This window comes from Altererythrobacter sp. TH136, from assembly GCF_007065885.1.
Taxonomy (GTDB): Bacteria; Pseudomonadota; Alphaproteobacteria; order Sphingomonadales; family Sphingomonadaceae; genus Tsuneonella.
In genome coordinates this window covers 1,907,618-1,963,796 of the sequence record NZ_CP041409.1, presented here as the reverse complement: position 1 = coordinate 1,963,796, position 56,179 = coordinate 1,907,618, and the positions used below count along the sequence as shown (strand labels likewise).

Annotated in this window: 55 protein-coding genes and 2 tRNA genes (2 of these 57 cut by a window edge); 20 read left to right on the top strand and 37 right to left on the bottom strand. The window is 66.9% G+C overall.

Going from position 1 to position 56,179, the window contains the following annotated elements:
* Both rpoC and rpoB read right to left on the bottom strand, forming a co-directional pair.
* Window positions 1–26, bottom strand: partial view of a DNA-directed RNA polymerase subunit beta' gene (rpoC, locus tag C0V74_RS09495; protein WP_143251565.1) — the beginning only. The gene continues 4,324 nt to the left of window position 1, outside the view; the window shows 26 of its 4,350 coding nt (coding positions 1–26); the start codon lies at window positions 24–26; its stop codon lies beyond the left edge, outside the window.
* 79 nt (window positions 27–105) lie between these two features.
* A complete protein-coding gene (rpoB, locus tag C0V74_RS09490; RefSeq protein ID WP_143251564.1) occupies window positions 106–4,308 on the bottom strand; it encodes a DNA-directed RNA polymerase subunit beta in 4,203 nt (1,400 codons plus the stop codon).
* A 410-nt stretch (window positions 4,309–4,718) separates the two neighbouring features.
* On the opposite strand from rpoB, the gene C0V74_RS13280 reads away from it, so the two are divergent.
* From C0V74_RS13280 to rplL, 6 genes are all read left to right on the top strand, one after another.
* A complete protein-coding gene (locus C0V74_RS13280; protein ID WP_282595918.1) occupies window positions 4,719–4,841 on the top strand; it encodes a hypothetical protein in 123 nt (40 codons plus the stop codon).
* Window positions 4,842–4,869: 28 nt separating this feature from the next.
* Complete coding sequence (locus C0V74_RS09485; RefSeq protein ID WP_143251563.1) at window positions 4,870–5,412, top strand: DUF2975 domain-containing protein; 543 nt, start codon at window positions 4,870–4,872, stop codon at window positions 5,410–5,412.
* Window positions 5,412–5,639, top strand: a complete 228-nt coding sequence (locus tag C0V74_RS09480) for a helix-turn-helix transcriptional regulator (RefSeq protein WP_143251562.1) — start codon at window positions 5,412–5,414, stop codon at window positions 5,637–5,639. The genes C0V74_RS09485 and C0V74_RS09480 overlap by 1 nt, the downstream gene beginning before the upstream one ends.
* A 95-nt stretch (window positions 5,640–5,734) precedes the next feature.
* Entirely contained in the window at window positions 5,735–6,094 is a 360-nt protein-coding gene (locus tag C0V74_RS09475) for a hypothetical protein (protein WP_143251561.1), read from the top strand.
* Between the two features lie 319 nt (window positions 6,095–6,413).
* Window positions 6,414–6,929 carry a 50S ribosomal protein L10 gene (gene rplJ / locus C0V74_RS09470; protein ID WP_131621245.1) on the top strand — a complete coding sequence of 172 codons (516 nt, stop codon included), beginning with the start codon at window positions 6,414–6,416 and terminating at the stop codon, window positions 6,927–6,929.
* 66 nt (window positions 6,930–6,995) lie between these two features.
* Window positions 6,996–7,370, top strand: a complete 375-nt coding sequence (gene rplL / locus C0V74_RS09465) for a 50S ribosomal protein L7/L12 (protein WP_131621243.1) — start codon at window positions 6,996–6,998, stop codon at window positions 7,368–7,370.
* Between the two features lie 74 nt (window positions 7,371–7,444).
* Here rplL and C0V74_RS09460 read toward each other — a convergent pair whose 3' ends face one another.
* From C0V74_RS09460 to C0V74_RS09450, 3 genes are all read right to left on the bottom strand, one after another.
* Window positions 7,445–8,053, bottom strand: coding sequence for a phosphatase PAP2 family protein (locus tag C0V74_RS09460; protein WP_143251560.1), 609 nt, complete (start codon window positions 8,051–8,053; stop codon window positions 7,445–7,447).
* A 61-nt stretch (window positions 8,054–8,114) separates the two neighbouring features.
* Complete coding sequence (gene dcd, locus C0V74_RS09455) at window positions 8,115–8,669, bottom strand: dCTP deaminase (protein ID WP_131621614.1); 555 nt, start codon at window positions 8,667–8,669, stop codon at window positions 8,115–8,117.
* A 78-nt stretch (window positions 8,670–8,747) separates the two neighbouring features.
* On the bottom strand, window positions 8,748–11,144 hold the full coding sequence (locus C0V74_RS09450) for a TonB-dependent receptor (RefSeq protein ID WP_143251559.1): 2,397 nt from the start codon (window positions 11,142–11,144) through the stop codon (window positions 8,748–8,750).
* Window positions 11,145–11,270: 126 nt separating this feature from the next.
* Between C0V74_RS09450 and C0V74_RS09445 the strand changes: the two genes are divergently transcribed.
* Window positions 11,271–11,906 (top strand): TetR/AcrR family transcriptional regulator, encoded by a 636-nt coding sequence (locus C0V74_RS09445; RefSeq protein ID WP_143251558.1) that lies wholly within the window; start codon window positions 11,271–11,273, stop codon window positions 11,904–11,906.
* Here the strand turns inward: C0V74_RS09445 and putA are convergent.
* From putA to C0V74_RS09415, 6 genes are all read right to left on the bottom strand, one after another.
* Window positions 11,903–15,031: a bifunctional proline dehydrogenase/L-glutamate gamma-semialdehyde dehydrogenase PutA gene (gene putA, locus C0V74_RS09440; protein WP_246844827.1), complete on the bottom strand. Its 3,129-nt coding sequence runs from the start codon at window positions 15,029–15,031 to the stop codon at window positions 11,903–11,905. The genes C0V74_RS09445 and putA overlap by 4 nt on opposite strands.
* Before the next feature lie 82 nt (window positions 15,032–15,113).
* Entirely contained in the window at window positions 15,114–15,995 is an 882-nt protein-coding gene (locus tag C0V74_RS09435) for an NAD(P)H-hydrate dehydratase (protein WP_143251557.1), read from the bottom strand.
* Window positions 15,995–16,753 carry a histidine phosphatase family protein gene (locus C0V74_RS09430; RefSeq protein ID WP_143251556.1) on the bottom strand — a complete coding sequence of 253 codons (759 nt, stop codon included), beginning with the start codon at window positions 16,751–16,753 and terminating at the stop codon, window positions 15,995–15,997. Before C0V74_RS09430 ends, C0V74_RS09435 begins: the two co-directional genes overlap by 1 nt.
* 60 nt (window positions 16,754–16,813) lie before the next feature.
* Window positions 16,814–16,900: transfer RNA gene (locus C0V74_RS09425), tRNA-Leu, on the bottom strand.
* A gap of 85 nt (window positions 16,901–16,985) precedes the next feature.
* Window positions 16,986–17,381: an acyl-CoA thioesterase gene (locus C0V74_RS09420; protein WP_143251555.1), complete on the bottom strand. Its 396-nt coding sequence runs from the start codon at window positions 17,379–17,381 to the stop codon at window positions 16,986–16,988.
* Between the two features lie 40 nt (window positions 17,382–17,421).
* On the bottom strand, window positions 17,422–19,533 hold the full coding sequence (locus tag C0V74_RS09415) for a S9 family peptidase (RefSeq protein WP_143251554.1): 2,112 nt from the start codon (window positions 19,531–19,533) through the stop codon (window positions 17,422–17,424).
* Window positions 19,534–19,570: 37 nt separating this feature from the next.
* Between C0V74_RS09415 and C0V74_RS09410 the strand changes: the two genes are divergently transcribed.
* The 6 genes from C0V74_RS09410 to C0V74_RS09385 all read left to right on the top strand — a co-directional run bounded on the left by C0V74_RS09410 (window position 19,571) and on the right by C0V74_RS09385 (window position 25,113).
* A complete protein-coding gene (locus tag C0V74_RS09410; RefSeq protein WP_143251553.1) occupies window positions 19,571–21,376 on the top strand; it encodes an aminopeptidase P family protein in 1,806 nt (601 codons plus the stop codon).
* Between the two features lie 48 nt (window positions 21,377–21,424).
* Complete coding sequence (locus tag C0V74_RS09405) at window positions 21,425–21,802, top strand: VOC family protein (protein ID WP_131621098.1); 378 nt, start codon at window positions 21,425–21,427, stop codon at window positions 21,800–21,802.
* Window positions 21,799–22,194, top strand: coding sequence for a cupin domain-containing protein (locus C0V74_RS09400; protein WP_143251552.1), 396 nt, complete (start codon window positions 21,799–21,801; stop codon window positions 22,192–22,194). Before C0V74_RS09405 ends, C0V74_RS09400 begins: the two co-directional genes overlap by 4 nt.
* Window positions 22,195–22,381: 187 nt before the next feature.
* Complete coding sequence (locus C0V74_RS09395) at window positions 22,382–22,933, top strand: EF-hand domain-containing protein (protein ID WP_143251551.1); 552 nt, start codon at window positions 22,382–22,384, stop codon at window positions 22,931–22,933.
* 58 nt (window positions 22,934–22,991) lie between these two features.
* Window positions 22,992–23,720 (top strand): response regulator, encoded by a 729-nt coding sequence (locus tag C0V74_RS09390; protein ID WP_143251550.1) that lies wholly within the window; start codon window positions 22,992–22,994, stop codon window positions 23,718–23,720.
* Window positions 23,721–23,724: 4 nt separating this feature from the next.
* Window positions 23,725–25,113, top strand: a complete 1,389-nt coding sequence (locus C0V74_RS09385; RefSeq protein WP_143251549.1) for a HAMP domain-containing sensor histidine kinase — start codon at window positions 23,725–23,727, stop codon at window positions 25,111–25,113.
* An 11-nt stretch (window positions 25,114–25,124) separates the two neighbouring features.
* Here the strand turns inward: C0V74_RS09385 and C0V74_RS09380 are convergent, their stop codons facing one another.
* The 12 genes from C0V74_RS09380 to glpX form a co-directional block, all read right to left on the bottom strand.
* Window positions 25,125–26,645: a peptide chain release factor 3 gene (locus C0V74_RS09380; protein ID WP_131621600.1), complete on the bottom strand. Its 1,521-nt coding sequence runs from the start codon at window positions 26,643–26,645 to the stop codon at window positions 25,125–25,127.
* Between the two features lie 99 nt (window positions 26,646–26,744).
* On the bottom strand, window positions 26,745–27,494 hold the full coding sequence (locus C0V74_RS09375; protein ID WP_143251548.1) for an SDR family NAD(P)-dependent oxidoreductase: 750 nt from the start codon (window positions 27,492–27,494) through the stop codon (window positions 26,745–26,747).
* Window positions 27,491–29,857, bottom strand: coding sequence for a phenylalanine--tRNA ligase subunit beta (gene pheT / locus C0V74_RS09370; RefSeq protein ID WP_143251547.1), 2,367 nt, complete (start codon window positions 29,855–29,857; stop codon window positions 27,491–27,493). Before pheT ends, C0V74_RS09375 begins: the two co-directional genes overlap by 4 nt.
* Window positions 29,854–30,972 (bottom strand): phenylalanine--tRNA ligase subunit alpha, encoded by a 1,119-nt coding sequence (pheS, locus tag C0V74_RS09365; protein WP_143251546.1) that lies wholly within the window; start codon window positions 30,970–30,972, stop codon window positions 29,854–29,856. Before pheS ends, pheT begins: the two co-directional genes overlap by 4 nt.
* Window positions 30,973–31,079: 107 nt before the next feature.
* Window positions 31,080–31,439 carry a 50S ribosomal protein L20 gene (gene rplT, locus C0V74_RS09360; RefSeq protein WP_131621084.1) on the bottom strand — a complete coding sequence of 120 codons (360 nt, stop codon included), beginning with the start codon at window positions 31,437–31,439 and terminating at the stop codon, window positions 31,080–31,082.
* Window positions 31,440–31,452: 13 nt separating this feature from the next.
* Window positions 31,453–31,656 (bottom strand): 50S ribosomal protein L35, encoded by a 204-nt coding sequence (rpmI, locus tag C0V74_RS09355; RefSeq protein WP_131621082.1) that lies wholly within the window; start codon window positions 31,654–31,656, stop codon window positions 31,453–31,455.
* A gap of 127 nt (window positions 31,657–31,783) precedes the next feature.
* Window positions 31,784–32,170, bottom strand: coding sequence for a DUF202 domain-containing protein (locus C0V74_RS09350; protein WP_131621080.1), 387 nt, complete (start codon window positions 32,168–32,170; stop codon window positions 31,784–31,786).
* A 41-nt stretch (window positions 32,171–32,211) separates the two neighbouring features.
* Entirely contained in the window at window positions 32,212–34,221 is a 2,010-nt protein-coding gene (locus C0V74_RS09345) for a sulfatase-like hydrolase/transferase (protein ID WP_143251545.1), read from the bottom strand.
* 50 nt (window positions 34,222–34,271) lie between these two features.
* Window positions 34,272–35,054 carry an inositol monophosphatase family protein gene (locus C0V74_RS09340; protein WP_143251544.1) on the bottom strand — a complete coding sequence of 261 codons (783 nt, stop codon included), beginning with the start codon at window positions 35,052–35,054 and terminating at the stop codon, window positions 34,272–34,274.
* Between the two features lie 6 nt (window positions 35,055–35,060).
* Window positions 35,061–35,996, bottom strand: coding sequence for a ribose-phosphate pyrophosphokinase (locus C0V74_RS09335; RefSeq protein ID WP_131621072.1), 936 nt, complete (start codon window positions 35,994–35,996; stop codon window positions 35,061–35,063).
* 171 nt (window positions 35,997–36,167) lie between these two features.
* Window positions 36,168–36,590: a hypothetical protein gene (locus C0V74_RS09330; protein ID WP_143251543.1), complete on the bottom strand. Its 423-nt coding sequence runs from the start codon at window positions 36,588–36,590 to the stop codon at window positions 36,168–36,170.
* A gap of 344 nt (window positions 36,591–36,934) precedes the next feature.
* A complete protein-coding gene (glpX, locus tag C0V74_RS09325; RefSeq protein WP_143251542.1) occupies window positions 36,935–37,960 on the bottom strand; it encodes a class II fructose-bisphosphatase in 1,026 nt (341 codons plus the stop codon).
* Between the two features lie 59 nt (window positions 37,961–38,019).
* On the opposite strand from glpX, the gene C0V74_RS09320 reads away from it, so the two are divergent.
* Together C0V74_RS09320 and C0V74_RS09315 are read left to right on the top strand one after the other, a co-directional pair.
* A complete protein-coding gene (locus C0V74_RS09320) occupies window positions 38,020–38,472 on the top strand; it encodes a hypothetical protein (protein ID WP_143251541.1) in 453 nt (150 codons plus the stop codon).
* A complete protein-coding gene (locus C0V74_RS09315; RefSeq protein WP_143251540.1) occupies window positions 38,469–39,026 on the top strand; it encodes a hypothetical protein in 558 nt (185 codons plus the stop codon). Before C0V74_RS09320 ends, C0V74_RS09315 begins: the two co-directional genes overlap by 4 nt.
* Here C0V74_RS09315 and C0V74_RS09310 read toward each other — a convergent pair.
* Together C0V74_RS09310 and C0V74_RS09305 are read right to left on the bottom strand one after the other, a co-directional pair.
* Entirely contained in the window at window positions 38,980–40,281 is a 1,302-nt protein-coding gene (locus tag C0V74_RS09310; protein WP_143251539.1) for a homoserine dehydrogenase, read from the bottom strand. The genes C0V74_RS09315 and C0V74_RS09310 overlap by 47 nt on opposite strands.
* A 66-nt stretch (window positions 40,282–40,347) precedes the next feature.
* Window positions 40,348–41,190 (bottom strand): hypothetical protein, encoded by an 843-nt coding sequence (locus C0V74_RS09305; protein WP_246844825.1) that lies wholly within the window; start codon window positions 41,188–41,190, stop codon window positions 40,348–40,350.
* A 341-nt stretch (window positions 41,191–41,531) separates the two neighbouring features.
* Between C0V74_RS09305 and C0V74_RS09300 the strand changes: the two genes are divergently transcribed.
* The 4 genes from C0V74_RS09300 to C0V74_RS09285 all read left to right on the top strand — a co-directional run bounded on the left by C0V74_RS09300 (window position 41,532) and on the right by C0V74_RS09285 (window position 44,145).
* A complete protein-coding gene (locus C0V74_RS09300; protein ID WP_131621058.1) occupies window positions 41,532–42,218 on the top strand; it encodes an energy transducer TonB in 687 nt (228 codons plus the stop codon).
* A 37-nt stretch (window positions 42,219–42,255) separates the two neighbouring features.
* Window positions 42,256–43,056, top strand: a complete 801-nt coding sequence (locus C0V74_RS09295) for a MotA/TolQ/ExbB proton channel family protein (protein ID WP_131621056.1) — start codon at window positions 42,256–42,258, stop codon at window positions 43,054–43,056.
* A gap of 73 nt (window positions 43,057–43,129) precedes the next feature.
* On the top strand, window positions 43,130–43,660 hold the full coding sequence (locus C0V74_RS09290; protein WP_210413402.1) for a biopolymer transporter ExbD: 531 nt from the start codon (window positions 43,130–43,132) through the stop codon (window positions 43,658–43,660).
* A 47-nt stretch (window positions 43,661–43,707) separates the two neighbouring features.
* Complete coding sequence (locus C0V74_RS09285) at window positions 43,708–44,145, top strand: biopolymer transporter ExbD (RefSeq protein WP_143251538.1); 438 nt, start codon at window positions 43,708–43,710, stop codon at window positions 44,143–44,145.
* Between the two features lie 135 nt (window positions 44,146–44,280).
* Here C0V74_RS09285 and C0V74_RS09280 read toward each other — a convergent pair whose 3' ends face one another.
* From C0V74_RS09280 to C0V74_RS09260, 5 genes are all read right to left on the bottom strand, one after another.
* A complete protein-coding gene (locus C0V74_RS09280) occupies window positions 44,281–46,776 on the bottom strand; it encodes a ligase-associated DNA damage response DEXH box helicase (RefSeq protein ID WP_143251537.1) in 2,496 nt (831 codons plus the stop codon).
* Window positions 46,777–46,822: 46 nt separating this feature from the next.
* Window positions 46,823–47,422 (bottom strand): cation transporter, encoded by a 600-nt coding sequence (locus tag C0V74_RS09275; protein ID WP_143251536.1) that lies wholly within the window; start codon window positions 47,420–47,422, stop codon window positions 46,823–46,825.
* Window positions 47,419–48,834 (bottom strand): phosphoglucomutase/phosphomannomutase PgmG, encoded by a 1,416-nt coding sequence (locus C0V74_RS09270; RefSeq protein ID WP_143251535.1) that lies wholly within the window; start codon window positions 48,832–48,834, stop codon window positions 47,419–47,421. Before C0V74_RS09270 ends, C0V74_RS09275 begins: the two co-directional genes overlap by 4 nt.
* 10 nt (window positions 48,835–48,844) lie before the next feature.
* On the bottom strand, window positions 48,845–49,129 hold the full coding sequence (locus tag C0V74_RS09265) for a molecular chaperone DnaJ (protein ID WP_143251534.1): 285 nt from the start codon (window positions 49,127–49,129) through the stop codon (window positions 48,845–48,847).
* Window positions 49,130–49,375: 246 nt separating this feature from the next.
* On the bottom strand, window positions 49,376–50,203 hold the full coding sequence (locus C0V74_RS09260; protein WP_143251533.1) for a division plane positioning ATPase MipZ: 828 nt from the start codon (window positions 50,201–50,203) through the stop codon (window positions 49,376–49,378).
* A 68-nt stretch (window positions 50,204–50,271) separates the two neighbouring features.
* Here C0V74_RS09260 and panC point away from each other — a divergent pair, with 68 nt between their 5' ends.
* Entirely contained in the window at window positions 50,272–51,123 is an 852-nt protein-coding gene (panC, locus tag C0V74_RS09255; RefSeq protein WP_143251532.1) for a pantoate--beta-alanine ligase, read from the top strand.
* Between the two features lie 28 nt (window positions 51,124–51,151).
* Here the strand turns inward: panC and C0V74_RS09250 are convergent.
* The 7 genes from C0V74_RS09250 to pepN all read right to left on the bottom strand — a co-directional run.
* Window positions 51,152–51,225: transfer RNA gene (locus C0V74_RS09250), tRNA-Gly, on the bottom strand.
* Window positions 51,226–51,264: 39 nt separating this feature from the next.
* On the bottom strand, window positions 51,265–51,801 hold the full coding sequence (locus C0V74_RS09245) for an adenine phosphoribosyltransferase (protein ID WP_143251531.1): 537 nt from the start codon (window positions 51,799–51,801) through the stop codon (window positions 51,265–51,267).
* Window positions 51,802–51,808: 7 nt separating this feature from the next.
* Window positions 51,809–52,690 carry a cytochrome c1 gene (locus C0V74_RS09240; protein ID WP_143251530.1) on the bottom strand — a complete coding sequence of 294 codons (882 nt, stop codon included), beginning with the start codon at window positions 52,688–52,690 and terminating at the stop codon, window positions 51,809–51,811.
* A 31-nt stretch (window positions 52,691–52,721) separates the two neighbouring features.
* A complete protein-coding gene (locus C0V74_RS09235) occupies window positions 52,722–54,017 on the bottom strand; it encodes a cytochrome b/b6 (protein WP_131621036.1) in 1,296 nt (431 codons plus the stop codon).
* A 20-nt stretch (window positions 54,018–54,037) separates the two neighbouring features.
* Entirely contained in the window at window positions 54,038–54,622 is a 585-nt protein-coding gene (gene petA, locus C0V74_RS09230; protein ID WP_131621034.1) for a ubiquinol-cytochrome c reductase iron-sulfur subunit, read from the bottom strand.
* A gap of 208 nt (window positions 54,623–54,830) precedes the next feature.
* Entirely contained in the window at window positions 54,831–55,592 is a 762-nt protein-coding gene (gene pgeF / locus C0V74_RS09225; protein ID WP_246844824.1) for a peptidoglycan editing factor PgeF, read from the bottom strand.
* On the bottom strand, window positions 55,585–56,179 hold the final stretch of the coding sequence (gene pepN / locus C0V74_RS09220) for an aminopeptidase N (RefSeq protein ID WP_143251529.1). The gene runs 2,057 nt beyond the window's last position; the window shows 595 of its 2,652 coding nt (coding positions 2,058–2,652); the start codon falls outside the window, past its right edge — the gene reads right to left on this strand; the stop codon is at window positions 55,585–55,587. Before pepN ends, pgeF begins: the two co-directional genes overlap by 8 nt.

Below are 56,179 nucleotides of genomic sequence, written 5' to 3'. Positions count from 1 at the left end.
TTGGTGAATTTGGATAGTTCGTTCATGGTTCTTGTCCCTTACGGGTGAATTCCTGTGCGCGGGCTGAAGGGGAGCCGGTTGAAGGCTCTTGGGCTCCCCTCCCGATTACTCCGCCGCGATGGCCAGACCGTCGCCGTCCTCGTCCTCGCCAAGCGAGGAGAGTTCGACGTTGAGGCCGAGGCTGCGCATTTCCTTGACGAGCACGTTGAAGCTTTCGGGAATGCCGGCCTCGAACGTGTCGTCACCCTTGACGATCGCCTCATAGACCTTCTGCCGGCCGACCACGTCGTCCGACTTCACGGTGAGCATTTCCTGCAGCGTGTAGGCGGCGCCGTAGGCCTGGAGCGCCCAGACCTCCATCTCGCCGAAGCGCTGGCCGCCGAACTGCGCCTTGCCGCCCAGCGGCTGCTGAGTGACGAGGCTGTACGGCCCGATCGAACGCGCGTGGATCTTGTCGTCCACAAGGTGGTGCAGCTTCAGCATGTAGATGTAGCCGACGGTCACCTTCCGGTCGAACGCCTCGCCCGAGCGACCGTCGTAGAGCGTCACCTGGCCCGAAGTGTCGAGCCCGGCCTGCGCCAGCATCGCCGACACGTCCGCCTCGCGCGCACCGTCGAACACCGGGGTGCCGAACGGGATGCCGTTCTTCAGCGTGCCGGCCATTTCGACGATATCTTCAGCCGAGCGGCTGTCGATGTCCTCGTGGTACTGCTCGCCGTAGACTTCCTTGAGCTTCTCCACGACCGCGGTCGGCGGTGCTGCCGCGGTGGCATCCGGGTTCGCCTCGCGCCATTCCTCCAGCGCCGCGGTGACCTGCTGGCCAAGACCGCGGGCCGCGAGGCCAAGGTGCGTCTCGAAGATCTGTCCGACGTTCATGCGCGACGGCACGCCCAGCGGGTTGAGCACCAGATCGACCGGAGTGCCGTCTTCCATGAACGGCATGTCCTCGGCGGGCAGGATGCGGCTGATCACACCCTTGTTGCCGTGGCGGCCGGCCATCTTGTCGCCCGGCTGCAGCTTGCGCTTCACCGCGACGAACACCTTGACCATCTTCAGCACGCCCGGCGCGAGTTCGTCGCCCCGCTCCAGCTTTTCCTTCCGGTCTTCGAAGCGTTCGTCGATGACCTTCACGGCCTCGTCGTACTGGGTCTTCACCGCTTCGATCTGCGACTGGCGCGCATCGTCGGCGACGGCGAACTTGAACCATTCGAAGCGGTCGATGCCTTCCAGCATCTCGTCCGAGATCGTCTCGCCCTTCTTGACGCCCTTGGGCGTCGCGCTGGCGACTTGGCCGACGAGCATCTCGCGCAGGCGGTTGTAGGTCGCCCGGTTGAGGATGGCGCGTTCGTCCTGGCTGTCCTTGCGCAGCTGCTCGATCTCTTCGTTCTGGATCGCGCGGGTACGGTCGTCGATCTCGATGCCGTGGCGGTTGAACACCCGCACATCGACGATCGTGCCGGTCACGCCCGGCGGCAGGCGAAGCGAGGTGTCGCGCACGTCGCTGGCCTTTTCGCCGAAGATGGCGCGGAGGAGCTTTTCCTCCGGCGTCATCGGGCTTTCGCCCTTGGGCGTGATCTTGCCCACCAGGATGTCACCCGGCTGCACTTCGGCGCCGATGTAGACTATGCCCGCTTCGTCGAGGTTGCGCAGCGCTTCCTCGCCGACGTTGGGGATGTCGCGGGTGATGTCCTCCGGCCCCAACTTGGTGTCACGGGCCATGACCTCGAATTCGTCGATGTGGATCGACGTGAACACGTCGTCCTTCACGATCCGTTCGGAGATCAGGATCGAATCCTCGTAGTTGTAGCCGTTCCACGGCATGAACGCGACGAGGCTGTTGCGGCCCAGCGCCAGCTCGCCGAATTCGGTCGAGGGACCGTCGGCGATGATGTCGCCGGTTTCCACCGTCTCGCCCACCTTCACCAGCGGACGCTGGTTGATGCAGGTCGACTGGTTGGACCGCTCGAACTTCTGCAGGCGGTAGATGTCGACGCCGGACTGGCCCGGCTCGACGTCGCCGACGGCGCGGATCACGATCCGGGTCGCATCGACCTGGTCGACGATGCCGCCCCGGGTGGCGGAGATCGCCGCGCCCGAATCGCGCGCCACGGTCTCTTCCATGCCGGTGCCGACGAACGGCGCCTCGGCGCGAACCAGCGGCACCGCCTGGCGCTGCATGTTCGAACCCATCAGCGCGCGGTTGGCGTCATCGTTTTCCAGGAACGGGATCAGCGACGCGGCGACCGAGACGAGCTGCTTGGGCGACACGTCCATCAGCGTGATCTGGTCGTTGGGCAGCATCACGAACTCGCCGCTCTGGCGGGCCGAGACGAGATCCTCGACGAACGAGCCGTCCTCGTTGGTTTCGGCGGACGCCTGCGCGACGGCATGCTTCTGCTCTTCCATGGCCGACAGGTAGACGACCTCGCTGGTCACCTTGCCGTCCTTCACCAGGCGGTACGGCGTCTCGATGAAGCCGTACTTGTTGACCCGGGCAAACGTGCTGAGCGAGTTGATCAGACCGATGTTCGGGCCTTCCGGCGTCTCGATCGGGCAGATGCGGCCATAGTGCGTCGGGTGCACGTCGCGCACTTCGAAGCCGGCGCGCTCGCGGGTGAGGCCGCCCGGCCCCAGCGCCGACACGCGGCGCTTGTGGGTGACTTCGGACAGCGGGTTGGTCTGGTCCATGAACTGGCTGAGCTGCGAGGAACCGAAGAATTCGCGCACCGCGGCGACCGCGGGCTTGGCGTTGATCAGGTCGTTCGGCATCACGGTCGACACGTCGACCGAGCTCATCCGCTCCTTCACCGCGCGTTCCATGCGCAGCAGGCCGACGCGGTACTGGTTCTCCAGCAGCTCGCCGACCGAACGCACGCGCCGGTTGCCGAGGTTGTCGATGTCGTCGACCTCGCCCTTGCCGTCCTTCAGGCCGACGAGTTCCTTCACCACCGCCAGGATGTCTTCCTTGCGCAGCGTGGTGACGGTGTCCTCGGCATCGAGGCCCAGACGCATGTTGAGCTTGACGCGGCCGACGGCCGACAGGTCATAGCGCTCGCCATCGAAGAACAGGCCTTCGAACAGCGCTTCGGCGGTTTCCTTGGTCGGCGGCTCACCCGGACGCATGACCTTGTAGATCGCCTCCAGGCCCTCGTCGCGGTTCTCGGCCTTGTCGACCGCCATCGTGTTGCGGATCCATGGACCCGTGTTCACGTCGTCGATGTCGAGCAGCTCAAGCCGGTCCACGCCCGCCTTATCGAGCGCTTCGAGATTTTCCGGCGAGACTTCGTCGCCCGCCTCGATCCAGATGCGGCCGGTGGATTCGTCGATCAGATCCTTGGCGGCGAAGCGGCCAAAGATTTCCTCGGTCGGGATCAGCAGTTCGGCGAGCCCGTCCTTGGCCGCCTTGTTCGCGGCGCGCGGGCTGATCTTGGTGCCGGCGGGGAACACTTCCTCGCCGGTCTTGGCGTCCACCAGCGGGAACGCCGGCTTGGAGCCGCGCCATGCGTCGGGGCTATAGGGGATCTTCCACCCGTCGCCAGCCTTGCCCGACACCCGCTCCCACGACATCGTGTCGTAGAAGTGATCAAGGATATCCTCGCTATCGAGGCCGAGGGCATACAGCAGCGAGGTCACCGGCAGCTTGCGCTTGCGGTCGATGCGGACGTTGACAATGTCCTTGGCGTCGAATTCGAAATCGAGCCACGAGCCGCGGTACGGGATCACGCGGGCGGCGAACAGCAGCTTGCCCGAAGCGTGGGTCTTGCCGCGGTCATGGTCGAACAGCACACCCGGCGAACGGTGCATCTGGCTGACGATCACGCGTTCCGTGCCGTTGATCACGAACGTGCCGTTGTGCGTCATGAGCGGCATGTCGCCCATGTAGACGTCCTGCTCCTTGATATCCAAAACCGAGCGGGTTTCGGTTTCCGTGTCCACTTCGAACACGATCAGGCGCAGGGTCACCTTCATCGGCGCGGCATAAGTGATACCCCGCTGACGGCATTCGGTGATGTCGTACTTGGGATCCTCAAGCTCGTAGTGCACGAAATCGAGCTCGGCCGTGCCGGCGAAATCGCGGATCGGGAACACCGAGCGCAGGGTCTTCTCCAGGCCCGAGACGTAACCGGTCGCCTTGTCCGAACGCAGGAACTGCTCATAGCTCTCGCGCTGAACCTCGATCAGGTTCGGCATCTGCACGACTTCGTGGATGTCGCCGAAGATGCGCCGGATGCGCTTCTTGGCCGTGCCGGTCTGCTTGCCGCGAGTGGGAGCCGGGGTCTTTGCCCCAGAGTTCGCCTTCGTTGCCATGGAGGAAATCGCCTCTGTATTGCGCCGCGTGATGCGGCGTGCCGTCAAATCTCGTGCGCGGGCGAGAATCGCAGGACGCAAAAAGACGCAGGCCAGGCGCACCGATCCCGGTGGCTGCTGCGTATCAGTGCATCGCGATTATGGATTCGCCGCTTCCATCCTGGGTCCGTCGCCGCGCATCGCCGGACCGTGCTCGAAGCGAGCGGTCACGCAGGCATATACGCATCGCACACGGCCAAGTCAAATTCGGCCACCGTCGATTCGCTCCGCTCACCGAGCGGTCGGACATTCCGCCACTTGAATTTTTCGCTATTCAATCAGCATCTTATCGTTTTTCGATATTTATTGATTGACGATATGACGCAGGTTCCTTATCGATATTCGACATCAACCGTATTGGAGAACGACAAATGACCCGCACCGCCAACAATATCTTCGCCGTCGCCGCCGCACTGCTGCTGACAGTCGTGACCTTCCAGCAAACGGTGTCGGTGCCGGTCCAGGCTGCTCCTGTCTTCGTCGCCCTGGCCTGATCCGCGCCCGCCGCAGAAGGAACTCACCATGTCATTCAGACCAAAAGACCCGCTGCTCGCGATCGCCAAGGCGATAGTGTGGTTGTTCACGGGCGTATTCGCTTTTTGTGGCGCGCTGCTGCTGCTGGTTTCCCCGGTCGTCGTGGCGATGCAAGACCGCGTGTTGGCGGAAATCGCCAAGAATGGCGTCACCGCCGATGCCAGCATCATCGGCGCGATCCTGCTGATGCTGCTTTCGGCCGCCGCCTTCATGGCCTTGCTGGTCTGGTTCCTAGTGAACCTGCGCCGGATTATCGAAAGTGTCGGTGACGGCGATCCCTTCATTCCCGTCAATGCCGACCGTCTGTCGCGAATGGCCTGGATCATGATCGGCGTGCAACTGGCCGCTTTGCCGCTAGGCGCGATGGCGATGTACCTTGAGACCGTGATGGGGGATGCGGACGGCATGCATGCGCAGGCCGAATACGGCCTCGATTTCGGAGCCATCATCCTGGTCATTGTCCTCTTCGTTTTGGCCCGCGTGTTCCGCCAGGGCGCGGCCATGCGCGACGACCTGGAAGGAACCGTGTGATGCCAGCCGAAGAAGGAACCAGTATCGTGGTCACTCTGGACGACCTGCTCCACGATCGTCGCATGACGCTGACGGAACTCGCCGAACGGGTGGGACTGACGATCGCCAATCTGTCGATCCTGAAAACCGGCAAGGCCCGCGCGATCCGCTTTTCCACGCTGGAGGCGATCTGCCGCGAGCTCGATTGCCAGCCGGGCGACCTGCTTTCCTATCAGCCCGGCGCGTGATGCGCACGGCGGCCCCGCCTGGCCGCTGTGCCGGCCCGGCGGGAACGTTGTGCAAATGCGGCGATTTAGTGGCGAACGTAAATGGAGTTGTTCTGATGAAGAAGCTTTTCCTGACCGCCGCCTTCCCCCTCGTCCTCGGCCTGGCCGCATGCGGCGATAGCACGCCCGAAGCGGCCGACGGCACCGCGACCGACGCCTCTGCCGCGACCATGTCGGATGATGCCCTGGCAACCGACACCAGCGTGGTCGGGCCGACCGACACCAATCCCGGCACTGCTGCAACCGCCAGCGTAGCCACCGGCACGACCGCCGCGCAGCGCGCCGAAATAGCCGACGAGACCGCCGAGGACCTGGAGGAGCGGGCCGACCGCGTCGAGCCGACCAACGAGGCCGAAGCCGATCGCCTCGAAGCGCAGGCCAAGGCGCTCCAACAGGAACGCGACGCCCAGCGTTAAGCTGGCCGATCGACGCGCGCGGCTTGACTCCGCGGCGCGATGCTCTAGAGGCCCGCCCCGTCCGGCGGGCCTCTTTGCGTATGCGAGAGACTGGCGGACGTCCGTCCAAGACAGCTGGTGCCCCGCAGGGGGCTTAATCGTCCAGCCTAGGCGGGGAAACGAGATTTACCGGCGGCAGCGGCAACGCCCCGCCTCTCACGTGCTTCGGCGCGCTCCTTCCCCATCGATGGACTCGAGCCACCGCGCATGCGCATGCGTGGCAACGTGAGCCGGTCGCGGGCGCCCACGGGCGTGCGCGATCATGAGTAAGGAACAAGGCATGGATCGTTCGCAGAAAGCCGATTCGGTCGCATCGCTCAACGCGGTCTTCAACGAAGTTGGCGTGGTGGTCGTCACCCGCAACCTCGGCATGTCGGTGGGTCAGTCCACCGGCTTGCGCACGAAGATGCGGGAAGCGGGCGCGACTTATAAGGTCGCGAAAAACAGTCTGGCTACGATCGCCCTGAACGACACCCCCTACAAGGGCCTCGAGACGTATCTCGAAGGTCCCACGGGCCTCGCCTGGTCGACTGACCCGGTGGCGGCGGCGAAAGCCGTGGTGGACTTCGCCAAGACCAACGACAAACTCGAAATCGTCGGCGGTTCCATGGGTGGTCAGTTGCTCGACGAAGCCGGGATCAGGTCGCTTGCGGCTCTCCCCAGCCTCGACGAGCTGCGGGCAAAGCTCATCGGCCTGGTCAATGCACCTGCCACCAAGGTGGTGCAGCTGGTCAACGCCCCCGCGAGCAAGCTCGCCCGTGTATTTGGCGCCTATGCCGCCAAGGACGCGGCGTAACCGCTGTTTATCGAACGCGAATATTAATCGGGGCCCTGTCCCCAACCCAATCTGGAGTGAAACACCATGGCCGACATCGCCAAGCTTGTTGAAGACCTTTCGACCCTCACCGTCCTCGAAGCCGCCGACCTCGCCAAGGCGCTGGAAGAAGCCTGGGGCGTGTCCGCTGCCGCCGCTGTTGCGGTTGCCGCGCCCGCTGGCGGCGACGCCGGCCCGGCTGCTGAAGAGCAGACCGAGTTCGACGTGATCCTGACCGGTGACGGCGGCAAGAAGATCCAGGTGATCAAGGAAGTCCGCGCGATCACCTCGCTCGGCCTGACCGAAGCCAAGACCCTCGTCGAGAGCGCCCCCAAGGCGATCAAGGAAGGCGTCAACAAGGCCGAAGCCGAAGACATCAAGAGCAAGATCGAAGCTGCCGGCGGTACCGTCGAAATCAAGTAACGATCTCTCGTCTCTGACGAACTCGAAGGGCGGTCCGGCAACGGGCCGCCCTTTTTGCCGTTATCTCCAACAGGTCACCGCCCGGCGGTCCGCCCGGCCACGAGCCAGGCGGCCGCGCGCCACAGCGCACCCACCAGCACGGCCGAGCCGATCCCGATCGCTGCTCCTGCGGCGACGTCGCTTGGATAGTGCTTGCACCCGGGAATCCGGCCCGCGGCCACGGCAGCAGCAGCCGCTTCGGCCGCCAGCGCGTGTTGGGGATAAACGGCCGCGAATGCCGTCGCCGACGCGGCTGCGCCCGTCGCGTGGCCTGAAGGGAAGCTCGACTTCTCCTTGCGGGTGTCGTGTCCCTCGTGCGGCTTGTGCGCGTCGCCGGGCACCGGATTGCGCGGGCGCGTGCGCACCACGCGCCCCTTCACCCAGTCCTTTGCCACAGTCGCGACCTCGTGCGCCGCGAGCATGCGGATCCCGGCGCCGATCATCCGCGGATCGCGCCGCAGCAGGCCCACGGCGATCACGCCGCCTGCCACCACCCGCATCTGCGCCTGATCGCCAACCTTGCTCATCCAGTCGATCGCCTTGGCGGGCGCGGAATGGCGATAGGGCAGCACCACGGCGCGCACGCGCTTGTCGAAGGCGAACACGGTTTCGCCTACGGACGAAGGATCTGGGGAGTGGTTCATCTTCACGCACAACCAGTCGCGGGCGTGATCGTGCCCGGCGATGCCGGTGCAATCGCAGGTGTCAGAGGCGCGGCAGTGTCACCCCGCGCTGCCCCATGTATTTGCCCGCGCGGTCGGCATACGTGACCTCGGGCCGCTCGTTCCCTTGCAGGAACAGGAACTGGCACGCGCCTTCGTTGGCGTAGATCCTGGCGGGCAGCGGCGTGGTGTTCGAAAACTCCAGCGTGACGTGCCCTTCCCAGCCCGGCTCCAGCGGGGTCACGTTCACGATGATCCCGCAGCGGGCGTACGTGCTTTTGCCCAGGCAGATCACCAGCACGTCGTCCGGCACGCGGAAGTATTCTACCGTCCGGGCAAGTGCGAAACTGTTGGGCGGGATCACGCAGACGTCGGTCTTGCGATCGACGAAGCTGTTGGACGCGAAGTCCTTGGGGTCGACGACCGCGGAATCGACGTTGGTGAAGATCTTGAACTCGTCGGCCACCCGCGCGTCGTAGCCGAACGACGATAAGCCATACGAGATGCACCCGTCGCGCCGCTGCGCCTCCACGAAGGGTTCGATCATCCCGCGGGTGGTGGCCGCTTCGCGAATCCAGCGGTCGGACAGTATCGACATCCCCGGGTGATCCCCCAAGCGGCCCGGCAGGGCAAGCGTGCGCCCGGGGTTATTCCCCGAAGCGCACGCCGCACCGCGTCAGAACTTGACCGTCCCGGTCACGAACACCTGCCGCGGGTTGCCGTAGAAGGCGGTCAGGGTGCCCTCGCGACCGAGCGCGGGAACCGGGTTGCCGTTGTTGAGCACCGGCACCCCGGTGACCGCATTGGTGGCGATGAACGGGTACCCAGAGGTGATGTACCGTTCGTTGGTCAGGTTCTTGCCGTAAACCCCGAGCGAAAAGCGATCACCGCCCCAGCGATACGTCACGCCGGCATCGAGCAGTTGATAGCCTTCCTGATCGAGATAGGGGTTGGCGATCTCGAACTGCTGTGTGCTCGACCGGTGCGACACGGTCAGGTTCGCCGACAGGTCGCCCGCGCCCACGGGCATGTCGGCCCCCAGCGTTGCCGAAGCGGTGAACTTGGGCGTGTTCTGAATCCCGCGGAACGGTGCCAGATTGGTTTCGACGCCGGCGATGATCGCGACATATTCGAGATACTTGGCATCAATGTAGCCCGCGGTTCCCGCCAAGGTGATCCGCGATCCGGGACCGGCGAAGTCCTGCGCGATCCGCGCGAAGACTTCCGCCTCGACGCCCTTGAAGCGGGCCTTGCCGGCGTTGGTGGTCACGCCTGCGAACCCTTCGAAGATCCCGTCGCCATTGGCGTCCACGCCCACCGAGCCGGGTATCTGGACGTTGGTGTAGTCGGCGTAGAAGCCGGTCAGCGCATAGGTCAGCGCCCGGTCGAACAGCGAGCCCTTCACGCCGACTTCGTAGCTGTCGACCGTTTCCGGTTCGAACAGGAAGAAATCGTAGATCTCGGCGTAGCTTGGCGGGCCCGCCACACCATCGGTGTTGGGCGTGGTGTTGGCGCTGCCGCGCGGATCAAAGCCGCCACCCTTGAAGCCTTGCGAGTACGACGCATAGACCAGCAGGTCTTCCGTGGGCTTGACCGACACCGACACGCGCGGGGTCCACTTCTCGAAGCTCGCCTTGCCGGTGAAATCGGTGATCGCCGGGCCCAGGTTGAACCCGTTGCCGCCGAACTGCGGCGAAGGGAGGTTGAGCCGGTTGGCCTTCAGGATGATCGAACGACGATCGTCCTTGGTATACCGCAGCCCGCCCGAAACGCTCAGCCAGTCGGTGACGTCGAAAGTGAAATCGCCGAATGCGGACCAGGTTTCGGTATTCACGTCGCCGCTGGTGAACTGGCCGAAACTGGATGCCAGCGGCACGCCGATCAGCGGCCCGGTGGTGGCGAGGATCACGTCGAACTGGGTCAGCGCATTGGCTTCCAGATAGTAGAAGCCGACCAGCCCGTTCAGCCGGTCGCTGTTGTACAACAGCTGGAATTCCTGGCTCGTCTGGTCGTTGAAGTAGATCCCCGGCACGTCGACATCGACCGTCGGCAGCGAGTCGAAATCGATCGGGACGTAGCTCTTGTCCTCCCGCCAGGCGCTGATGCTGCGCAAGGTGAAGTTGTCCGACAGTTCGGCCGTGACATTCATCATCAGGCCGTACGCCTTGATGTCCTGTTCAGGGACGGTCAGGCCCGCGCGGGTATCATAGACGTTGTCGAGCACGGGTGCGCCCGACAGCGCGCCCGGCAGCAGGCGGTGGCCGTTGCGCGGGTTCGACTTGTCGTGGGTGTAATCGCCGGAAATGCGCACGAACAGGCGATTGTCGGGCGATTCGAATTCGACCGAGGCGCGCCCCGCCCAGACATCCTTGTTGTAGTTTTCGATGCCGAGGTTGAGGTTGTCACCGAACCCGCCACGGCTCAGCCGCGCGCCCGAAGCGCCGAACTTGAACATGTCGCCGAGCGGTACCGCGACGCTGACCACCGCATCGGCCTGGTCGTAACTCCCGTAGGTTGCCCGCAGCTTCACCTCGACATCGTCGGGCAGGCGGCGAGAGACATACTTGATCGCGCCGCCGATGGTGTTGCGACCATAGAGCGTGCCCTGCGGCCCGCGGAGCACCTCGATCCGCTCGACGTCGTAGATGTCGAGCACGGCGGCCTGCGGACGGTTCAGGTAGACGTCGTCGAGATAGATGCCGACGCCGGATTCGAACCCGCCGACAGGGTCCTGCTGGCCGACGCCGCGGATGAACGCCGACAGGGTCGAGTTTGTGGCGCGGCTGTTCTCGATCGTGACGTTGGGCGTGGTGTCGCCAATGTCGGTGAGGTCGAGCGAGCCGCTCTCCTCGAGTGCCTCCGCCCCGTAAGCGGTGACCGCGATCGGCACGTCGAGCAGGTTCTCTTCCCGGCGGCGCGCGGTGACCACGATCGCGCCATCGTCGGCGTCGGTCAGGCCGGTCGCCGCCTCGTCGCTGGACACATCCTGGGCGGCCGCGGGGGCGGCGAACCCGCCGATGAGCAAGGCACCGGCAAGAGCAATGCGGCTGGCGCGGACAGGCAGATGGATCATGACAAGGCTCTCCCGAATGGACCCGCGCTCGTATTGGCGCGTGTGTTGAAGCCTCATATTGAAACCTGAACCACCTTTCAACTTTTTTCATTGCGCTGCGTCTGGTTGCGGCATACTCGTTGCGCGATGGCAACAGGCCCCACCCCCGATCCGACCTCACCGGTCGCCGCTAGCCCGGGAAAGGAACCGCGCACGGCACGAGGGCGCGAAACCTTGCGCAAGCTGCTCGACGCCGCAGCGAAGGAGTTCGGCGAACTGGGTTTCCACGCCGCGTCCATCAGCGGGATCACCCGCCGGGCGGGCACCGCGCTGGGCAGCTTCTACACCTATTTCGACAGCAAGGAGGCGATCTTCTCCGCGCTGGTGAAGGACATGAGCGAAAGCGTGGCGGCTATCGTATCGGCACAGGTGCCGCCCGAAGCGTCAGGGCTCGACCGTGAGCGGCAGGCGCTCGCCGCGTTCCTTGGCTTCGCGCGCGAGCACAAGGAAATCTACCGCATCATCGACGAGGCGGAGTTCGCCGATCCGGCCAGCTACCGCGCGCATTACGAAGGCACTGCCGCGCGCATCGCCGCGCGGTTCGATCAGAACGTGGCGGCGGGCACCATGTCCCCCGGCGACAACGAAGTCCGCGCCTGGGCGACCATGGGGATGAACGTGTTCCTCGGCCTGCGGTTCGGCGTGTGGGATCAGGACCGCTCGATCGAAGAGATCACCGCCGGGGTCGAAAGCCTGCTCCGCGACGGGATCGCCGCGCGCTAGCTTGCCAGCAGGCTGGCGTTCCCGCCGGCTGCGGTCGTGTCGATCGTCACTACACGTTCCGTGGCAAAGCGCAGGACGTAGTGTGGCCCGCCCGCCTTGGGCCCGGTGCCTGACAGCCCCTCGCCGCCGAACGGCTGGCTTTCGACCACCGCGCCGATCTGGTTGCGGTTGACGTAGAGGTTCCCCACGCGCGCCAGCCGCTCCACCGTCCGGCGCGTTTCCGCGATCCGGCTGTGGAGCCCGAGCGTCAGGCCGAAGCCGGTGGCGTTGATGTCCGCGATCACCCGCTCCAGCTCCCCCCCGGCGAAGCGCGCGACGTGCAGCACGGGGCCGAAATTCTCGCGCTTCAGGTCGCGGATCGACGCGATCTCGATGATCGTCGGAGCGACGAAGCACCCCTTCGCCAGCCCGGGCGGCAAGTCGCGCCGCCACACGGTGCGCCCCTCGGTCGCGCGCCGGGCCACGTGCCGTTCCAGAGCCGCGCGGGCATCCTGGTCGATCACCGGGCCGACATCGGTGTCGATGTGCGCCGGATCGCCGATCACCAGCGCTTCGAACGCACCGCGGATCATCTCCAGCACGGCATCGGCGACGTCGTCCTGCAGGTACAGCACGCGCAGCGCGCTGCACCGCTGCCCGGCGCTCTGGAAGGCGCTGGCCACCACGTCGCGGGTGACCTGTTCCGGCAGGGCGGAGCTGTCGACGATCATCGCGTTCTGGCCGCCGGTCTCGGCCACCAGCGTCGCGATCGGTCCTTCGCGCGCGGCGAGGCTGCGGTTGATCGCCTGCGCGGTCTGGGTCGAACCGGTGAAGGCGACTCCCGCGATCCGCGGATCCGAGGAGATCAGTTGTCCCACCTCGCCCGCGCCCGGCAGCAGTTGCAGGACTTCGGGCGGGATGCCGGCCTCGTGGCACAGCCGGACCGCCAGGGCGGCGATCAGCGGGGTCTGCTCGGCGGGCTTGGCGACGACCGTGTTGCCGGCGGCGAGCGCCGCCGCGGCCGGGCCGATGAAGATCGCCAGCGGGAAATTCCACGGGCTGATGGTCGCGAACACCCCGCGTCCCGCCAGCGTCAGGCGATTCTCCTCCCCCGTCGGCCCCGGCAGCGGGATCGGCGCGGAGAACAACCGCCGTGCCTCGCCGGCATAGAAGCGCAGGAAATCGACCGCCTCGCGCACTTCCAGCACGCCATCGACCAGGGTCTTGCCCGCCTCGCGCTGACACAGCGAGATGAACTCCGCCATGTGCGCCTCGAACGCATCGGCCGCGGCGTCCAGCAGCAGCGCGCGCTTTTCGCCGCCCAGCGCGTTCCAGCCCGGCTGGATGGCCTCGGCCCGGCGGATCGCCTCGGCCACCTCGGATGCGGTCGCATCGCGCCGCACCCCCACCTGGTGCGCGGTGTCGTGCGGCGAGGTGATCGGCGCGATCTCGCCCGCCTCGGCGGCGCGCAGCGTCGGCGCGGCCTCCCACTGACGGCTGGCGAGCTCCTGCAAGCGGGCCAGCAGCGGTTCGCGCACCAGCGGGTCCGACAGGTCGACGCCCATGCTGTTCGCCCGCGTGCCGAAGATGCGCGACGGCAGCGGGATCGCCGGGTTGCGCCTGGGCTGGACCCCCGCGAGTTCGGCGACCGGATCGCCGGTCAGCTCGGCCGCCGGCACGTCGGCATCGGCCATGCGGTTGACGAAGCTTGAATTGGCGCCGTTTTCCAGCAGCCGCCGGACGAGGTAGGCCAGCAGGTCCTTGTGCCCCCCGACGGGCGCGTAGATCCGCACCGGGGTGCGGGCGTTGCCCTCGATCCGCGCGAGCTCGCCGTAGACGTCCTCCCCCATCCCGTGGAGGCGCTGGAATTCGAAACCGCCGGCGGTGGCGCGCTTCGCCGCGAGCGCCTTGATGGCGCCGATGGTGTAGGCGTTGTGCGTGGCGAAGGCCGGAAAGATCGCGTCCTCGGCCTCCAGCAGCTTTGCCGCGCAAGCAAGGTACGACACATCGGTCGACAGCTTGCGGGTGAACACCGGATAATCGCCATAGCCGCCGACCTGGCTCAGCTTGATCTCGGTATCCCAGTACGCCCCCTTGACCAGCCGGACGAACAGACGGCGACCGTGCCGCCGCGCCACCTTGGCCGCCCAGTCGCAGACATGCACGGCGCGCTTCTGGTATGCCTGCACCGCGAGCCCGAAGCCGCTCCACCCGCCGCTCGCGCCGGTGTCGAACAGGCTGTCATCGGCGACCAGCGCCTCGATGATGTCCAGCGACAGCTCGAGCCGCTCGGCCTCCTCGGCATCGATGGTGAAGTGCATGCCGCCGTCGCGCGCCTTGGCGGCGAGATTGCGGATCATCGGCACCAGGGCCGCCTTCGCCGCCTCGGCATGGAGGAAATCGTATTTGGGATAGAGCGCCGACAGCTTGACCGAGATGCCGGGCGACTGCTCCCACCCTTGCGCGGTCTCGCGCGACAGGCGGGCGATCGCCGCCTCGTAGCTGCGGCGATAGCGCTCCGCATCGGCAAAGGTCATCGCCGCTTCGCCCAGCATGTCGAAACTGTGCTGAAGCCCGCGCGCGCGTTCGGGGGCGGCGCGCTTCAGCGCTTCGTCGATGGTGCGGCCGAACACGAACTGTCCGCCGAGGATCTTCATCGCCTGCAGCGTGGCGGTGCGGATCACCGGCTCTCCCAGGCGGCCCATCGCGCGCCTGAGGGTCGCACCCATGCCGCGCTGGTGCGCCTCGGGCGGGTCGAGCACTTCGCCCGTCAGCATCAGCGAAAAGGTCGCGGCGTTGACGAAGGTGGAACTCGATTCGCCGAGGTGCTCGCTCCAGTCGATGTCGCCGATCTTGTCCTTGATCAACGCGTCGGCGGTGCGGGCGTCGGGCACCCGCAGCAACGCTTCGGCGAGGCACATCAGCGCGATGCCCTCCTCGGTCGCCAGGCCATACGTCTGCAGGAAGGCGTCGAGTCCGCTCGCCTTGCGGGCCCGTGCGCCCACGATCAGCTGCTCCGCGATGCGCGCCGCATCGGCATGGACGGCGCTGGCGGGAGCGGCCATCCGGAGGCGCTCGGCAACGCAGGCTTCCTCCTCCTGCCGGTATGCGAGACGGAGCGGCTGGCGGTCGATAGGCGCGGGCATGGCGCGCGCCCTGCACCCGCGCATCGCCGCGATCAAGCCTTGCGGAAAGCCGCCGGACATTTGGGCCACTCGCGCGGGGCGATCAGCCGGAAATCTCCGCGATGATGGCGGGCACATGCGGCAGCAACTCGCGCGCGAGGTAGCCGATCGGCGCCACCTCGCTGGCGGCCCTCTCGCCCGCGGTGCCGTGGACATACACGCCCCACGCTGCGGCGGTGAACGCATCCGCTCCGCGCGCCGCCAGCCCGCCGATCACCCCTGCCAACACATCGCCCGACCCGCTGGTGGCCAGCCCGTTGTTGCCGCCTTCGAACCGGACGCAGTCACCCGCCGGGGACATCACGATCGTCCGCTCACCCTTCAGCGCCACCACCGCGCCGAACTCCCGCGCCACCCGCGCGGCGATTCCGCGTGGATCGTCCCGCACCGCCTCGATCGGAACGTCGGCGAGCTTGCACATCTCCCCCGCGTGCGGCGTCATGACGGTCCTGCCGCCGCGCGCCGCGATCTGGCTGCGCAAGTGGGCCGCGGAGGTCATCGCCCCTGCGTCGAGGACGATCGGCAGGTCGGCAGGCGCCTGCCCGATCACTTGCGCCACCAGCCGCTCCGCCTCGTCGCTCGTGGCCATGCCGGGACCGAGGACGAGCGCATCGCACTGGCCCAGCCGCTCGCCCAGCACATCGGCGGCATCCGCGCTCAACTCGCCGTCGCGGCTGGCCGGCAGCGCGATCATCGCGGCTTCAGGCATCCGCACCGCCAGCGGGATCGCCGCCGCATCCACCGTCGCCAGCCGCAGTTTGCCGGCCCCGGCCCGCAACGCCGCTTCTCCGGTCAGCAACAGCGCGCCCGGCACGAACGCCGAGCCGCCGACGATCAGGGCGCACCCGCGCGCGTGCTTGTCGCCCGCTTGCGAGATCGCCGGCAGGGGGTGGGCCCGCAGCCATGCCGGGTCGAGCCGCTCCATCAGCCGCGCGCGCCGGCGATCTGGTCGGGCGCGCTGGTTACCGGCGTCGCCTGCTGCTGCATCGGCGCGGTGACGTTGTAGCGGGCGAGTACCAGCTTGCCGGTCGCCCCGGCGTGCGGATCGAGCCGGTATTCGGTGATCGAGCAGTTGGCGACGTTCGCCTCCCGGTCAATGGCCAGGATCGCCGCCTCGTCCAGCGTTTCGATGATGTAGCGAAGGCACAGCACCACCACCTGATGCGTAAAGATCATCACCCGCTGCCCGCGATAATGCAGCGAGATCGTATCGAGCACCGATCGCAGGCGCAGGATCACATCGCACCAGCTCTCGCCGCCGGGCGGCCGGTGATAGAACTTGCCCAGCAGGCCGCGGAACTCGGCCTGGTCGGGAAAGACGTTGGCGATGCCCATCGTGGTCAGCCCGTCGAGCACCCCGAATTCCTTCTCCCGCAGCCGCTCGTCGAAGCAGATCGGCTCGTGCGCGTGAGTGCCCCCGGCGGCGCGGAAGTGCTCGCCGGTCTGAAGCGCCCGCAGGTAGGGGGAGGACAGCAGCACTTCGGGCCGCTCGTCGGCAGGCATTCCGGCGAACCAGTCGCCGAGCGCGGTCGCCTGCTCGCGGCCAAGGTCGCTCAAGGGAACGTCGGCATCGCGGTTGTGCAGCGCGATGCGGTCGGCCTCCGCCTCATGCGCGACGTCGCGCGCGACATTGCCCGCGCTCTGCCCATGGCGGACGATGATGAGTTGGGATGGCCAGTTCACGCCCCCTCAAGCGCTCGGAGCGCGCTGACGGTTCCGCCACTGGGAGATGGGGGGTGATCCTGGTGCGGTCGAGAAGACTCGAACTTCCACGGGCTTTCGCCCACAACGACCTCAACGTTGCGCGTCTACCAATTCCGCCACGACCGCACATCGGATGAAACAAGGGCCGGCGCACCGGCCCTCGGTAGGCGCGCGCCTCTAGCAACGCGCCGAGCTAGCCGCAAGCGCGGTTTTACGGCAGGAACGGCGCCGCCACCGCCGCGGGCACCCGCACGAGCCGACCGCTGGCCTTGTCGAGCATCGCCCAGGTGCTGCGCACCGCGACCAGGCGCTTGCCCGCCGCATCGCGGAACTCCACGCTCCGTTCGAACTGCGCACCGCGCGGCGGGGCGGGAATCCAGGTCTCCGCGCTAACGGTCTCGCCCAGGCCGACGTTGCCGCGATAGTCGATCTCGTGCCGGGTCACGACCCACACGTAACGTTCGACATCGGTTGGCGCGGCCACCGCGGTCCAGTGCGCGGTGGCGATATCCTGCACCCATTGCAGCCACACCGCATTGTTGACGTGGCCCAGCTCGTCGATGTGCTGCGGCGCGGCCGTGAAGCTCTTGGCGAAGCGGTTGCTCATGATCGCGCCCGGCCCGCCGACGGATCACCTGCAGCCGCGATCACATCCCGAACTGCCACAGGATGAAGGCGAACTCCTCCGCCGTCTCGCGCAAGCTCTCGAAGCGGCCCGACTTGCCGCCATGCCCGGCGCCCATGTTGGTCTTCAGCAGCAGAACGTTGTCGTCGGTCTTGAGCTCGCGCAGGCGCGCAACCCATTTGGCTGGCTCCCAGTAAGTGACCCGCGGATCGTTGAGTCCTGCAGTGACCAGGAGCGGCGGATAAGCTTGCGCGCGGACGTTGTCGTACGGGCTGTAGCTCTGGATCAGTTCGAACGCGGCGCGGTCCTCGATCGGGTTGCCCCATTCGGGCCATTCGCCCGGTGTCAGCGGCAGCGAGGCGTCGAGCATCGTCGCCAGCACGTCCACGAATGGCACGTGCGCCACCACCGCGCCCCACAGCTCGGGGTCGGAGTTGATCACCGCACCCATCAGCTCGCCGCCCGCCGATCCGCCGGAGATCGAGATGCGGCCCTTCTCGGTCAGGCCGCGCTCGACCAGCCCTTTCGCGACGTCGACAAAGTCGGTGAAGGCGTTGGTGCGGCTCTCCAGCTTGCCGGCCTTGTACCACGCGCGGCCGAGGTCATCCCCGCCGCGAATGTGCGCGATGGCATAGGCGAAACCTCGATCGACCAGGCTGAGGCGGGTCGTCGAGAACCCCGGCGGAATGGCGATGCCATAGGCGCCGTAGCCATAGAGGTGCAGCGGGCCGGGAGACACGCGATCCTTGCGGACCATGATCGACACCGGAATGTCGGTCCCGTCGCGCGCGGTGATGTGCAGCCGCTCGGTGGTGTAGAGCGAGGCGTCGTAGCCGGAGGGGATCTTCTGCACCTTGAGCACTTCCAGCCGCCGCTCCGCGACGTGGTAGTCGTACGTCGTCGCCGGGCTGACCATCGAGTTGTAGCCGACCCGCAGCGTCTGCATCGCCCATTCGGGATTGTCGCCCAGGCCCGCGCTGTAGCTTTCTTCGGGAAAGGCGATCGGCTCGACCCGCGCCGGGTCGTCGTAATAGCGCACCTCGATCGTATCGAGCCCCGCCTGCCGCCCTTCGACCACGTAGAAATCGCGGAACAGGTCGAATCCGGTCAGATAGAACGCGTCCGACCCCTCGATCAGCGTGGTCCATTCGCCGGGCGCGGACAGCGGCGCAGTGGCGAGGCGGAAATTCTCGTGCGTGTCGTTGGCCAGGATGAAGAGCGTGCCGTCGCGCTCCCCCACTTGCTGATAGACGTCGACATCGTATTCTACCCCCTTCTGCCGCGCCTTGACCAGCAGCGGCGTGGCCAGGGGGTCGGCGGCGGGGATCAGCCGCACTTCGCTGGTTTCGTGATCGCTCGCGGACAGCACCAGCCACTGTTCGTTGGCCGACAGCCCCGCACCGACGCGGAAGCCCTCGTCGTCCTCGTGATACAGCTCCACGTCCTGGTCGATCGGCTGGCCGAGCCAGTGGAGCCGCGCATTGTCGGTCCGCCACTGTTCGTTGGCCAGGCTGTAGACGATGCCGGTATCGCCCGCGACCCACACCAGCGACGACAGCGTGCCGGGGATCTCGTCCGGCAGCAGCTCGCCCGAGCCGAGATCCTTCACCCGGACGGTGAATCGCTCAGACCCGTTGTCGTCGATCGCATAGGCAAGCTTCATCCCGTCGTTCGAGACCGAGATTGCGCCGAGCCGGAAATACTCCTTGCCCTCCGCCAGCGCGACCTCGTCGAGCAGCAACTCGTTCGCGCTTCCATCATCCTTGGCGCCGACGGGCCTGCGCCACCATTTCTTGTACTCGGCGCCGTCCTCGTACTCGATCCAGTAGAGCCAGTTGCCGTCCTTCTGCGGCACCGAGGTGTCGGCTTCCTTGATCCGCCCGCGCATCTCGGTGAACAGCGCGTCGATCCGGTCCTGCTGGCCTGCCATCGCGGCTTCGAACCAGGCGTTCTCGGCGTCGAGGTGGGCGAGGATCTCCGGGTCGTCGACCGTGGGGTAGCTCTTGTCGCGCAGCCAGGCGTAGTTGTCGCTGACGGTGATCCCGTGGTGCGTGGCGGTGGAGGGGCGCTTGGCGGCGGCGGGCGGGGTCTGCGGCGGCCCGGAGGAGGCGTCGTTCATGGTGGAATCGGTCATGGGTGGCCCCTATGTGGGACGTGAAAGGACCGCAACAATGCTCATGCAAACGCACGAAGCCCGCCTGGCAGCCCTCCGCGAGGAGCTGAAGCGACGCGGGCTCGACGGGTTCGTCGTGCCCATTTCCGACGAGCACATGAGCGAATACATCGGCGCCTATGCCCAGCGGCTCCACTGGCTGACCGGGTTCGGCGGCTCGGCAGGCACGGCAGTGGTGCTGGCTGACGAGGCGGCGATCTTCACCGACGGGCGCTACACCGTGCAGGTGCGCGAGCAGGTGGACGGCAAGCTGTTCGATTACCAGAGCGTCCCCGCCACCAGCCCGGCAAAGTGGCTCGGCGAACACGCACCCGAAGGAGCGAAAATCGGCTACGACGCCTGGCTCCACTCCAAGGGCTGGGCCGAGGGTGTCGCCAAGGCGCTGGAGAGGAGGCACGCCAGCCTGGTGCCGGTGGACGGCAACCCGATCGACGCGGTGTGGGCCGACCGGCCGCAGCCCTCCACCGCCCCGGCGCTGGTCCACGACGATAGCCGGTCGGGCCGCAACAGCGCCGACAAGCGCGCGGAAGTGGCCGATTGGCTCAAGCGCGAAGGCCATGACGCGGCGGTGATCAGCGCGCTCGATTCGGTCGCGTGGCTGCTCAACATCCGCGGCACCGACGTCGAGCGCACTCCCGTGGCGCTGTCGTACGTGGTCGCCCACGCCGACGGAACGGCGGAACTGTTCATCGGCGAAGACAAGGTCACCCCCGAACTCACCCAGCACCTCGGCAATGCGGTCAGCATCCGCCCGCGCACGGCATTCGAGAGCGCGTTGGGGGAGCTTGCCGGCAAGACGGTCGCCGTCGATCCGAACTACGGCGTGGCGGCGATCTTCCACGCGCTGGAGAACGCGGGCGCGAAACCGGTCGCGGTGCGCGATCCCACGATCCTGCCGCGGGCGGTCAAGAATCCGGTGGAGCAGCAGGGTCACCGCGATGCCCAGGCGCGCGACGGGGCCGCGATCGCGCGTTATCTCCACTGGCTGAGCATCGAGGGGCCGAAGGGCGGGCTCGACGAGCTCACCGCCGCGGCCAAGCTGCGCGAATTCCGCGATGCCAGCGACATCCTTCGCGACCTGTCGTTCGACACCATCAGCGCCGCCGGCCCCCACGCCGCGCTGCCGCACTACCGGGTGGACGAGGAATCGAACATCCCGATCGCGCCCTCCAGCATCTACCTGTGCGATTCGGGCGGCCAGTACCTCGACGGGACCACCGACATCACCCGCACGGTGTGGATCGGCCCGGGCGAATCCTCGGCAGAGCAGAAGGACCGCAACACCCGCGTCCTCAAGGGCCACATCGCGATCGCCCGCGCGGTGTTCCCGGCCGGCACTGTTGGCGGCCAGCTCGATGCCTTTGCGCGCCAGTTCCTGTGGGCCGCGGGCGTCGATTATGCCCACGGCACCGGCCACGGGGTGGGCAGCTTCCTGTCGGTTCACGAAGGGCCGCAGCGGATCGCCAAGATCACCGGCGCGCAGGCCGGCAGCGACCAGGAACTGCTCGCCGGCATGATCCTGTCGAACGAGCCCGGGTATTACAAGGAAGGCGCCTACGGCATCCGGATCGAGAACCTGGTGCTGGTGGAACCGCGCGAGATCGCGGGCGCGGAAGGCGACTACCTGGGGTTCGAAACGCTGACCTTCGCACCCATCGACCAGGCGCTGGTGGAGGTATCGCTGCTCACGCCTGAAGAGCGCGAATGGTGGAACAGCTATCATGCGCAGGTGCGCAGCGTGCTCGCCCCGCAGCTCGACGGAGAGGTGCTGGCGTGGCTGGAAGAGGCTTGCCGGCCCCTCTGATGTTCGCGTATTGTTCCGCCTGGTCGAGTCGCCAGCAGGAGCATAGTCATGATCGGATACGTCACCCTCGGCACCAACGACCTCGCGCGGGCCGCGCCGTTCTACGACGCGATCGCCGCCGAACTGGGCGTGGGGCGGATGATGGAATTCGACACCTTCATCGCGTGGGGCGAACCTGGCGGCGCGGCGGGAATCGGCGTGACCAAGCCGTTTAACGGGGAAGCGGCCTCCATCGGCAACGGGGTGATGGTCGCGCTGGGGGCGAAGGACGAGGCGCAGGTCCAGCGGCTGTACGACATCGCGCTCGCGCATGGCGGATCTTGCGAAGGCGCGCCCGGCACGCGCGGCGGCGGGTTCTACGCCGGTTACTTCCGCGATCCCGATGGCAACAAACTCAACGCCTTCGTGATGGCCCCGCCGCAATGAGCGGGATCCGCCTGGAAGAGCGCCCGATCCATCTGGGCCGCGGCGCGACCGCGGTGCCCCAGCCGGCGATTACGGGCATGGACTGGTATCAGGGCTACGGCGAACGCCACGATGGCGACGGGCCAGACGGACGGCTGGTGAGCTGCCACGAGTTCACCGGCAGCTGGGACAGCTGGGAGATGCATCCCGCCGGCGAGGAAGTGGTCCTGTGCCTCGAAGGCGCGATGACCCTGCACCAGGAGCATCCCGACGGAACCACCGCCAGCGTCACGATCGAGGCGGGGGAGTACGCGATCAACCCGCCCGGCACCTGGCACACCGCTGACATCGCCGGCCGCGCGAAAGCACTGTTCATCACCGCCGGCATCGGGACCGAGCACCGCCCGCGCTGACTTGCGCGCTGGTGAACGCCGGGGCTGGCGCGTTACACTGTGCGACAATTCTTTGGCTACACGGCATAACCGTGCGACATGGCGGGCCTAGAACCGTCGGCATGAGTTGCGCGGAGCCGGTGGGTTTTCCTCCCCCTTCCCCGCCGGGTCCCGCAGCTCTCCCCCGTTTCTTTTCCGGAGAGTTCGTATGCGTAAACTGACCCTTTCGATCGGCGCCGCGCTGCTCGCCACCACCGGCGTCGCCATCGCCGCGCCGCAGATCGCCAAGGCCGACATGACCCGCGCCGAAGCCCAGGCTAAGGCCGCCGAGCGGTTCGCGAAGATGGACGTCAACAGCGATGGCAAGCTCGACCAGGCCGACCGCGCCGCGCGCCAGGCCCAGCGGTTCGACCGCCTCGATGCCGACAACAACGGCACCGTCAGCCGTGAGGAATTCACCGCGAAGCACGGCGAGCGCCGCCAGGGCGCGCAAGCTGCCCGCCAGGGCGGCGACGGCGCCCAGCGCATGGGCCGCCGCGGCGGCCACGGCGGCAAGATGGGCATGGCCCGGATGGCTGACACCAACAACGACGGCGCGATCAGCCAAACGGAGTTCACCGCGGGGGCGCTGAAGATGTTCGACCGGATCGACGCCGACCGGAACGGCACCGTCACCCAGGCAGAGCGCCAGGCCGCGCGCGCCGCGATGAAGGCGCAGTGGCAGCAGCGCCGCGCTGGTGCAGCCACGCAGGGCAACTGAGGCTCTGGACGGCGGGCGCGCTTGCGGGCAGCCTGCCGAACGGGCACCAGATGACGCCGTGACCGAACCTGTGCCCACCCGCATCCTGCTGGTCGACGATGAGGCCACATTGCGCGAACCCCTGGCAGCCTATCTTGCGCGCCAGGGGTTTGTCGTGCGCGAAGCCGCCAGCGCCGCCGCCGCGCGCGCCGCGCTGGTGGAGGAGGTGCCCGACCTCGTCCTGCTCGACATCATGATGCCGGGCGAGGATGGGCTGTCGCTGTGCCGCCATCTCGCTGAAAGCAAGAGCGTCCCCACCATTCTGCTCACCGCCAAGGGCGAACCGACCGACCGCATCGTCGGGCTGGAGATTGGCGCCGACGACTATGTGGTGAAGCCGTTCGAGCCGCGCGAGCTGGTCGCGCGCATCCGCTCGGTCCTGCGCCGCGCCGCCCGGCCGCCCGCCGCGCCCGAAGATGACGCGCTGTACGAATTCGAAGGCTGGCGGCTCGATCCGCTGAAGCGTCGCCTGGCCGACCCGGACGGCGCGACGGTGCCGATCTCAACCGCGGAGTTTCGCCTGCTGACGGCCTTCCTCGACCGGCCGAAACAGGTGATCGATCGCGACCGCCTGCTCGACCTGGTGCAGGGGCGCGAGGCGCACCTGTTCGACCGCGCGGTCGACAACCAGATCAGCCGGCTGCGCCGTAAGATCGAGGAAGACACCCGCAATCCGCACTTCATCCAGACCGTGCGCGGCGGCGGCTATCGCTTCGCCGCCGACGTGCGCCGGATCGCCGCCCAGTGATTTCATGGCCGTGAAACTCTGGCCGCGCAGCCTGCTGGGCCAGGTGCTGGTCGCGGTTGCCGCCGCGCTGTTGGTGGCGCAGGCCATATCGGCAGCGCTGCTGCTGCGCGCGGGCGACGAGCGGCGCGAACAGCGCGTGGTCAGCTCGCTCGCCGCCCAATTGATCGCTGCGCAGGGCGCGCCGGGGCTGACCGGGCTCGGCCCGCGCCGCGATGGCGGCGACCGTCCGCCGCGCGGAATGCGGCGCTTCCGGTTGCAAGTGAGCGCCGCCCCGCCCGCCATTCCCGCCGATCGTCCCGAACCCCGCATCACCGCCGCGTTGCGCGACATCGCCGCCGAGCAGGGGCTGGATGCCGCCCGCCTGCGCGTCGCCAGCCGCCCGGCGATGAGCGATCCGCGCGTGCTCGAGCGCCTCGGGCGGGGGCGGCCGGTCGGGTTCGACAGCTCCTTCGCCGACGCGCGCATGGTGCTCGCCAGCTTGCCGCTGGGCGACGGGCGGTGGGTCACCGCGCGCGCGCTGGTCCCCGCGCGCGAACGCGGCGCGCTGAGGGCGCTGGTGATCCAGACCGCGGTGCTGTTCGGCGTGCTGATGCTGGCGATCGGCCTGCTGCTGCGGCGCATCACCCGCCCGCTTGCCGCGCTCACCCGGCGGGTCGAGCAGTTCGCCGTGCGGCAGGACGCGTCGGATCCGCCCGCACCGCAGGGGCCCGACGACGTCCGCCGGCTGATCGCCGCGCACAACGCGATGGAAGCGCGGATCGTCGGCATGCTGGATGAAAAGGACGTCATGCTCGGGGCGATCGGCCATGACCTCAAGACCCCGCTGGCGGCGTTGCGGGTGCGCATCGAATCGGTCGAGGACGATACCGAGCGCGCGCGCATGGCCGATACGATAGAGGACATTACCCGCACCCTCGACGATATTCTCAGCCTCGCGCGGGTCGGCCGCGCAACCGAGCCGCCCGAACGGACCGAGCTCGCCGCGCTCGCCGCGTCGGTGGTCGAGGAGTTCGAGGACATGGGCGATCCCGTCGAGCTGGCCGAAGGGCCGCGCGTCGTCGCGCCGGTGCACGTCACCTGGGCCAAGCGGGCCTTGCGCAATCTCATCTCCAACGCGGTCCGCTATGCCGGCGGCGCCACGGTCGAGGTGTCGCGCGAAGGCGGACTGGCGATCCTGCGGGTGAGCGACACCGGGCCGGGCATCCCCGAAAGCCGCATCGCCGCCATGACCGAGCCGTTCACCCGGGGCGAGGCCAGCCGCAACCGCCAGACCGGCGGCGCGGGCCTTGGCCTCACGCTCGCGCGGGCGATCGCCGAAGCGCACGGCGGGCGGCTGGTGCTGGCGAACCGCCCCGGCGGCGGGCTGAGCGCGGAGCTGCGCCTGCCGCTCTAGCGTTCCCCCGTCTAGCGCTCTTTCGTGGCCGAGAACGTCAGTTCGGGGTTCTTTTCGACCTGATAGTTCACGTCCCACGGGCTCTTGGCCATGAACACCGGGTCGCCGTCGCGGTCCTTGGCGAGGTTCGCGCGGTTGAAGTCGGTGAAGGTCTTCAGCGCGGCATCGCTGCCCTTGACCCAGCGCGCGGTGGCGAACGGGGCCATTTCCAGCGCGGCTTCCACCTTGTATTCCGCCTCCAGCCGCGAAACCAGCACGTCGAGCTGCAGCTGGCCGACCACGCCGACGATCCACTGCCCGCCGATCTCGGGATAGAACACCTGGATCACGCCCTCTTCCGAAAGGTCGTCGAGCGCCTTCCTCAACTGCTTGGTCTTCGTCGGATCGCGCAACACAACCCGGCGCAGGATCTCCGGCGCGAAGTTGGGCAGGCCGGTGAAGCGGACGTCGTTCTTTTCGGACAGGGTATCCCCCACCCGCAGCGTGCCGTGGTTGGGAATGCCGATGATGTCGCCAGCTTCCGCGGTGTCGGCGATCTCGCGGTCCTGCGCGAAGAACAGGATCGGCGAGTGGACCGCGATCGGCTTGCCAAGGCCCGACGGGGTCAGCTTCATGCCGCGCTTGAAGGTACCCGAAACCATCCGCATGAACGCGATCCGGTCGCGGTGCTGCGGGTCCATGTTGGCCTGCACCTTGAACACGAAGCCGGTCACCTCGTCGCGGGTCGGCTCGATCAGTCCCTCGCTGCTCGGCTGCGCGCGCGGCGGCGGCGCGAAGCGGTCGATCGCCTGAATGAGTTCGGTGACGCCGAAGTTCTTCAATGCGCTGCCGAAGAACACCGGGGTCAGGTCGCCGCTGCGAAACGCCTCAAGGTCGAATTCAGGGTACCCCCCTTGCGCCAGTTCGGCCTCGTCGGCGAAGGCCTGCGGCATCGGCTCCCGGTCGCGGCGGCCGAGGTATTCCTTGCTCGGCCCATCCGGCCGGGCGATGTCGCCGCTCGCGAAGTCGAGCACGCCTTCGAACACCCCGCCCATGCCCACTGGCCAGGCCTGCGGACTGACGTCGAGCGCCAGCATGTCGGCCACCTCGTCCAGCAGGTCGAAGGCACTGCGCCCCTCGCGGTCCACCTTGTTGACGAAGGTGATGATCGGGACGCTGCGCAGGCGGCACACCTCGAACAGCTTGCGGGTCTGCGGCTCGATCCCCTTGGCGGCATCGATCACCATGATCGCCGAATCCACCGCGGTCAGCGTGCGGTAGGTGTCTTCGGAGAAATCCTCGTGCCCCGGGGTGTCGAGCAGGTTGAACACCGTGCCGTCCTTCTGGAAGGTCATCACGCTGCTGGTCACCGAAATGCCGCGCTGCTGCTCGATCTTCATCCAGTCGGACCGCGCCCGCCGCGCCTGCCCGCGCGCCTTCACCTCGCCGGCGAGGTGGATCGCGCCGCCCTGCAGCAGCAGCTTTTCAGTGAGCGTGGTCTTGCCCGCGTCGGGGTGCGAAATGATCGCGAAAGTGCGGCGGTTGGAAGTCATCGGAATTTCCTGCGTCATCCCGGCCAAACCCGGGATCGTGTCGAGCGGGGCGCCTGGCCGGACGAGGTCCCCTCAGGGGCCGGGACGGCGAACGGCGTGCTAATCGTGCGCGCGCGCCACCCGGAACCCGGCGAAGTCCTGGTTCACCGGCATCAGTTCGAGCCGGTTGATGTTGAGGTGCGGCGGCAGTTCGGCGATCCAGCGAATGGTGTCGGCGATATCCTGCGCGGTCATCGGGTTGACCCCGGCGTAGAGCGTGTCCGACGCTTGCTGGCTGCCGGTGCGCACCAGGGTGAACTCGGTCTCGACCATGCCCGGCTCGATGCTCGTCACCCGCACCCCGGTGCCGTGCAGGTCCGCCCGCAACGCCAGCGTGAAGTGGTTGGCGAACGCCTTGCTGCCGGCATAGACGTTGCCGCCCGGGTAGACGTAGTTACCCGCGACCGAGCCGATGGTGATGATCGCGCCCTTGCGCGCGATCAGCCCCGGCAACAGCTTGCGGGTGACGGTCACCATCGCGGTCACGTTGGTGTCGATCATCGTCTGCCAGTTGGTGAGGTCAGCGTGCTGCGCGTTCGACAGCCCTTGCGCGAGACCCGCGTTGTTCACCAGCAGGTCGATGTCGCGAAACCCTTCGGGCAGCGCGGCGAGCGCGGCGTCGAGCGCATCGGTGTCGCGCACGTCGAACACGGCCGGGTGCACCTTGTCCGCGCCCAGTTCCGCCACCAGCGCATCCAGCCGCTCGGCCCGCCGCCCGGTGGCGATGCAGCGCCAGCCGCTCGCGACCAGCGTGCGCACGGTGGCCGCGCCGATCCCGGCGGTCGCTCCGGTGACGAAGGCGGTCTTCATGCTCTCAGCTCCGCGCCCAGTTTGCCCGCCGCGCCGATGATCTTGTCGGCGATGCCGGTGAGATCGGCTTCTGTGTAGGTTTTGTCGCCGGGCTGCAGCACCACCTCGACCGCGAGCGATTTCTTGCCTTCGGGAATACCGGCGCCGCGGAAGTCATCGAACACCCGGGCGGCGACGACGTTGACCTTGTCCGCCCCCTTCACCGTGCGAACGAGGTCGCCCGCCGGCAGCGCCTCATCGACCAGGAACGCGAAGTCGCGGGTCACCGCCTGCAGCGCGGGCGGCGCATAGGCGGGGCGGGTGAAGGCAGCGTTCTTTTTCGGCGGGATCGCGTCGAAATAGATCGAACACGCCGCGACCGGCACGGACACGTCGAACGCGCGCAGCAGCGACGGGTGGACAATGCCGCAGCGCCCCAGAATCGTCTTCGGCCCGAGGCGCAGCGTGGCCGAGCGACCGGGATGCCATAGCGCCCCCGCCTCGCCCATCACCTGAAGATTGGCGACCGGCGCTCCTGCGGCGGCAAGCAAGTCGAGACACAGCGCCTTGGCGTCGAAGGCGTCGAACGGCTGCGGCTTGCCGGTCTGCCAGTCGCGCGCGGTGCGGTGGCCGGCAAGCACCGCGACCAGGGTGGGAAGCTCCCCATCGGCGGTGTAGCGGCGCCCGATCTCGAACAGGCGCAGGCTATCGGCACCGCGATCGAAATTGCGCCGGACCGCCTTCAGCAGCCCCGGAAAGAGCGACGGCCGCATCACCTTGAGTTCTTCACTGATCGGGTTTTCGAGCGTCCACACGCCGCCGCCGACCGCAGCCGCGTCGGCCGGGGAAATGAACGACCAGGTGATCGCCTCGTTCAATCCCGCGGCGGCGGCGGCACGGCGCACCTTGCGTTCGCGGATCTGCTCGGGCGTCGCGGTCGGACGGGCGACCCCGTCAGGACGGGGCAACGGCGTGGACGGCACGTTGTCGAGGCCGTGGATGCGGACCACCTCCTCGACCAGGTCGGCGGCGCCTTCGACGTCATGGCGCCGCAGCGGCACGGTGACCTGCCAGTCGTCTGACACTGCAAAACCCAAGCTTTCGAGAATGCGGCGCTGTTCGGCCTCAGCCACCTCGATCCCGCCGAGGCGATGGGTGAGGCCGGCGTCGAACGCGATCGTCTTGGGCGTGCTCGGCGGCGCGCCCACCCGCATGACCTGCGTGATCCTGCCGCCGCAGTGGCGCTTGATCAGATGCGCCAGGATCGTCAGCGCCTCTTCCAGGAACGCCGGATCGACCCCGCGTTCGAATCGTGAGCGTGCATCGGATGCCAGGCCCAGCTTGCGCCCCGTCGCGCCGATCCGCGCGGGATCGAAATAGGCGATCTCAACCAGAACATCGATGGTGCCGAGCGTCACCGCCGAATGCTCCCCGCCCATGATCCCGGCGATGTCGTGCACGCCCTGGTCGTCGGCGATCACCGTCATCGTTTCGTCGAGCGTGTAGGTCTTCTCGTTAAGCGCCAGCACCTGTTCGCCGGCGCGCGCGCGGCGGGCAACCACCGGCCCGCTCAGCCGCGCCAGGTCATAGGCGTGCGATGGGCGGCCATAGGTCAGCATCACGTAGTTGGTGATGTCGACGATGGCGGAGATCGGGCGCTGGCCGGCAGACTTGAGCAGCCGCTGCATCCAGTCCGGGCTCTCGCCATTGGCGACGCCTTCGATCACGCAACCATAGAATGCCGGGCAGCCCTCGGCATCGTCGATCCGGATGTCCGCGCGGCCGGTAGCGGGTCCGTCCAGCCGCGGCAGATCGGTCTCGGCGAAGGTGCCAACGCCCGCCGCGGCCAGATCGCGCGCAATGCCGTAAACGCCCATGCAGTCGGGGCGGTTGGGGGTGATCGCCACGTCGAACACCGGCGACGTGCCGTGATAGCTCGCGAAGTCCGCGCCGACCGGGGCATCGGCGGGCAACTCGATGATCCCGTCGTGCTCCTCGCCCAGCTCCAGCTCGCGCACCGAGCACATCATGCCGTTGGATTCGACCCCGCGAATGGCGCTCTTGCGCAGTTCCATCCCGTTCGCCGGCACCACCGCGCCCGGCAGGCCGAGCACGCCCTTCATCCCCGCGCGCGCGTTGGGCGCGCCGCACACCACCTGCAGCGGCTCGCCGTCTCCGGTGGAAACGGTCAGGATCTGCAGCTTGTCGGCTTGCGGATGCGGAGCGGCAGTCAGCACCTCGGCCACCCGGAAACCAGCGAGCTTGTCCGCCGGATCCTCGATCCCCTCGACCTCGTGGCCGATCCGATTGAGCGTCGCCGCGATCTCGGCCACCGATGCCTCGGTGTTGAGGAAGTGCCGCAGCCATTCGAGCGAGAACTTCATTGGCGCGCTCCCACTCCGCCCGACAGCGTCGGCTGGTCGAACGCCGAAAATCCGTAGTGCGCCAGCCAGCGTCCGTCGCCGTCGAAGAACGCCCGCAAATCGTCCATCCCGTATTTCAGCATCGCCAGCCGGTCGACGCCGACCCCGAAGGCGAAGCCCTGCCACTGATCGGGATCGAGCCCGGCGAATTCGAGCACCCGCCGGTTGACCATCCCCGATCCGAGCAACTCCATCCACCCGTGTCCCGGCGCATCGCCATCGCCGCCCAGCACGCGCCGCCCGCTGACATCCTGCCAGCCGACATCGACCTCGACGCTGGGCTCGGTGAACGGGAAGTAACTCGGCCGCAGCCGCAGCACGATGTCGTCGCGTTCGAAGAACGCCTTGAGAAACGTTTCCAGCGTCCACTTGAGGTGGCCCAGGTGAATGCCCCGATCAATGACCAATCCTTCGACTTGATGGAACATCGGCGTGTGAGTGGCATCGGAATCGGACCGGTACACCCGGCCCGGCGCGATGATCCGCAAAGGGGCGCCGTGCTGGACCATCGAGCGGATCTGCACCGGCGAAGTGTGCGTGCGCAGCAACATGCGGCGAGGTTGAACCTCTTGTGCGCCGACTTGCTGCGGGAAATAGAAGGTGTCGTGCATCGCCCGCGCCGGGTGGCTTTCAGGCATGTTGAGCGCGGTGAAATTGTGCCAGTCGTCCTCGATCTCGGGCCCGGTCGCGACCGCGAAGCCCATGTCGGCGAAGATCTCCGCCAGTTCGTCCATCACCTGGCTCACCGGATGGACCGAGCCTTTGGGACTGGCCGGCGGCGGCAACGTCAGGTCGATCACCTCGGCCGCCAGCCGCGCCTCCAGCGCCGCACTTTCCAACGCCGCCTTGCGCGCCTCGATCGCCTCGCTGACCGCGGCACGCGTCGCCTGGATGCGGGGGCCCTGCTCCTGCCGCTCCTCCGGCGACATGCCGCCCAAGGTCTTGAGGGCGGCGCTGACCCAACCCTGCTTGCCCAGCGCGGCGATCCGCTGCGCTTCGAGTGCATCGGCATCGCCAGCGGCGGCGATCGCGGCCAACGCTTCGGTCAGCCGGGGGTCCTGTTCAGCAGTAGTCATAGCGTGGACGCCCCTAGGGATGCAGGCGCGCTATCGCAATCGCGCATACGAAAAGGGGCGCCGCGAGCCAGAACCCGCAGCGCCCCGTTTGTTCTGTCACGCCGTGATCAGGCCGGCAGGGCGGCCTTGGCCTGCGCGATGATCGCGGTGAAGGCACCGCCTTCGTTCATCGCCAGGTCGGCCATGACCTTGCGGTCCAGTTCGATGCCCGACAGCTTAACGCCGTGCATGAACTGCGAATAGGTCAGCCCTTCGGCGCGGACCGCGGCGTTGATCCGCTGGATCCACAGCGCACGGAACGACCGCTTCTTCACCTTGCGGTCGCGGTAGGCGTACTGCCCGGCCTTCTCGACCGCCTGGCGGGCGACGCGGATGGTGTTCTTGCGCCGGCCGCGATAGCCCTTGGCCTGGTCTAGGAGCCGCTTATGCTTCTGGCGAGTGGTTACGCCGCGTTTGATACGTGCCATTTGTCAGTACTCCTCAGCCCAGCCCGTAGGGCGCCCACTTCTTGATCACCTTCGCGTCTGCGTCGGAAATCACGTCGGTACCGCGGTTCTGGCGGATGTACTTGGCGTTGTGGCTGATCAGGCGGTGGCGCTTGCCGACGACACCATGTTTGACCTTGCCGGTGGCGGTGAGCTTGAAGCGCTTTTTCACGCCGCTCTTGGTCTTCAGTTTGGGCATTTTCGTCTCCTTTCGGGGACACGCTCGAACCAGCCCTGGCAGCCCTTGTTAGCCAGGCCAGCTGTGAATCACGTGTCGGTGAAGGGGGCGCCCCTAGTCGCCCATGCGCGAAAACGCAAGCGGTCGATCACCGCGCGACCAACCAGACGCCTGCCAGCAGAGCCAGACTGGCGAGGCTAAACAGCCCGGCGATGAGGTTGAGCCTGGGCCCGCCCAGCGGCCGGGCCGCATGCGCCTGCAGTCGCTGGCAAACCTTGCCCGCGCTGCGCGCGGCGGCGATAAACACCAGCACCCCGGTGAGCACGAAAACGCTCGCAATGACTCGAGCGAGATACGGCGGCTCCAGCTTGTCGAACAAGGCATGGAAGCCCACCCCGACGCCCACCGACGCAAGCCCGGTGCGTATCCACCCGGCGAACGTGCGCTCGTTGGCGAGCAGGGTGCGGTCCTCCGCCCATTCGGTGCGCTCGTGCGCTAGCCGTTCGCGGGAATCTTCGTCTGCGGAATCGGTCATGACGCCCAAGCTAGGCGCGGTCGTCCGTCACGCAAGCGCGGTTAGGGCCTCCGGTGCCGGTCGCGCCACCGTTCAGAACCCCAGCGGGCGACCACCGCATCGACGCGCGCCTTGTCGGCGCCGCTTAGGGAAGCATACAGCCCGCAGCGGTTCCGATCGGCGAAGCAGGCCTCTCCCGTGTCGAGCCGCAGGCTGGTGAGCGCGCCGTTGGCCCCCGCCAGGCCGATGGCGGTCGGCCGGTCAAGCGAGCCGATGTGCATGAACGGCGGAACGGGCACACCCGGCGGGCCGTCACCGCGGATCGCCGCGCTCAGAATTGCGCGGTAATCGGCCAGACCGATCGGTCCGGACGGCAGCATGCCTGGCCGGCTTGCCACGAGCAGCGTCTGGAACTGCTGCGAATTGATGATGTGTCCGTGGCTCAAGAACCCGCTTTCGAACAACTCCTCGCCGTGGTCCCCAGTGACCACCAGGATGGTATCGTCCCAAACCCCCTTGGCTTTCAGCCGCTTGATCAGCTCCCCCAGCCAGTGATCGGCGTGGGCGACCGCGTTCCAGTAAGTCTCGCGCACGCGTGCGGCATTGGCCGCGCTGATCTCGCCGCGCGACAGCGGCCGGTCGGTCAGGCGGTGTCCCACCCCGGCATGGTCGTAGGGAAAATGCGCCGACTGGAAATTGAAGTAGGCGAAATGCGGGCGGACTTCCCAGTCCTCCGCCCCCAGCGTCCGGTCGAACGCCGCGACCAGGTGGCTTTCGTCCACCAGCAGCGATCCTTGCGCAGCGAAGTCGAACGCGCGCTTGTCACGCAAGGTTTCGGCTTCGACATAAACATCCGCGGCTTCCCGTGTTCCCACGGTGCTCGCGATCCCGCCGAAGTCCTCTGGCTGACCCGAGAATACCCCGACCCGGTAGCCGCTCGCCTTGAGGTCGCGCAGCAGCGAGGGGTCACCGTCGCGGGGTGCTAACTGGCCGGAGAACAGCGATTTCAGGCTCTGCGTAGTGAAACCGACGTGGCTATACGCGGGCCGCGTCACGCTTCCCGCCGCGGCCAGGGCCTCCAGGTGAGGCGCGACCGGTTTGCCGCCTACTCGCTGGCCGACCACGTCGGCGCGAGTGGACTCAAAGACCACGACCACGACATGAGGCCGCCGCCCGGTAAAGACTTGCGGCCCAAGCGGCGTTGCCAACGGCACAAGCCGCAGGTCTCCGCCGTAGCCATCCTCGTTGATCCCATTGCCCGGCATATCGAGCGCCAGCGGATGGCGTGCAGGGTCCATCGGCGCATTGTCGTGCTGCACTCCGAACAGTCCGTAGCCATCCCGATCGAAGTCGGTCGCCAGATCGAGCGCGCGGGTCAGTCCGCCCCACGCGAGGGTGCGGTTCAGTCCGTGCGCCGCGTCGCTGCCGGTGCGCGGAATGACCGCCGCAAACGCGAGGAACGCGAGCGCTGGCCCAAGCCATAGCGAGCGCGGCGGCGCCGGCGGAACCGGAAGGTCGCCCGGCAGGAGCTTGGCCAGGCTTTTCCACCCAAGCCACGCCGCCAGCGCGAGCGCGGCCAACGCCAACAGTCCGACCGCAATCTCGTTCATCCCGAACAGGATAGCGTCGATCAGGCTGCCCCCGCCCAGCTGCTTCAGGAGCGCGAAGCTCATCGCATCGCTGAAGTAGGCGGCGAGCTGGTATCGCGCCGCCAGAACTCCAAGAAACAGCGCGCCGTTGACGAGCGCGAAGATGAAGGCGGCGGCCCAGCCCGACCTGCCATGGGCCAGGCGCACCGCCAGTGCCCAGCCGCCGATCGCCAGCAGCGTCTGGACGGACATGTAGCCACAGAGGAACAGCGCGCGTTCGGCCACACTGTCGACGGAGCGGCTCGTGCCGAACCCTCCGGTGAACAGTCCGAACTTGCGGTCCGCGAGCAGCAACTCGGTCACGGACACCGCGATCATCACCGCCGCAAGCACCCACGGCCACGCCGATGGCAGCGCGCGGGTCGAAGGCGCTGCGCCCATCCGCGCGTCATCGCGAGGTGAGGAAGGGGCGGTGGTCGCCATCGCGGCAGCTTAGCGCTCTCGCGTTTACGATTCGGCTAACGCGGCGGCTTCTAGTGGGCGCAAGCGAGCGCTTCGACCACGTCCTCCAGCCGTGCCGGATCGCCCAACGCGATGACGTGGCCTTCGCTGCCGGCGTGGAGCGGTTCCCCGTTCCAATCCGCCATCGTCCCGCCTGCACCCTCGACCACCGGCACCAGCGCGGCAAAATCGTGGAGCTTCAACCCATCCTCGCAGACCAGGTCGATCTGTCCGCTGGCGAGCAGGCCATAGTTGTAGCAGTCCCCGCCCCAGATCATCCGCCGGTGCGCGGTCTTCTGCGCCAGCGCCATGAAATAATCGGCGGCATGGTCGGAGAACAGCGCCGGGCTGGTGGTGGCGAGCAGCGCGTCGGACAGCTCGGGGCAGGGGCGGGTGCGCACCTCAGTGCCGTTGAAGGTGGTCCCGCGTCCCGTCGCCCCGACCCAGCGTTCGCCCAGAATCGGCTGGTCGATGACCCCCACGATCGGAAATCCGTCTTTGAGCAGCGCGATCAGCGTGCCGAAGATCGGCCGACCGGCAACGAAGCTGGTGGTGCCGTCGATCGGATCGAGTACCCACCGGCGGGCGGCGCTCTCGCGCTCGATCCCGAATTCCTCCCCCTGGATACCGTCGCGGCTCGCTTCCGCGGTGAGAATCCGGCGCATCGCCTCTTCCGCCGCGCGATCGGCCAGCGTTACCGGCGAGGCATCGGCCTTGCTCTCCAGGCCGATGCTTCCCCGCCAGTAGGGGCGGATGGCTTCACCCGCGGCGTCGGCCAACCGGTGCGCGAGCGCGATGTCGTCGGTCAGGCTCATCTGCGGTCAATCGAACAGCGAGCTGACGCTGCTCTCGTCCGCGATGCGACGCACCGCCTCGCCGATCAGCGGCGCGATGGTGAGGATGCGGATACGGTTGGAATCCGCGACCGCATCGGTTCCGCGGATCGAATCGGTGATGACCAGTTCTTCCAGCGCGGAATCGTTCACGCGCGCCACCGCTCCGCCCGACAGCACGCCGTGCGTGATGTAGGCCGCCACGCTCGACGCCCCGCCGTCGAGCAGCGCCTGCGCCGCGTTGCACAGCGTGCCGCCCGAATCGACGATGTCGTCGATCAGGATGCAGTGCCGTCCGCGCACGTCGCCGATGATGTTCATCACCTCGCTCTCGCCCGGCCGGTCGCGCCGCTTGTCGACGATCGCCAGCGGGGCGTTGTCGAGCCGCTTGGCAAGCGCGCGGGCGCGCACCACCCCGCCCACGTCGGGAGACACCACCATCAGGTCCTTGTCGCCATAACGTGCCTGGATGTCGGCGGCCATGACCGGCGCGGCGTAGAGATTGTCGGTCGGGATATCGAAGAAACCCTGGATCTGCCCGGCGTGCAGGTCGACCGACAACACCCGGTCGGCCCCCGCCTCGGTAATCAGGTTGGCGACCAGCTTGGCTGAGATCGGCGTGCGCGGACCGGGCTTGCGGTCCTGCCGGGCATAACCGAAGTACGGCACCACCGCGGTGATCCGGCGCGCCGAAGCGCGCCGCAGCGCGTCGATGCAGATCAGCAGTTCCATCAGATTGTCGTTGGCCGGGAACCCGGTCGACTGGACGACGAAGACGTCTTCGCCGCGCACGTTTTCATGGATTTCGACGAAAATCTCCTCGTCTGCGAACCGCCGCACGCTAGCGTCGGTCAGCGGCACTTCGAGATAACCGGCGATTGCGCGCGCAAGCGGCAGGTTGGCGTTGCCCGACATGATCTTCATCGGCTGGGGTCCCTCGTGCCCGGAATTAGGTCGCGGGCGCGGCTTAGCCGAGGGTCATGCGATTGCAACAGGTGCGGCGAGCGCTGGCTCGGCGGAACGCACCGGCGAGGAGCCAACCCGCACGGTCCTGAAGGAGATGAGGGGGCTGCGCCGGCCCCCTCATCTGCGCAGTCATAAACCGCTGACCGCGGCGAGCGAGATCACGGCGCCCGGTGTCCCGCGCGCGGCCCAGCTGGAATTTACTCGCTGGGCCCGCTTGGCAACCTCGGCATTCAAGCGCCTCAATTGCCTCTGGTCGTCGGCCACGACGACCGCAGCCTCGAAGACCTGTCCTTCCTTGACCCCAGCGAACAGGGGGTGAAGCGAGGACATCCGCTGAACCGCCTCGCGGCCGACGCGATCCAGATTGGGTTTGTAGTCGGTCGTCGCCACCGTCGCGATGTTCTGCGCCTTGCCATCGGCACTGCAGGTGAAGCGGACGTAGGTAATGCCCGTCTCGCTTTGCCCCAGGTCGATCTCGTCGAGCGAGCGCCCAAGCCTTTCGGAGGCGGAGGACACCCATTCGTTGAGCGAGGTGTGGGCCGTGACCGTCATCGTCTGCTCCCTGGCAGACGCGGGCACGGCAAGACTTGCCGCCAAGGCGGCGATTAGCAGGTTTCTCATGGTAACAGTTCCTCTCCAGGATGAACTGACCAGCGGGTTCAGCGACCCGTTATCATACCGTTGGCCGGGCGATTGTTATCCGCTTCGGCGGCGGTCGCCGCAACCCTGCGACTCAAGTGCCGCGAAACAATTCTGTAGTGATTTGAGTTATAACCACATAATAATTACGCGGTACGACCCATTGACACTAATCTTATTACGACATGTTTGCATGCAATCCACCGCCCATCCGTTCGTCGGAATAGCGCGGCGGTTAGGCGATTATCGAAAGCTAGTCAGACGACCCGGTGCTCGCCCCTGATCCAGCGGACGGTGCCGCTGCTGGCGCGCATCACCACGCTCTCGGTGGTCATCTTGCCGCCACGCAGGTGCTTCACGCCATCGAGCAGCGAGCCGCTCGTGACCCCGGTCGCGGCGAAGATGCAGTCACCCTTCGCCAGGTCATGCAGCTTGTAAATCTTGTCGAAGTCCTGGTCGGCGATACCCCACTTGCGCGCGCGGGCTTTCTCGTCGTCGTTGCGGAACACCAGCCGGCCGTTGAACTGGCCGCCGACGCAGCGCAGCGCCGCTGCCGCCAGCACGCCCTCGGGCGCGCCGCCCGAACCCATGTACATATCGATCGTGGTATCCGGATCGGTCGTCGCGATCACTCCCGCCACATCGCCGTCGCCGATCAGCACCACCCCGCAGCCGAGCCCGCGCAACTCGGCAATCAGGTCGGCATGGCGCGGCCGGTCGAGCACGCAGACGATGATGTCATGCGGCTCCACGCCCTTGGCAGCCGCCACCGCGCGGACATTATCGGACGGACTCTTGGCGAGATCGATCACGCCTTCGGGGTAGCCCGGCCCGACCGCCAGCTTGTCCATGTAGGTATCGGGCGCATTGAGCAGGCAGCCCTTCTCCGCCGCCGCGAGCACGGCCAACGCGTTGGGTCCGGCCTTGGCGGTGATCGTCGTTCCCTCCAGCGGATCGAGAGCGATGTCGATCTGCGGTCCGGAGCCGATCGCGCCGCCGACCTTCTCCCCGATATACAGCATCGGCGCCTCGTCGCGCTCGCCTTCGCCGATCACGACGGTGCCGTCGATCGCCAGTTCGTCGAAGGCCCGGCGCATGGCCTCGACCGCAGCGGCGTCGGCAGCCTTTTCATCCCCGCGACCGATCAGCTTGCTGGCCGCCACCGCGGCGGCTTCGGTGACGCGCACCATTTCCAGCACGAGCACCCGGTCGAGGACGCTGGAGGCCGTGGGCGAGGCCGCGGAAGAGGCGGTAGGAGAGGCGGCGGCTGCGCTATCGTTCATCGGAAATTCAATTCCCCGGCTGGAGGTGAGGGGCGGCGCTTAGACGACGGAGAGCAGGATTGTCGAGAAGACTGGGGGTCGTGGCAGTGGCCCTCCTCCTGACAGCGTCCGTCGTGCCAGTGCCGGTGTCCGCGCAGAACGCCCCGCCGCCGTCCGCCGAAGACGTGATCGAGAGCGCCCGGCGCGCCTATTCGCTGCCCGATCCCGCGGCGGCGCGCGCCGCAGCATGTCCGGTCACCAGGCCGGGCGACGACATCGTCGTCTGCGCACCGGCACCCTCGGGCGACTTCGGGGTGGAATCGGGTGACGATCTCGAGCAGGGCGGCTTGCGCGGGGCCGGGCGGCGCGCGCCAGATGTGGCGACCGCTTACCCCGGCAGCGTTGCGGCGACGGGCTGTTTCATCGGCCCCTGCCCCCCGCCGATGCCGGTGCTGATCGACCTCGCCGCGATCCCCGAGGCGCCGGAAGGTTCCGATGCCGACCTGATCGCACGAGGCGAGAAGCGTCCGTGAGGGCGCTATACCTGGTGCTGTTGCCGATGCTTGCCGCGTCAGCCGTCGCCCCGGCTCAGGACGCTGCGGGCGTCACCGCGGAGCAGGCGGTGGAGGCCGCACAGGAAGCTTACGGACCTCCGGATCCGCGCGCGAAGCCCGAATGTGCCGCCCCGCAGCCCGGTGGCGAGATCGTGGTGTGCGGCCAGGCGGAGGATCCCGAGAAGTATCGTGTCCGCTCAAGCGGCGACCTCGACCCAACGGGCAAGGGCGCGCAAGGCCCTCCCCGCGCGCCGAACCTGTTCAATCTGCCGCAAACGCCGATGGTTGGCGTGGGCGTCTCTGCCAAAGGATGCTTCATCCCGCCGTGTCCGTCGCCGATGCCCTTGCTCATCGATCTGAAGGCAATCCCGGAAGCCCCGCCGGGATCGGATGCCGATCGCGTGGCGCGGGGGCTCGCCCCGAGCGGCGAACCCGGCGCTCCGCTGCCCTTGCCCGCGCCGGACATTACCGGCGCAGCGCCGGCGCCTACGCTTCGAGCAACGGCAGAACCAGCGGAGGCGCCGTCAGGCTAGCCGCCCCGGAAAGCAGTTCCAGCGCCCTGGTGACACATTTCTCCGGCCCTTCGTGCGTGACCATTGCCACCAGCACATCGCCTTCGGCATTGGGCTGGCCCTGCTGGATCAGGCTTTCGATGGAAACTTCCGCATCGCGCATCGCGGCGGTGATTTCGGCCAGCACGCCAGGGCGGTCTGCCACCGTAAACCGGATATAGCTGCGACCCAGCCGATCGCCCGGCTCGGCCGGCTTCATCGCCGCCAGTCTCCCGACCGGAACCGAAAAGGCGGGGTGCGATTCGCCGCGGGCAATGTCGATGAGATCGGCGACCACTGCGCTTGCGGTGGGGCCATCGCCGGCCCCCGCGCCCTGAAACAGCAGCCGGCCAGAGAAATTGCCTTCGGCAACGACCGCATTGGTCGCGTCGTCGACATGCGCCAGCGGGTGCGCTCGAGGGACCAGGCACGGCCTGACGCGCTGCAGCAGGCGCTGCGCGCCTACGTCGATGTCGGCCTCTCCCACCAGCCGGATGACAAAACCCAGATCGCGGGCGCGGGCGATGTCAGCGGCGCGCACCTGCGCAATGCCTTCGCACGAGACATTGGCGAAATCGAGCCGCGCGCCGAAGGCGATCGCCGCGAGGATCGCCAGCTTGTGTCCCGCGTCGATCCCGTCGATGTCGAATGACGGGTCCGCCTCGGCAAATCCCAATGCCTGGGCTTCGGCGAGCACGTCGGCGAAGTCGCGGCCGCTCTGCTCCATGGCGGAAAGAATGAAATTGCACGTGCCGTTGAGGATGCCCTGCACCCGGCCGATGTGGTTGGCGGCAGCGCCTTCGCGCAGGCCCTTGATGACCGGGATTCCCCCCGCCACCGCAGCTTCGAACTTCAGCGCAACGCCCGCCTCCTCCGCCGCCTGGGCAAGGGCCAGACCATGATGCGCGATCATGGCCTTGTTCGCCGTTACCAGCGCCTTGCCTTCACGGGTCGCCGCGCGGGCCAGCGTCAGCGCCGGCCCATCGGCTCCCCCGACCAGCTCGACCACCGCGTCGACGTCGGGGCGGGCAGCCATCGCGGTCATGTCGTCGCACCAGTCGAACGCGCTCAGGTCCACCCCGCGATCACGGATGCGGTCGCGCGCGCTGACTGCGACGATGCGGATATCCCGCCCGGCACGGGCGCCGACCAGTGCGGCATTGGTGTGCAGCAACCGGACCACGCCCGCGCCGACCGTGCCCAGCCCGGCGAGCGCGATGCGCAATGGTTCAGCCATGCCGTCTCCCCTCCCAGTAGGCCCGCCGCTTATTCCACGGCGGGATGGCCGGCCAACAAAGAGATACTATCGGGCCGTCAGGGTTCGCGGGCACGGGCCAAGCTGGCGCAGCACGAAGCCATAGTCTTCGGTCGCGCGGGCACGCGAGGCGGGGTCCTGCGACAGGTTGGCTTCTCGCGGCAATTGCGCAGGCAGGAAACAGGCGAGGCGGTACCACGCCAGCGTATCCGGCTCCGGCGGGCGCGCCGCCTGATCGACGATCTCCGAATAGGAAACCCCCCACGTGGGCGTCATTCCCGGCCGGCGCACCACGGTCAGCGACACCGGCTCGCCGTTGGCGGCGCCCAGGAAGACCTGCGTTTCGGATTCGCCGACCAGCGCGCCTGGAACACTCAAGGCGTCGCGCACCCCGGTAACCGAAGGGGCGGCATCGGTGGCGGCCAGTTCGCTGAGGATGGGACGAAGCCGATCAGCGAGCGCGCCGTCGAACGGCAACTGTGCGGTGGGACTGGCCAGTTGCAGTTCGCCCGGGCGACCAGGCACCGGTTTGGCGAACAGCAGAAACTCGCGCTTCTTCAGCTTCGGCGGCTTGCCCTTGGCGTTGGTCGGCACATCGACCAGGTAGCTGACCGATCCGCCCAGCGGCGCCGATCCGGCGAGAAGGGCCAGCGTCCGCGCCTGGATGTACAACCGGGTAAACCCTGGCGCCACGCCCGGCGCCCGTTCGGGGGGCAGCGCCGTCTGCCGGGTCACCGCCACGTGCACCACCAGGTCGGCTTTGTCAGCAAGATCGGCAAGGTCCGCATAGGTCGGCGCCGGCGCCGCCACCGGGACCGGCGCGGCAGCCACTCCCGTGGCTAACACGGCGGCCAGGATGATCGGTCGGGCGAAGTGTATCGGGTTGTTCATGGCATAGTCCGCTAGGCGCATCTCGGCGCGTTGGAAACCGGAAGGCATCTGCGCCGTTGCAGCCTCAATGGACTGAATCCCCGGTTAACCGCAAAAGCGTTTGCGCGGGATTTGCTTCAACGTTAAGGCTCGCCGGGAACCGGGGAGCGAAGATATAAGCTAACCCCCCGGAGGGCCCGTGCCGGGTCATCGGGGATCCGGCGGGTCGCAAGGCCGTCGTTTCTCGATGGGCTTCAGGGCGGAAAATGGAATGGATGCGTCGGCCGGCGCGCTTGCAGCGCCGGCTCGATGCAGGCATGCCGGGGTGATTCCCGGCGCCTGACATGGAGTGATGCGACTGAATGGCCTACTCTGATCAACAGATGAGCGGTAATCGCATTGTAGCGATCATCATCGTTGCGCTGATCCATATCGCCGTCGGTTACGCCTTGGTGACCGGGCTTGCCTATTCGGCAGTTCAGAAGGCGATCGAGCGCGTAACAACCGTCGATATCGAGGAACCGCCGCCGCCCGAGGAGGAGCCGCCGCCACCACCGCCTGAAGAGGTGCCGGATGTTGCGCCGCCGCCGGTTGCGCCGCCGCCGCCGATCAATGTGGCGGTCGCACCGCCGCCGATCCGCACTCAGCCCACGATTCCGCCGCCGGCCCCGCCCGTGCTGCGCGTGCCGCCGCCGGCTGCGGTTGCGCCTCCTCCGGCGCCCCCGCCAGCCCCGCCGCCGCCGCCGCGCGTGCAGCCCAAGGCCGTGTCGCCGAAGGGTAACCCGGGCAATTGGGCTAACGCCAACGACTATCCAAGCCGTGCTCTGCGCGAGGAAAAGGAAGGCGTGACGCGCTTTACCGTTCAGGTAAGCGCCGATGGCCGGGTCACCAATTGCTCGGTCACCGGGTCGAGCGGCACTCCGGAACTCGACAGCACGACCTGCTCGCTGATCACCCGGCGTGGACGCTTCAATCCGGCCACTAATGGCGAAGGGCAGCCTATCGCCAGCAGCTGGTCAAGCTCGGTTCGCTGGCAAATCCCGCAATAACACCCCTATTCTGACCTTCATCTGAGAGGACACTCGCATGTACATCGAACTTCTTACCGCGGCGGCAGGCGGCACCGCCGCCCCCGTCAACCAGTTCGGCTTTTGGGAAGCAATGAACCAGGGCGGTCTGATCGCCTGGTCCATCTTCATCGTTCTGGTGATCATGTCCGTCGGATCGTTCTACATCCTGATCACCAAGTGGCTCGAGCAGCAGAAGATCTTCAACCAGTACAAGAACGTGCGCTCTGGCTTCTGGCGCGCATCGACGCTGCGCGAAGGTGCCAACAAGCTCGACAAGAACAGCGCATGGCGCCAGCTCGTCGATGACGGCCTGACCGCCGAAGAATCGCACGAAAAGATGACGGACAAGCTGGACGCGCATGACTGGCTGCACGGTTCGCTCGCCCGCTCGGAAGCCGCGATCAACGCAAAGCTGGCCGGCGGTCTGCCGTTCCTTGCCACCGTCGGTGCGACCGCGCCGTTCGTGGGTCTGCTCGGCACCGTGATCGGTATCTATCGCGCGCTGATCAACATCGGTCTCGCCGGTTCGGCGTCGATCGACAAGGTTGCCGGCCCGGTGGGTGAGGCGCTCATCATGACCGCGATCGGTCTGCTCGTGGCGGTGCCGGCGGTGCTGGCCTACAACTGGCTGCAGAGCCGCAACAAGCGTATCGCGCAGATGCTTTCGGGTTTCTCGACCGACATCCTGGCAAACATCAACTCGCGTGGCGCGGTGCGTCCTGCGGTGATGACGCAGACCTCCACACAGGCAGCGGGCAAGGCTGCGGCGACCGCTCCGGCCAAGCCGGTAGCGTCGACCACCGCTCCCCGTCCCTGAGCGATCGTGCGGGAGGAGCGTCCCATTCGCTCCTCCCGCGCTTCGCAAAGAACTGAAATAGGATAGGAAGCCCATGGCCATTTCCGCAGGCGGACCGACCGAGGCGCCGATGTCGGACATCAACACCACGCCGCTCGTCGACGTGATGCTGGTGCTCCTGATCATCTTCCTGATCGCGGTCCCGGTTGCCATCCAGACGATCGAGAAGCTCAGGCTGCCAGTGATGGAATCGACGGAGTCCAAAGACAAGGTCGAGAACCTGCTGCTTACCGTCAGCACCTCCGACGATGCCGGCCGCAGCGCGGGAGAGCCCGGATTTGCCGGCGCATCGCGCAACGGGGAGTGCCGGGTCTACTTCAACAACACCACGCCGGTCGATTCGCAGGAACTGTACGACCGCGCGTTTGAGCGGCTCGACAGGATCGTCCAGGCCGCCGGTGGTCCCGAAGCGCTGATGGAAAATCCGGACAGCGTTCCGCAGGTCCACATTCGCGGGGACGTCAACGCCCCGTGGCGCTGTGTCGCGGGCACGATCTACAACGTCCAGGCGGCCGGCTACCCGACCGTCGGCTTCATCTCCAACCCGGTCGATCCGAACGGCTAATCAGCCTTCGGACCGAGTTGGCGACACTGATTCAGGAGTAACCCACGATGGCAATGTCAGGCGGCAGCGACGATGGCTCGCCGATGATGGAGATGAACACGACGCCGCTGATCGACGTCATGCTCGTGCTCCTGATCATGTTCATCATTACCATTCCGGTGGCCACGCACTCGGTTGACATCGATCTGCCGGTGCCCAGTCCGCAGGACAATCCTCCGCCCGTGGACCCGATCAAGAACAAGATCGTGCTTACCCCGGACAACCAGATCCTGTGGAATGCGACGCCCATCTCGGACAGCGAGCTGGTGGCGAATCTGAACACTTCCAGGTCCATGGCGGTGGAGCCCGAATTGCAGTTCGAGCCGACCGATCAGGCCAGCTACGACCTGTCGATCCGGGTGTTGAACATCATCAAGGCTTCGGGCGTGACCAAGTTCGGTTTCGTCGGCAACGAAAAGTACCGGCAGTTCGGCAAAGCGGCCTGACCGCAGCCGTCATTCGAACCTTTGCAAGGGGCGGAGAAATCCGCCCCTTTTCTTTGTCTCGACGGCGCGATTGCGAGCGAAGGGCGGGTATCGGAAGGCCGGCGTTAAAATCCGGCCCGGCGCGCCGTATTGGTTTTAATCGCCCTCGAATGGCACCGCCGCATCGACCCGCATTGCTTCGGACGCGAGCGTTTCCGCCTCCAGCAGCAGTTCGTCATCGGCCGCGCCATCCGGCAGCTTCTCCCGGCCGATCAGCGTCATGACCGGCACCGCCAGCGGGCTGACACGGTCAAGCTCCACGTGCAGCAGTTGGCTTGCCGCGCTGTCCAGCAAATCGCCTAACCGGCCGATATCCGTCATGCGGGTACGCGCATCGGCCCAAGCCGCTTCCAGCAGCACGTGGTCCGGCTCGTATTTGCGCAGCACGTCATAGATCAGATCAGTCGAGAACGTGACCTGCTTGCCGCTTTTGCGCTTCCCCGGATGTTGTCGCTCCACCAGCCCCCCGATCACCGCCACCTCGCGGAAAGCGCGACGCAGGAGATGCGAGTTCTGCACCCATTCGACGAATTCGTCTTGCAGGATATCGGGTGACAGCAGCGGCGCCACGTCGGCAACCGGTTTCAGCCCCCAGATCGCCAGGCAATAATCATTGGCGTTGAAGCCGAGCGGCATGAGACCGCGCTCCTCCATCCGCTTCGTAATCAGCATGCCGAGCGACTGGTTCGCGTTCCATCCGATGAAGGTGTAGTAGACCGCGTAATGCTTCTTGGCGTGCGGGAAGCTTTCGACCAGCAGAGTTCCCGGACCGGGCATCTCGCTGCGCCAGTGCTGCACTTCCAGCCATTCGCGCACATCATCGGGAAAGCGCGCCCACCCGGCGCGGTCCATCAGCATTTCGCGCACCCGCGTGGCGAGATGGGTCGTCAGCGGCAAGCGTTGGCCGCCATAGCTGGGGATCATGGCCGCCTTGGTGCTGGCCCTGACTGTCAGCTCCATGTCCTTGATACGCTCGACTTCGAGGTTCACCCCAGCGAACTGGAACGTGTCCCCGGGGCTCAGCGACGCGGCGAAGCGCTCCTCAACCTTGCCCAGCGACCGGCCGTTCTTGAACCGCACCTCAAGCATTTCGGAATCGACGATGATCCCGGCGTTAAGTCGATGGCGAGCAGCGTGCTCGGGGTGGGATAGCCGCCACACCGGCTCGCCGGCGCCGGAGGGTGTGTCGCGCACGATGCGGCGAAACTTGTCGTACGCTTTCAATGCGTACCCGCCGGTCGCGACGAAATTGAGCACGCGCTCCCACGCGGCCTGATCGACCCAGGCGTAAGGCAGGCTGGAGCGCACTTCCCGAAGCAATGCCGCCTCGCCAAACGGGGCGGCACACGCGCAGGCCATCACATGCTGGGCCAGCACGTCGAGCCGGCCGGGACGAAAATCCTCTCCATCGCGCTGGCCCTGATCAACGGCCTCCTTGGCGGCAGTCGCCTCTAGGAATTCGAAGCGATTGCCTGGTACCAGTACCGCGCGGCTCGCCTGATCAAGCCGGTGATTGGCGCGCCCGACCCGCTGAAGCAGCCGGCTTGACCCCTTGGGCGCGCCCATCTGCACCACCAGGTCAATATCTCCCCAGTCGACGCCAAGATCCAAGCTGGCGGTGGCGACCAGCGCGCGCAGTTCGCCGCGCGCCATGGCGCCTTCCACCTTGCGCCGCGCTTCCTTGCTCAACGACCCGTGGTGGATGCCGATCGGCAGGTTGTCGTCATTCACGTCCCACAAGTTCTGGAAGACGTATTCGGCCAGAAAGCGGGTGTTGGTGAACACCAGCGTGGTTCGGTTGCGGCGAATCTCCTCATACAATTGGGGGATGGCCCAGGTCGCCGCGTGGCCGCCCCACGGCACCCGTTCCTCGATCGGCAACAGCACCTCGACCACCGGCGGCGCACCGGGCTCCCCTTCGACCAGCGTGACCGTATCGATCTCCCCCCAGGGGGCGAGCCATTCGCGGAACTCCTGCGGATCGGCCAAGGTGGCCGACAGCGCCGCGCGCTGAAGATCGGGCGCGTTCGCCTGCAGCCGGCTCATCGCCAGCGCGAGGAGATCGCCGCGCTTGCCGGTGGCGAACGCATGGACCTCGTCGATGACCACGCGCTTGAGTCCGGCAAACAGATCGAAGCTTTCCGGATAACTCAGCAGCAGGGACAAGGACTCGGGCGTGGTCAGCAGAACATGCGGAGGGCGGGCGCGCTGGCGCTTCTTGCGATCGGAGGGGGTATCGCCGCTGCGCGTCTCGACCCGGATCGGCAGAGCCATCTCCTCGATCGGCGTGACCAGATTGCGCTGCACGTCATGCGCCAGCGCCTTCAGCGGGGAAACGTAGAGCGTGTGCAGCCCTTCGGGCACCGGCGTGTCGCCCAGGGTGGAGGGGCAGAACGCGGCCAACGTGGGCAGGAACCCGGCGAGCGTCTTCCCGGCTCCGGTATCCGCCACCAGCAGAGCATGCTGCCCCGCCTCGCTTGCTGCCAGCATCTCGGTCTGGTGGCGGCGAATGCGCCAGCCGCGGCCCGCGAACCATTCTCGGATTTCGCGCGGAACCTGCCCCGCCCCATCAGGTCCGATTTCGTCGTTCATGGATATGCCAAAGCACGAGCGGCGGCAAAGCTCCGCCTCGCCATGGTCACGACCCGGCGCGGCGTTCTTCCCACGCCGCCTCCCACACATCACGCGCGGCATCGAGATTGATCGCGGCGATCGCCAGCCCGACGATCAGGTCCGGCCACGGCGAATACCAGGCGAAGGCGGTGACCAGCCCCGCCGCGATGATCGCAACGTTCGCCAGCGCATCGTTACGCGCCGACAGGAACGCCGCTTTGCTCAAGCTGCCGGAATGCGCCCGAAAACGTACCAGCATCACCGCGCAAGTCAGGTTGACCGCCAGAGCTCCCAGACCGGTGAGCGTCAGCGGCAGTGGCGCGGGTGCCAGCGGCTCCCCCAGCTTCGACCATGCGGTCCACAGGGTAACCAAGCCCGGGACCAGCAACAGTGCGGCCAGCGCCATCCCGATGCGTGCACGCGCCGCCACGCTCCAGCCAAGCGCGAGGAGGATCAGCAGATTGAGCGAGGTGTCTTCAAGGAAGTCCACCGAATCGGCGAATAGCGCGACCGATCGAATTGCGAGGGCGACCGCGAATTCGATTCCAAAGTATGCCAGGTTGAGCACGGCAACCCACGCGACCGCACGGCGAAATGCGGCGCTGGTTGCCGTGCGCGCGGTCAATGCCCCGCCTGCTCACCTCGTTCGAGGCCGGAGGCTGCGAGCTGCTCGTCGATCTGCGCCATCAGCCGATCAAGGCCGGCCTGGCTCTCGCTTTCCGCCCGGGCGACCAGCACGTCCTGGGTGTTGGATGCGCGCAGCAACCACCACCCATCCGGGGTGGTCACCCGCACCCCGTCGGTGCCGTCCACGCTGATGTTCGCGGGAGCACCGGTACCCGCGAGCCGCTGCTTTACTTCTTCGATCGCTGCGAACTTGCGGCTCTCATCGACACGGAAGCGTAGTTCCGGCGTGTTGACCATCGGCGGCATGGCGCCGCGCAGCTCGGTCACCGATTTGCCCAAGCGCACCGACGCGGCCATCAGCCGGATCGCAGCGTACAATGCGTCGTCGTAGCCGTAATAGGTGTCCGCGAAGAAGACATGGCCGCTCATCTCGCCAGCCAGCGGTGCGCCAGTCTCCTTCATTTTGGACTTAATCAGGCTGTGCCCGGTCTTCCACATCAGCGGCTTTCCGCCCAGCTCGGCCACGCGCTCGAACAGTGCGCGACTGGCCTTCACGTCGGCGATGATCGCGGCATTAGGTAGTCTTGCGAGGAGGTCCTCGGCGTAGATCATCAAGAGTTGATCCCCCCAAATGATCCGCCCCTCGCCGTCGACGGCGCCGATCCGGTCACCATCGCCGTCGAAAGCAACTCCGAAGTCGAGGTTCTTGTCCGCGACAAGGCGCTGAAGGTCTTCGAGGTTGGGGGGAACAGTAGGATCAGGATGATGATTGGGAAACGACCCGTCGATATCGGTGTAGAGAAGGTGGTGCTCCCCCGGCAGCCGGGCGGCCAGCGCCTCGAGCGCGGGGCCCGCGGCTCCGTTGCCCGCGTCCCAACCGATTCTAAAACCGGCCAGCGCTTCACCGTCGATCCCCTCCAGCCCGGTGAGCAGGCGATCGATATACTCGCCCATGATCTCGCGCGTCTCGATGGTGCCGGTGCCATCGGCCCATTCACCCGCCTCGGCACGGCGGCCGATCTCGGTGATGTCCTCTCCGAAAAAAGGTCGGCCAAGGAATACCATCTTGAAGCCGTTGTAATTGGCGGGATTGTGGCTGCCAGTTATCTGAATGCCGCCGTCCACCTGTTCGGTTGACGCTTCGGCATAGTACAGCATCGGCGTCGGCCCCATGCCCACACGCACGACATCGCAGCCCGACGCGGTCAATCCTTCGATCAACGCGTGCTCCAGCATCGGAGAGCTCAGGCGCCCATCGTAGCCCACGGCCACGGTCTTGCCGCCCGCTTCGCGCAGCATCGTAGCAAAGCCCCGCCCGATGGCGCGGGCATCGTCTGCCCCCAGGGTTTCGCCGATGATCCCGCGGATGTCGTATTCGCGCAGGACGCTGGGGTCGAATGTGTGACTCAAGCGGATTTCCTTAGTTATCGGACAGGCGATCCAGCAATAAGTCGCGCGCGGCATTCGCCTCGTGCACCTGACTGTTCGTGCCGCCCCGATCGGGATGGACTCGTGCAAGCAGCCGCTTGTGCCCGTTGAGGATCTCGGCCCGGGTGGCCTCCTCGCGTACGCCCAGCAGCTTGCGTGCATGGAAAACGTCCAGGCCACGGGTCGGTTTCGCGGTCAGGTAATTCCACGGCCATCTACCAAACAACCAGCGGCAGCCGAGCGCGAGCAGCGCCGCGATGACCAGCACCTTGATCACGCCCGCACACTCGGCGCCAGACAGATCGGGGAGGCGGAGGGGGTGGGGACCGCGCCTTTGCGGCTGTGCAAAACTGATGACCACTGGCCCAAGCGGTGTGCCCCCGGCAGCTTGCGCGATGCGACGGAAAGACGGGCGCGAATTTTCGCGCGCGGGATCACGAACGGTTCAAAGGCGGCAGCCGGGTAGCTCATCGCCGTTCGCTGTAGCGAACCGCGGGCGCGTACGACAGCGGCGAAGGACGGATCAGGCGAGGGCCAGTTCGGCCGCGGGTTTGGTAGTGACCGGCAGATTGAGCGCCGCCACCAGCGCCCGCAGTTCCTGCCGCGCCACCAGGTGGCTGGTGCCGAGTTCCCCCAGGTGCCCCTTGTCGAGCAACGTGAGCCCGCTGGGAAACAGTTCGCGGTAGATCACGCGTTCGGACAGGCCATGCGCGACCCGGAAGCCCACGCGCTTCGACAGTTCCTTGAGCGCGGCCTCGATACGGACCATGTTCCGCGCCTCGGTGTGACCGGTGCGATTGCGCACGACGATCCAGTCCATCTCGCGCCGCTGCTGTTCGATCGTGGCGCGGCTGCGCTTCAGGCGGGCTTCCCAGATCAGCTCGGCATAGAACGACAGTTTGCGCACCTTGAAGGTTTCCGCGTCAACCTGGCCGATCAGGTCGAAATCGACGAAGCTGTCGTTGAGCGGGGTGACCAGCGTATCCGCCTCGGTCGCGGCGTGGCGCGCCAGCGGGTCGTCGCGCCCCGGGGTGTCGAAGACGATGAAGTCGCACCCTTCGCTCAGCGATGCGACCACCGCCTCCAGCTCTTCGGAACTACCGTCCTCGAACACCTCGAAACGGGCAGTCGGCAGGTCGATACCGCGGCGCGCGGCGGTTTCCTGGCGGTTCTCGAAATAGCGGTAGAGCGTGCGCTGGCGCGGATCGAGGTCGATAGCCGCCACGCGCGCGCCGCGATACGCCAGCGCCACCGCGATGTGCACCGCCGTGGTCGATTTGCCGGTGCCGCCCTTTTCGTTGGCGAAGACGATGCGATGTGCGCTTCGGGGCGTCGGGCGGGCGTCGGTCACGCGTGCATTCCTGTTGCGCCCCGATTAGGGCGATGGGCGGGATCAGAATAGTCGAGGGACACTGCTGCGTGCAAACCGCCACCACTCTGGAAGTGTTGAGAAGCGCCCTCGCCCAGCTGCGCGCGGAGGGCAAGCGAGTCGCGCTGGTCCCCACGATGGGTGCGCTGCACGAAGGACATTTGACGCTGGTGCGGGAGGCGCGGCGACGGACCGACGCGGTCGTCACCTCGATCTTCGTCAATCCGAAGCAGTTCGGTCAAAACGAAGACCTCGACGCATACCCGCGGCAGCTGGCGCAGGATTCGGGCATGCTGGAGGCTGAAGGGGTAGACTTGCTGTGGGCCCCCACGGTGACGGCGATGTACCCGCACGGGTTTGCCTCCAACGTCTCGGTAGCCGGGGTCAGCGAAGGCCTGTGCGGCGCCCAGCGCCCCGGACACTTTGACGGGGTGGCTACGGTGGTACTCAAGCTGTTCAACCAGGTTCAGCCGGACGTCGCGCTATTCGGCGAAAAGGACTGGCAACAGCTCAGCGTCATCCGCCGCATGGCCCGCGACTTCGACCTGACCGAGCCGCACGTCGAGGCGATCGTGGGTGTCCCGACGGTGCGCGAAGCCGATGGGCTCGCACTGTCGAGCCGCAACCGCTACCTGTCGCCGGAGCAGCGGGCGCAGGCAGCGGCTCTGCCGCAGACGATGCGGGATACGATTGCGGCGCTGGCGGCCGGAAGCGCGGTGGCGCCGACGCTTGCCGCTTTGGAAGCCCATCTGCTGCAAGCCGGCTTCGACAGCGTCGATTACGCGCAGCTGGCCGACGCGGAGAGCCTGACGCCGCTGGAAATGCACGGAGAACGGCGAGCGCGGCTGCTGGTGGCGGCACGGATCGGTGGAACCCGGCTGATCGACAACATGGCGGTCTGAGCGCCGGGTTGGGCTGAGCAGGCAAGCCTGGAGCGGGTAAGGGGAATCGAACCCCTCTAGCTAGCTTGGAAGGCTAGAGCATTACCACTATGCTATACCCGCGTGAGGCTGACGCGCGTTGCCACGTGACCCGCCCCCGCGTCAATGGCCGGGAAAGTCCATCAGCGCATCCACCTCCAGCCCCGCCTCGCGCAGGCGGGCCGCACCGCCGAGGTCGGGCAGGTCGATCACGAACAGCGCCTGCGCGACCACGGCCTGCGCCTGACGGAGGAGCTGGGCGGCCGCCAGAGCGGTACCGCCCGTGGCGATCAAGTCATCGACAATGGCGACCCGCTGGTCTGGCGCGATCGCGGTGGGGTCGATCTCCAGCCGGTCAGTGCCGTACTCCAGCTCGTAGTCGATGCCGATGGTCGGCACCGGCAGCTTGCCGGGCTTGCGGATCGGCACGAATCCCACGCCGAGTTCTATCGCGACCGCGGCGCCAAAGATGAACCCGCGCGCCTCCATCCCGGCAATCGCTTGCGCGCCTCCCGCGCGTGCCCGATCCGCGAGATGACCCACCGCCGCGCGCAGTCCCGCGCCGTGGCTGATCAGGGTTGTGATATCGCGGAACAGCACGCCCGGCGCCGGGAAGTCCGGCACCGAGCGTACAAAGGCCCTGAGTTCGTCGGTGGTCACGCGCGCCCTAGTCGGCGCGGCGCTTCTTCGGCTTGATGGCGGCCCACACCTGGTTCTTCGCCAGCCACGCGAGGATGGTCGCGAACAACAGGAACCCCAGGACCGGCCAGCCTACCTGGGTGCGCTTCACCTTCTTGGGTTCGGCAGTCCAGGTCAGGAACGCAGCGACATCCTTCGACATCTGATCGACCGTCGCCTCAGGATTGCCGGGGGCGTAAGTCACCTGTCCAGCTTGGGTCAGCGGCGGTGCCATCGCGATGTTGAGGTTCGCGAAATACGGGTTGAAGTGGGTATTGGGCGGAGTGATGAATTCGGGGAATTCTTCCTTCACCTTGTGCCCGTCGACGCTGAAGCGGTCGACATTGCGATATCCGGTGAGCAGCGAATAGACATAGTTGCTGCCATCGTGGCGCGCCTTGGTCATCAGCGAAAGGTCGGGCGGAACCGCGTTGTTGTTGGCGGCGCGGGCGGCCACGGCGTTGGGATAGGGATCCGGGAAGTAATCCGTCGGCAGGCCCGGACGGGTATTCGCCTCGCCGGTGTTAGGATCGATGCCCGGAACCTGGAAGCCGGCTGCGATCGCCTTCACTTCCGCTTCCGAATAGCCGAGCACGGTCAGGTCACGAAATGCCACGTACTTGAGGCTGTGGCAGGCGGCGCACACTTCCTTGTACACCTGCATGCCGCGCTGCAGCTGGGCGATGTCCCAGGTGCCGAACGGGCCATCCGACTGCAACCCGGCCTTGCGCGGGTGCAGGTGGAATTCGTGCTCGGCGGTCTTTTCCTTGAGCTGCCCCTCACCGATGACGGTGGCGACGCCGTTGCCCAGGCCCCACAGGGCGGCAACCGCGAAGAACAGGCCGGCGAGGATTCCGATAAGACGGATCATTGTCGTGTCGCTTTCCCTAAAGCCTGTTTGATCACACGCCCGGCGTGGCGTTTTCGCCCAGCACCGCAGCCTTGTCCTCACCGAGAACCGCCTCGGTGATGGAATAGGGCAGCGGATCGGGCCGCTCGATCATCGAAACGATCGGCAGGATCACCAGGAAGTGCAGGAAGTAATACGCCGTCGCGATCTGGCTGAGCATCACGTACGGCTCTTCAGCCGGCGCGCCGCCGCAATAGAACAGCAGCGCCATCGCCGGGATGAGGCCAAACCAGAAGAACTTGCGGAACAGCGGGCGATAGTGGCCGCTGCGCACCGGACCCTTATCCAGCCAGGGCAGGAAGAACCACAGCAGGATCGCGCTGAACATCGCCAGCACGCCCATCAGCTTGGCCGGAATGAAGAAGAAGTCCGCCGTGAAGGCGCGCAGGATCGCGTAGAACGGCCAGAAATACCATTCGGGCACGATGTGCGCCGGGGTCGAGAGCGCGTTCGCCTCGATATAGTTGTCGGGGTGCGCCAGGTAATTCGGCAAGAAGAACAGCAGCGTGCAGTAGACGATCAGGAACACGCCCAGTCCGAACCCATCCTTGGCCGTGTAATACGGGTGGAACGGGATCGTGTCGCTTTCCTTCTTCACTTCCACGCCGGTCGGGTTCGACGAGCCGGGAATGTGCAGCGCCCAGATGTGCAGGATCACCGCGCCGGCGATCACGAACGGCAACAGGTAGTGCAGGCTGAAGAAGCGGTTGAGCGCGGCGTTGTCGGGTGCATACCCGCCGAGCAGCCAGATCTGGATCGGCTCACCCACCAGCGGGATCGCACCGAACAGGCCGGTGATGACCTTGGCGCCCCAGAAGCTCATCTGCCCCCACGGAAGGACGTAGCCCATGAAGCCGGTGGCCATCAGCAGCAGGAAGATGACCACGCCGATCAGCCACACCATCTCGCGCGGGGCTTTGTACGACGAATAGAAGAACCCGCGGAAGATGTGCAGGTAGATCACCGCGAAGAACATGCTGGCGCCGTTGGCGTGCGCATAGCGCAGCATCCAGCCCCAGTTGACGTCGCGCATGATGTGCTCGACCGACGAGAACGCCACCCCGGCGTTGGCGGCATAGTGCATGGCCAGCACGATGCCGGTGACGATCTGCAGCACCAGACAGAACCCGGCGAGAACGCCGAAATTCCACATGTAGTTGAGGTTGCGCGGCACCGGATAGCCGCCACCGATCGCGTTGTAGACCAGACGTGGAAGCGGCAGCTTCTCGTCCAGGTACCGCATCAGCGGGTTAACCGGTTCGTAGTGCTTGGCCCAGGGATAGCTCATCGTATTCGCTCTCTCTCGCCTCAGCCGACCCTGACGACGGTGTCGCTGGTGAACTCGTATTCCGGAACTTCCAGATTGGTGGGAGCCGGGCCTTTACGGATGCGGGCCGCCGTATCGTAGTGCGATCCATGGCAGGGGCAGAAATACCCGCCGAACTCACCCTTCACTTCGCCTTCGGCCGCACCCAGCGGCACGCAGCCAAGGTGGGTGCACACGCCCATAGTGATGAGCACGTCCTCGTGCCCCTCCTTGGTCCGCTCCGCCAAGGTCTGCGGATCGCGCAAGCTGCCGACGCTGACCGCATTGGCTGCCTGAATTTCAGCAGGAGTCAGGCGCCGGACGAACAGCGGCTGCTTGCGGAAGATCGCCTTGATCGCCTGACCGGGCTGGATCGCGGACACGTCAACCTCGGTGCTGCTTTCGGCGAGCACGTCGGCCGAGGGGGCCATCTGGCTGATCAGCGGCAGAAGAACCGAAACGCCCGCAACGCCGGCTGCGCCGACCGCCGCGATGTTGATGAAATCGCGCCGCCGGACCCCGTCCCCATCGTGGACGTCCGAGGCCGTAACGGTCCCCGGGATCGCGTCGCCAGTCGTGTCAGCCATCAGCCGTGCCTGCCCTGCATTGTAATCGTCTTCGCGAATGGAACCCGCCGGACGGCGGGACACTGAACCTGCAACCAGGGTCCACGAGAAAGGAAGCTTCAGCCCCTGTTTCGCGGTTCACGCGCGGCGCCGATATGGCGCCGACGGTGCCGGTTTGCGGCGCGCATATACGCAACTCGGCAGGTTGCCAACCGCCATTGTGGCCGTTTCATGAACGCTCTGCCGCCAGTCCGACCAGTGAAAGTTGGCGCCCGTAAGTGGCCTCTCCCCGGTGGGTTGCGCGCCGAAAGGAAAAGAACCGCGCGGGATCGGCATACGTGTCGCAACCCAACAGGTCGATCGTCTCGACGCCGGCATCGCGCAGGCGGGCGTGGACATAGCCCGGCAAATCGAATTGCCAGTGTCCCGGCGCGTGGGGCGCGAAGAAGCGGTGTTCTGCGCTGTCGAATTGCGCCCGTAAGTCCTCGCCAACCTCGTAGCTGTCCTGCGCAATGCACGGCCCCACAGCGGCAACGATGCGCTCACGCGACGCGCCAAGCGACTCCATCGCAGCGACGGTGTTGGCGATCACCCCGCCGTGCGCCCCTCGCCAGCCGGCATGTGCAGCGCCGACAACGCCCGCGCCCAAATCCGCCAGCAAGACCGGCGCGCAGTCGGCGGTGACGATGCCGAGCAGCACGCCCGCGCGATCGGTAACCAGGGCATCGGCTCGCGGGCGCTCATCGTCACCCCACGGCTCTGCCACTGTCGCCACGTCGCCCGAGTGTATCTGATACACGCCCACCAGCGGGGCCCCCGGCAACACGGCGTCAGCGGCGCGGCGGCGGTTTTCGGCCACCGCCGCAGGATCGTCCTCTGCCCCGAAGCCGTAGTTGAGGCCGGCGACCGCGCCGCGCGAGACCCCGCCCGCGCGGGTGAGGAACCCGTGCGGGACGCCGGCCAGCACCCCCGATCGGAGCGCCTCAGCCAAGGCTGCGCGTCACCTGCTCGAACGTGTCGCGTGACAGGCCAGCCTTCGCGGCGATCCGCTCCAGCTCTCCGCGCATCAAGGCCGCGCGGCCTGGCTCCAGCCGGCGCCAGCGGCCCAGCGGAGTGACAAACCGCGCAGCGGTGGAGGGGTTGATCGGATCGAGTGCCAGGATCAGGTCGGCGATCATCCGGTATCCTTCGCCGCTCGCCGCATGGAAGCCCAGCGGAGTGCCGGTGAAGGCCATGAACAGGCTGCGCACCCGGTTGGGGTTCTTCAGATTGAAATCGGGGTGCCGGGCGAGCGCCTTGACGTGTTCGATGACCTGCGGGTGGAGCGAACTGGCCTGCAGGCTGAACCACTTGTCGATCACCAGCGGATCGTTCTGGAAGCGATTGTAGAAGTCGATCAGCTTGTGCGTCCGTTCTGCGCCCGGCAGCCCGGTGAGCACCATCAGCGCTGCCTGCCGATCGGTCATCGTTTCCGCCGCATCGTACTGGCTGGCAGCCGTCCTGGCGGCGAGTTCGGGATTGCCGGCGGCCAGGAACACCAGCGCCTGGCCCTTTACCTTGCGGGCGCCGCGTGCTGCG

What these genes read in the sequence shown, in the direction of transcription:
- C0V74_RS09450 (WP_143251559.1), bottom strand. Translation starts at nt 11,144, where the DNA reads ATGATCCATCTGCCTGTCCGCGCCAGCCGCATTGCTCTTGCCGGTGCC.
- pheS (WP_143251546.1), bottom strand. Translation starts at nt 30,972, where the DNA reads ATGACTACTGCTGAACAGGACCCCCGGCTGACCGAAGCGTTGGCCGCG.
- C0V74_RS09415 (WP_143251554.1), bottom strand. Translation starts at nt 19,533, where the DNA reads ATGACCGATTCCACCATGAACGACGCCTCCTCCGGGCCGCCGCAGACC.
- C0V74_RS09330 (WP_143251543.1), bottom strand. Translation starts at nt 36,590, where the DNA reads ATGACGGTCACGGCCCACACCTCGCTCAACGAATGGGTGTCCTCCGCC.
- C0V74_RS09235 (WP_131621036.1), bottom strand. Translation starts at nt 54,017, where the DNA reads ATGAGCTATCCCTGGGCCAAGCACTACGAACCGGTTAACCCGCTGATG.
- C0V74_RS09285 (WP_143251538.1), top strand. Translation starts at nt 43,708, where the DNA reads ATGGCAATGTCAGGCGGCAGCGACGATGGCTCGCCGATGATGGAGATG.
- rplL (WP_131621243.1), top strand. Translation starts at nt 6,996, where the DNA reads ATGGCCGACATCGCCAAGCTTGTTGAAGACCTTTCGACCCTCACCGTC.
- C0V74_RS09395 (WP_143251551.1), top strand. Translation starts at nt 22,382, where the DNA reads ATGCGTAAACTGACCCTTTCGATCGGCGCCGCGCTGCTCGCCACCACC.
- C0V74_RS09280 (WP_143251537.1), bottom strand. Translation starts at nt 46,776, where the DNA reads ATGAACGACGAAATCGGACCTGATGGGGCGGGGCAGGTTCCGCGCGAA.
- C0V74_RS09400 (WP_143251552.1), top strand. Translation starts at nt 21,799, where the DNA reads ATGAGCGGGATCCGCCTGGAAGAGCGCCCGATCCATCTGGGCCGCGGC.
- C0V74_RS09420 (WP_143251555.1), bottom strand. Translation starts at nt 17,381, where the DNA reads ATGAGCAACCGCTTCGCCAAGAGCTTCACGGCCGCGCCGCAGCACATC.
- glpX (WP_143251542.1), bottom strand. Translation starts at nt 37,960, where the DNA reads ATGAACGATAGCGCAGCCGCCGCCTCTCCTACCGCCTCTTCCGCGGCC.
- C0V74_RS09485 (WP_143251563.1), top strand. Translation starts at nt 4,870, where the DNA reads ATGTCATTCAGACCAAAAGACCCGCTGCTCGCGATCGCCAAGGCGATA.
- dcd (WP_131621614.1), bottom strand. Translation starts at nt 8,669, where the DNA reads ATGTCGATACTGTCCGACCGCTGGATTCGCGAAGCGGCCACCACCCGC.
- C0V74_RS09445 (WP_143251558.1), top strand. Translation starts at nt 11,271, where the DNA reads ATGGCAACAGGCCCCACCCCCGATCCGACCTCACCGGTCGCCGCTAGC.
- C0V74_RS09480 (WP_143251562.1), top strand. Translation starts at nt 5,412, where the DNA reads ATGCCAGCCGAAGAAGGAACCAGTATCGTGGTCACTCTGGACGACCTG.
- C0V74_RS09350 (WP_131621080.1), bottom strand. Translation starts at nt 32,170, where the DNA reads ATGACCGATTCCGCAGACGAAGATTCCCGCGAACGGCTAGCGCACGAG.
- pheT (WP_143251547.1), bottom strand. Translation starts at nt 29,857, where the DNA reads ATGAAGTTCTCGCTCGAATGGCTGCGGCACTTCCTCAACACCGAGGCA.
- C0V74_RS09385 (WP_143251549.1), top strand. Translation starts at nt 23,725, where the DNA reads ATGGCCGTGAAACTCTGGCCGCGCAGCCTGCTGGGCCAGGTGCTGGTC.
- C0V74_RS09345 (WP_143251545.1), bottom strand. Translation starts at nt 34,221, where the DNA reads ATGGCGACCACCGCCCCTTCCTCACCTCGCGATGACGCGCGGATGGGC.
- C0V74_RS09305 (WP_246844825.1), bottom strand. Translation starts at nt 41,190, where the DNA reads ATGAACAACCCGATACACTTCGCCCGACCGATCATCCTGGCCGCCGTG.
- C0V74_RS09475 (WP_143251561.1), top strand. Translation starts at nt 5,735, where the DNA reads ATGAAGAAGCTTTTCCTGACCGCCGCCTTCCCCCTCGTCCTCGGCCTG.
- C0V74_RS09435 (WP_143251557.1), bottom strand. Translation starts at nt 15,995, where the DNA reads ATGGAGCGGCTCGACCCGGCATGGCTGCGGGCCCACCCCCTGCCGGCG.
- C0V74_RS09410 (WP_143251553.1), top strand. Translation starts at nt 19,571, where the DNA reads ATGCTCATGCAAACGCACGAAGCCCGCCTGGCAGCCCTCCGCGAGGAG.
- rplT (WP_131621084.1), bottom strand. Translation starts at nt 31,439, where the DNA reads ATGGCACGTATCAAACGCGGCGTAACCACTCGCCAGAAGCATAAGCGG.
- putA (WP_246844827.1), bottom strand. Translation starts at nt 15,031, where the DNA reads ATGCCCGCGCCTATCGACCGCCAGCCGCTCCGTCTCGCATACCGGCAG.
- C0V74_RS13280 (WP_282595918.1), top strand. Translation starts at nt 4,719, where the DNA reads ATGACCCGCACCGCCAACAATATCTTCGCCGTCGCCGCCGCACTGCTG.
- rplJ (WP_131621245.1), top strand. Translation starts at nt 6,414, where the DNA reads ATGGATCGTTCGCAGAAAGCCGATTCGGTCGCATCGCTCAACGCGGTC.
- C0V74_RS09380 (WP_131621600.1), bottom strand. Translation starts at nt 26,645, where the DNA reads ATGACTTCCAACCGCCGCACTTTCGCGATCATTTCGCACCCCGACGCG.
- C0V74_RS09405 (WP_131621098.1), top strand. Translation starts at nt 21,425, where the DNA reads ATGATCGGATACGTCACCCTCGGCACCAACGACCTCGCGCGGGCCGCG.
- C0V74_RS09460 (WP_143251560.1), bottom strand. Translation starts at nt 8,053, where the DNA reads ATGAACCACTCCCCAGATCCTTCGTCCGTAGGCGAAACCGTGTTCGCC.
- C0V74_RS09300 (WP_131621058.1), top strand. Translation starts at nt 41,532, where the DNA reads ATGGCCTACTCTGATCAACAGATGAGCGGTAATCGCATTGTAGCGATC.
- C0V74_RS09340 (WP_143251544.1), bottom strand. Translation starts at nt 35,054, where the DNA reads ATGAGCCTGACCGACGACATCGCGCTCGCGCACCGGTTGGCCGACGCC.
- rpmI (WP_131621082.1), bottom strand. Translation starts at nt 31,656, where the DNA reads ATGCCCAAACTGAAGACCAAGAGCGGCGTGAAAAAGCGCTTCAAGCTC.
- C0V74_RS09310 (WP_143251539.1), bottom strand. Translation starts at nt 40,281, where the DNA reads ATGGCTGAACCATTGCGCATCGCGCTCGCCGGGCTGGGCACGGTCGGC.
- C0V74_RS09295 (WP_131621056.1), top strand. Translation starts at nt 42,256, where the DNA reads ATGTACATCGAACTTCTTACCGCGGCGGCAGGCGGCACCGCCGCCCCC.
- C0V74_RS09335 (WP_131621072.1), bottom strand. Translation starts at nt 35,996, where the DNA reads ATGAAGATCATGTCGGGCAACGCCAACCTGCCGCTTGCGCGCGCAATC.
- rpoB (WP_143251564.1), bottom strand. Translation starts at nt 4,308, where the DNA reads ATGGCAACGAAGGCGAACTCTGGGGCAAAGACCCCGGCTCCCACTCGC.
- petA (WP_131621034.1), bottom strand. Translation starts at nt 54,622, where the DNA reads ATGGCTGACACGACTGGCGACGCGATCCCGGGGACCGTTACGGCCTCG.
- C0V74_RS09375 (WP_143251548.1), bottom strand. Translation starts at nt 27,494, where the DNA reads ATGAAGACCGCCTTCGTCACCGGAGCGACCGCCGGGATCGGCGCGGCC.
- C0V74_RS09240 (WP_143251530.1), bottom strand. Translation starts at nt 52,690, where the DNA reads ATGATCCGTCTTATCGGAATCCTCGCCGGCCTGTTCTTCGCGGTTGCC.
- C0V74_RS09290 (WP_210413402.1), top strand. Translation starts at nt 43,130, where the DNA reads ATGGCCATTTCCGCAGGCGGACCGACCGAGGCGCCGATGTCGGACATC.